This window comes from Pseudooceanicola spongiae (assembly GCF_014899185.1).
Lineage (GTDB): Bacteria > Pseudomonadota > Alphaproteobacteria > Rhodobacterales > Rhodobacteraceae > Pseudooceanicola > Pseudooceanicola spongiae.
In genome coordinates, this window is record NZ_CP045201.1 from 345459 (window position 1) to 401295 (window position 55837).

A 55837-nucleotide genomic window follows, 5' to 3' on the forward strand; every position below is an offset into this window, starting at 1 on the left:
ATGCACAAGATCAAGCAGAACATGGACAAGCAGCTGGAGGTCTGTGACGAGGCGCCGTTCTACACTCTCGGGCCGCTGACGACCGATATTGCGCCGGGGTATGATCATATCACCAGCGGGATCGGCGCGGCGATGATCGGCTGGTTCGGCTGCGCGATGCTCTGCTACGTGACGCCGAAGGAACATCTGGGCCTGCCGGACCGCGATGACGTGAAGGTCGGGGTGATCACCTACAAGATCGCGGCACACGCCGCCGATCTGGCCAAGGGGCACCCCGGTGCGCAGGTCCGCGACGATGCACTGAGCCGCGCGCGGTTCGAGTTCCGCTGGGAGGATCAGTTCAACCTGTCGCTCGACCCTGAAACCGCCCGCGCCCTGCATGACGAGACCCTGCCGAAGGAGGCGCACAAGGTGGCGCATTTCTGTTCGATGTGCGGGCCGAAGTTCTGCTCGATGAAGATCAGCCACGACATCCGCGCCGAGGCGCAGAAGGAGGGCATGGCGAAGATGGCCGAGAAATATCGTGAGGGTGGAAGCCTTTATATGCCGCTCGATACCGTGAAGGAGGACGTGTGATGCAGGTCGGACAAACTTTACAGGCGATGCGCAGGGCGACGCCGCTGGTGCAGTGCATCACCAACTACGTCGCGATGAACATCGCCGCCAATGTGCTGCTGGCCGCAGGGGCGAGTCCCGCGATGGTCAGCGACGCGGAGGAGGCGGGCGAGTTTGCGGGCTTTGCCGATGCGCTGACGGTGAATATCGGCACGCTGTCGCCGCCGTTCGTGGCGGGGATGCGCGCCGCGATTGCCGGGGCAGAGGGCGCGGGCACGCCGTGGGTGCTGGACCCGGTGGCCTGTCAGGCGACAGTGCTGCGCCGGCGCGTGGCGGCGGATCTGCTGGCGCTGAAACCGACGATCATCCGGGCCAATGCCTCCGAGATCCTGAGCCTCGCGGGCGAGGCCAGCCGGGGGCAGGGTGTGGATGGGCGCGACAGTACCGCCTCGGCCGAGGGTGCAGCGCGCAGGTTGGCGCAGCGCACGGGCGGCGTGGTGGCGATGACCGGCGCGGTTGATTTCGTCACCGATGGCGCGCGGGCGGTGCGGATCGCGGGCGGGTCGGTCTGGATGCCGCTGAACACCGCTCTGGGCTGTTCGCTGACAGGCCTGTGCGGGGCGTTTGCTGCCGTGGCAGCGCCGTTTGAGGCCTCGGTCGCCGCTTTGGCGCTGTTCGCGGTGGCGGGCAGCCGGGCGCATGGCGCGGCGGAGGGGCCGGGCAGTTTCGCGCCGCTGTTTCTGGATGCGCTGCACCATGTCCGTCCCGAGGATCTGGACCGCGAGGCGAGGATCGAGGGGCTGGAGGAGGTCCCGGCATGATGGGCTTTGATCTGAGCCTCTACCTGATCCTTGATCCCGGCTTGTGCCGGGATCGGGGCATGGTCGAGACGGCGCGGCTGGCGGTGGCGGGCGGCGCGACCATGGTGCAGCTGCGCGACAAGACCGGCGGCACGGCGCGGCTGGTCGAGACAGGGCGCGCGCTGAAGGCGGCGCTGGCGGGCACCGGGGCCGTGCTGATCATCAATGACGACGTGGAGGCGGCTCTGGCGATTGATGCCGACGGTGTGCATGTCGGGCAGGGCGATATGGACCCGGGCGCCGTGCGGCGGCGGATCGGGCCGCGCCGGGTGCTGGGGCTGTCGGTGGAGAGCGCCGACGCAGCGATGGCGGTCGATCCGGTGCAGGTGGATTATGCCGGGGCGGGACCGGTCTTTGCCACCGCGACCAAGCCCGACCACAAGCCGCCCGTCGGGTTTGTCGGGCTGGGCGAGATGGTGCGGGCCTGCCCGGTGCCGGTGGTGGCCATCGGTGGGCTGAACGCCGAACACGCCGCCCCGGTGCGCAAGAGCGGCGCGCACGGCATGGCGGTCGTGTCGGCCATATGCGGGCAGAGCGATCCGCGCGCGGCGGCGCGGCGGATTGTTCTGGCGTGGCAGGGGGCTTTGGTCGGCTAGGAGGCGGTGAGGCGGGCTTATTCGCCCGCCTTCTCCAGTGGTGCGGGCCAGAGCGCATGGAAATGGTGCACCGGCCCGCGCCCTTCGCCGACGCTGAGCTGATGCGAGGCGATCAGCGCGCCGTGCAGATAGGTCTTGGCGCGGGCGACGGCCTCGGGGACCGGAAAATAAGGCAGCAGCGCGGCAATCGCCGAGGACAGCGTGCAGCCGGTGCCGTGATCATTGGGCGTGTCGATCCGGGGCGCGGGATAGCGGCGCGGCTCGCCATCGGGACCGAGCAGCAGATCGGTGCTCTCGTCACTCTCAGACAGGTGACCGCCCTTGAGCAGCACCCATTTCGAGCCCATCAGCAGCAGCTCTTCCATGGCGGCATGCAGACGCTCCTGCGTCCAGGCGTTGGAGCATTTCAGCAGCGTTGCGGCTTCGGGCAGGTTGGGGGTGATGACGGTGGCGAGCGGGATCAGGTGATCGCGCAGCGCCCGCAACGCATCGCGGTCCACGAGAGAGTCGCCGCTGGAGGCGATCATCACCGGGTCGAAGACGATATTGCGCGCACCATGCAGCGTCAGCCGTTCCGCAATGACACGGGAGATTTCGCCATTGGCGACCATGCCGATCTTGACGGCGTCGACGCGGACATCCTCGAACACGGCATCGATCTGATCGGCGACGAGGCCCGCGTCCATCGCCGTGAAACAGCGCACGCCCTGCGTGTTCTGCGCCACAACGGCGGTGATCGCGCTCATCGCATAGGCACCAAGGGCCGATATGGCCTTGATGTCAGCCTGAATTCCCGCACCGCCCGTCGGGTCAGTGCCCGCGATGGTCAAGACATTGGCGATCATTCGGTCCGTCATCCTTTCAATACTGCAAGTGTGGCGAGGCGCAGAACGTCCTCGCTGAGGCTCAGATCATCAGAGCGCAGCTGGTCCAGCGTGAACCAGCCCGCGTCGAGCGCATCGTCGGCCGCCACCGGTTCGCCGGCCTGCCAGTGGCAGAGCGTGACGACGAGGACATAGTGTCGCACAAGGTGCTGACCAGTGGTGCCACGATCAAAAATATCGAGGACGTCGAGCAGGGGGCCGGGGGTGGCTGTGACGCCGGTTTCCTCGGCCAGTTCGCGCAGGGTGGCCTGCGCGATGGTCTCTCCCGCGTCGACCTTGCCGCCGGGAAAGCCCCAGAGGCCGGCATCGGGCGGATTGGCGCGGCGCACCAGCAGCACCTGATCGCCGCGCGGCACAACCGCGATCACGGCAGCAACGGGGCGCAGGCCGGGAGCAGGGCTGGTGGGTTTGGCGGGTCTGGGAGAGGTCTGCAGCATCGCGCCGCCGGAATGATCGCTCATCAGCGGAAACGCTTGCATATCAGGCAGCTGGCTTCAGTCATCTCTACCACTTCCTTCACCGGCATCACCCGTATCAGGTTCGAAGGGTTTCACGGCAGCAGGCGAGGGTCGCCCGGTCTCTGCACGCACTCTCAGCCCGACCGCCGGGCACCCCTAGGTTGAACCGAGCTTAGCATAAATCAAGCCTTGCGGAAGGGGGTGCCGGGGACCTGCCACCGCGAGCCGCGACAAATTTGCGCACTGTCCTGAGGGGGGGCGTGGTGCGCGGTGAATGTGATGTGGCATCAGCGGGTTGCGGGGTGTTTCTACAGCAGCGGGGTTTTGCCTGTCTGGCGCAGGACGGGGCGCGGTCTGCCCGGCAGATCGCACAGCTTTGTCGATCATACTTTGGTTCGCTGGGATCGCCCGCGCTTCGGTTCTAGGGTCAGGGCAAACGACCCGCATCGGAGAAGAGACATGCCCGAAGACTCAATTCCCGGCCTCCATCACGTCACCTCGATCTGTGGCGCGCCGCAGGCCAACCTCGATTTCTATGGCGGCTGTCTGGGGCAGAGGCTGGTGAAGAAGACGGTCAACTTTGACGCCCCCGACACCTATCATCTGTATTATGGCGATACCGGCGGCGCGCCCGGCTCGATCATGACCTTCTTTCCCTTCGTGAACGCAGGTCCGGGGCGCGCCGGGCCCGGTATGGCCAGCGCCGTGGCCTATGCCGTGCCGCCCGCCGCCTTTGACGGATGGATGGAAAAGCTGGCGCTGGAGGCTGTGGATTTCGCGGGTCCAGTTGAGCGGTTCGGCCAGCGGATGATCGTGCTGGCCGATCCCGACGGCGCCCCGGTCGAGCTGATCGAGCGCGAAGGTTCGCGCGGCGAGGCGCTGGATGGGTTTCATTCGGTGACGCTGTGGGAGAAGGCCCCGGAGGTGACGGCGCGGCTGCTGACGGATCATTTCGGCTACGCCGAGGTCGGCTCGGTGACCGAGGGCGGGATCGCGCGGCTGCGGCTGCAGGCGCAGGGCGGCGGGCGCGGCTCGATCCTCGATATCATCCGCTCGGACGCGCCGACGATTGCGCGCAGCGGCGCGGGGACGATCCATCACGTCGCCTTTCGCGCGGAAACTGACGAGGTGCAGCAGGTCTGGCATGACAGGCTGGCGACGGCGGGGTTCGATGTGACGCCGGTGATCGACCGGCAGTATTTCAATGCGATCTACTTTCACGAACCCGGCGGCGTGCTGTTCGAGATTGCAACTGATCCGCCCGGTTTCGCCAATGATGAGCCGGCCGAGACGATGGGGCAGGCGCTGATGCTGCCGCCGCAATATGAAATGATGCGGGCGCAGATCGAACGGGTGCTGCCTGAGCTGAAACTGAGGCCGGTTGCATGAGCCCGGCTCTGCGATGGGGCGGCGCGCCTGTGGCGCGGGCGCGCGCCGGGCTGGTGGTGCTGCACGGGCGGGGCGGGTCCGCGGGGGACATGCTGTCTCTGGCCGAGGGGCTGGGCCTGCCCGATGTCGCTGTCGCCGCGCCCGAGGCTGCGGGGCGGTCGTGGTGGCCGACCAGCTTTCTCGCCCCGATGAACGAGCTTGCCAGCTGGCTCGACGGGGCGCTGAGCGCGGTCGACGCGGCGATCGACAGCCTGCAGGCGGAGGGGCTGGCGCGCAGTGCGATCAGCCTGTGCGGGTTCAGTCAGGGGGCCTGTCTGGCGCTGGAATATGCCGCGCGCTCAGGTGCCGGGCTGTCGGCGGTCTTTGGCTTTTCCGGGGCGCTGGTCGGCACGGGCGACGCGCCCGGAGCGGCGCAGGAGGCGCTGTACGGACATAGCCCGAAGCGCTTTGACTATGCGCCGAGGATCGAGGAGCTGGTGATCGACATGAGCTGTCACGAGCGCGATCCGCATATCCCGCTGTCGCGGTTCGAGGAGAGCGCGGTGATCCTGCGCCGTCTTGGGGCCTGTGTGACGCGCCGGGTCTATCCCGGCGCGGGGCATGGCATTCTGGACGCCGATATCACTGCTTTGCGGGCACATCTGAACCAGCCCGCCTGAGGGTGTGAGCGGTGGCGAGGGGCTGGCTCAGCTCCTCGCGCCACGTTGCATCAGGATTGCGGCGGCCCCGAGGGCCATGCCGATGGCGCAGATCGCCCACCAGCCCGCGTGGCTCCAGGCGAGGGTTGCCAGTGCCGAACCGGCGGCGCCGCCAAAGAACATCGTGCCCATGAACAGCGTGTTGATGCGCGAGCGGGCCTCGGGGCGCAGCGCGAAGATGATGTGCTGGTTCGACACCAGCGCCGCCTGCATTGCCACGTCGAGCAGCACCGTACCGACCGCCAGACCGGCCAGCGTCGGCCAGCCCCAGAACACGGCGAAGGACACGACGCTGAGGCAGCAGCCAAGGAAGATCACGCCCTGCGGGCCGCGCGTGTCGGCCAGCTTGCCCGCGACGGGGGCGGCCAGAATGCCGGCGGCGCCGATGATGCCGAACAGACCGGCGGTGCCCGCGCCCAGGCCGAACTGGGCATTCAGCCGGAAGGCCAGGATCGTCCAGAAGGCGGTAAAGGCGGCAAACAGCAGCGATTGCGTATAGGCGGCGCGGCGCAGGGCAGGCAGGTCGCGCCAGAGCTGCGCGAGAGAGCCGAGCGCCGAGGCCCAGCTGAGATCGGTGTCGGGTTTATGGCGCGGCAGTCGCCAGGCCATGATGCCGCCTGCAGCCAGCGACAGCGGTGCGGCGAGCCAGAACATCTCGCGCCAGCCGCCATGGGTGGCGACGAAACCCGCCAGCGTCCGGCTGAGCAGGATGCCGCAGAGCAGGCCCGACATCACCATGCCGACAGCGGCACCGCGTCGCTCGGGCGCGGCGAGCTGCGCGGCGTAGGGCACGATCAGCTGCGCGGCCGTGGCGAACAACCCGATCAGCGCCGAGGCGAGCAGAAGGACGGCGGTGCCGGGGGCCGCAGCCGTCAGCGCCAGCGCGGCCGCGAGGGCGATGAACTGCGCCACGATCAGGGCGCGGCGTTCGACCAGATCGCCCAGCGGCACCAGCAGGAACAGGCCCGCCGCATAGCCAAGCTGGGTGAAGGTCGGCACCAGACCGGCGGCGCTGCCGCCAAGGTCGGCCTCCATCAGCGCCAGCATCGGCTGGTTGTAGTAGATATTGGCGACGGCGATCCCGGCGGCGGCGGCCATGGCAAAGGTCAGGGCGCGCGACAGGGTGGGTGCAGCGGCCGGTGTTGCTGTGCCGCTGGGGGGCGTGGTCTGGTGCATCAGGATCTCCGGAGCAGTCGTGCCGCGTGAACGGGCGGGGACGTGGGTGCCATACCGCCCGGCGCTTGCCTGTGTCGAGGGCGCATGGGCGCATAGCGGGTGTGAGGTCTGCTCAAAGCGCGCGGGAGCGCTGTGGCGCGGCCTCGGCTGCCGCAGAATGGCGCAGCGGCGACCAGTCTGGTGGGGCGGGAAGCGGCGGCGGGGCGAGGCCCGCAAAGGCGCCGCTGGCATGGACGGGGGTGCCGGAGAGCAGCGTCAGGACCGAGGTGATGCCGCTGATCTCGGCCTCGGGGACGCCGAAGTAGTCGGCGCTGAGCAGGGCGAGGTCGGCCAGCTGGCCCGCCTTGATCTGTCCCTTCCTGCCGGTCTCGCAGGAAAACCGGGCGCTGCCCTCGGTCCACAGGCGCAGCGCCTCGGTGCGGGTCAGCCGGTTGCGCGCGGGTGTCACGACGCTGCCGCCGACGGTGCGGCCGCTGACCAGCCAGGACAGCGCGGTCCAGGGGTTGCAGGAGGCCACGCGGCTGCCGTCACTGCCCGCGCCGACGGGCACGCCCGCGTCCAGCATCCGGCGGATCGGCGGTGTCGCCCCGGCGGCACGCGCGCCGTAGCGGTCGAGGAAATCCTCGCCCTGAAACGCCATACGGTGCTGTATGGTAATGCCCCCGCCGAGGGCCGCGACACGTTCGATGCTGCGCTGGCTGATGGTTTCGGTATGTGCGAGGCTCCAGTGCAAACCGTCGAGGGGGATCTCGCGTGCCACCGCTTCGATCACGTCGAGGATGCGGGTGATCGTTTCCTCGTAGGTCGCATGCAGGCGAAACGGCCAGCGGCGGGAGACGAGGGCGCGCAGGACCACCGCAAGCTCGGCCTCCATGGTATGGGGCAGCTCGGGGCGGGCGCAGGAGAAATCCTCGAAATCCAGCGCAGAGTGGACCAGAATGTCACCCGCGCCATTCAGCCGGAGAAGGTCGTCGCCCTGATCGGGGGCGTCGGTTGCGCTCCAGCGGATGAGCTCGGCAGCTTCGCCGCGTGGGGTCTGCGGCGAGAGGATGCAGGCGACGCGCAGGCTGAGCAGGCCTTGGGCGTGCAGATCGCGTATCACGTTGTAATCGCGCGGATAGCTTTGCCCGATGCCGCCGGCGTCGATCACGCTGGTGACGCCGAGGCGGTTGAGGTCACGCATGAAATGGCGGGTCGAGGTTTTCTGATCTTCGCCGCTTAGCTGCGGGCTGCGCGCCAGCGTGGCATCGAGGATCGCGGGGTTGGGCCGGGCGACCAGCAGGCCGGTGGGGGTTCCGTCCCGGTCGCGCTGGATCTCGCCGCCGGGCGGGTTCGGCGTGTCCTGATCATAGCCGACAGCGCGCAGGGCGGCGGCGTTCAGCAGGGCGCGGTCCTGCAGGTGCTGGATGTAGACCGGGGTCTCGGGGGCGGCGCAGTTGATTTCGTTGATCGTGGGAAGGCGCTTTTCGGCGAACTGGTGGCGGGTGAAACCGCCGGTGACGCGCACCCAGTGCGGCGCGGGCGTGCGCGCGGCCTGCGCCTTGAGGCGGCGCATCGCCTCGGAGAGGGTGGAGATGCCGTCCCAGCGCAGTTCCGTCGTGTAGCTGAGGCCGGTGCGGATGAAGTGGGTGTGGCTGTCGATCAGGCCGGGGATGGCGCGCCGCCCGCCGCAATCAATCACCTGAGCGTCGCGCGCGGCGGCGGCGCGCACATGGCTTTGGCTGCCCACGGCGAGAAAGCGCCCGTCACGGATGGCCAAAGCCTGTGCCAGAGGGGTCTGGCGGTCGAACGTGGTGATCCTTGCGTTGACGAGGAGGAGATCTGTCATGAGGGCTGCTCCGGGCGAGGGGGATCTGCTGGGGCGCACCCGTCGCGAGAGGCTGGGGTGGGCCGGACGACAGGCCAGGGAAGGCGTGTCGTCCGGCGGTTCTGGGGGGACGGGGTATGAGGTTACTCGGCCGCGTGGCCTTCGGAGGCGTTGAACATCTGGCGGGCGTAGGCGATGCCGAGGCCGTAGCCGCCTGCGAATTTCTGCGCGATGCCGGTGGTCATGGCGTAGGTGTCGCTGCGGGCCCAGTCGCGCTGCATTTCCAGCAGGTACTGCACCGAGGTCATCGGCCGCGCGCCGGCCTGGATCATCCGGGTCATCGCCCGCTCATGCGCTTCAGTCGAGACATCGCCGCAGGCATCCGAGATCACGTAGACTTCAAAGCCCTGCTCCAGCGCCGAGAGCGCCGGGCCGACGATGCAGACCGAGGTCCACAGACCCGCCAGAACCACGCGCGGTTTGCCGATGGTGTTGACGGCGTCGATGACGGCAGCGTCCTCCCAGCAGTTCATCGAGGTGCGGTCGAGCAGGGGCTGGCCTGGGAAAGGCTCGGTCACTTCGTCGAACATCGGGCCGGAAAAGCTGGCGGCGGCGACGGTGGTCAGGATGGTCGGGGCGCCAAAGCCTGCGGCCGCAGCCGAGATCAGCGCGGCATTGGTGCGCAGCGACACCGGGTCGATCGAATTGGTTGCGAAGGCCATCTGGGATTGGAAGTCGATCAGGATCAGCGTGTGATCGGTCGGCGTCAGCAGGGCTTTGGCGGGGGTGGGGGTGGCTTTCGTCATGATATGACCTTTGGTTTGGCGCATGTGGCCCCGGGGGGCCCATGCTGTGGGGAAAGAGGGGCCCCGCCCCGCGCGCAGTGGCGCACAGGGCGGGGCCGGGACCGCATGGCTGAGATCAGCTGCGCGCGAAGGCGAGGAGATCGGGGTTCAGCACATCGGGGTTGGTTTGGCACATGCCATGGGGCAGCCCGGGGTAGGTCTTGAGCGTGCCGTTGGGGACCAGTTTGATCGAAAGCTCGGCGGAATCCGCGATCGGCACGATCTGGTCAGCCTCGCCGTGCAGGATCAGCACGGGCAGGGTCATCGCCTTGAGATCCTCGGTAAAGTCGGTTTCGGAGAAGGCGGAGATGCCGTCATAGTGGGCCAGCGCGCTGCCCATCATGCCCTGACGCCACCAGTTGTTGATCAGCCCCTGCGAGACCTTGGCGTCCGGCTGGTTGAAGCCGTAGAACGGGCCGGTCGGCACATCGACATAAAGTTGCGCGCGGTTGGTCGCGACACCGGCGCGGAACCCGTCGAACACCTCCATCGGCAGGCCGCCGGGGTTGGCGGCGGTCTTGAGCATGATCGGCGGCACGGCCGAGATCATCACGGCCTTGGCGGCGCGCCCCTTGGCATACTGCGCGACGTAGCGGCAGACTTCGCCGCCTCCGGTAGAATGGCCGATGTGGATCACGTTGCTGAGGTCCAGCGCCGTGACCACGGCATACGGCATCGGCATCCTGACAGTAGGTGTCCATGTCGTTGCCGGTCGCCGTCTGGGACGAGCGGCCATGGCCGCGCCGGTCATGGGCGATGACGCGGTAGCCGTTCAGCAGAAAGAAGATCATCTGCGTGTCCCAGTCATCGGCACTGAGCGGCCAGCCGTGGTGGAACATGACGGGTTGCGCGTCGCGCGGGCCCCAGTCCTTGTAAAAAAGCTCGGTGCCGTCTTCGGTTGTAACGTAGCCCATGAACGCGTCTCCGGTTGGGGGTGTTTGGGCGGATGCGGCCGTGAGGCCGAAGGAGGGAAGGGTGGCAATGGCGCCGGCCATGACCGTGGCTGTGGCAACGAAGGTCCGGCGCGACATCTGCAGCTGAGGTGAGCGGGTGGGGTCCGAGGCGGGCGTTTGGGTCAAGGCGGCTCTCTCTCTTTTCAACGGTTTGAGGGGCAAATGCGGGCGCATCCGGGCGGCTGCGGCTGCGGGTCGGGTGGCAGGCTGGCCCGGATCAGCCGCAGGGGCCGGGCTGGGGCGCCGTCCTGTCCTGCGCATCGCATTGTGTGTGGGCCTTCGACCTCAGAGTGGCGGTTTTGCGCCGGATCCGGAACCGACCAACGGTTTAGAGATCACCGACCAAAGGATTGCGGGCTCATACCTTGGTATCGTCGAGCGGCAGATGCGGGTGCGGGCCGCGCGGCGGGCTGAAATGCTGCACTGTCGCGTCGGGTGGTCTGAGGGAGCGCGAAAAACGCCGATCACCGGAGGAAAAGAATAGATGCGGCATCGTGATCGTGCGATTGCAAAAAGACTGACGCGGCGCTGCGTCCTGTTGTGAGCACCGGAGTTTGGCGTGAAGCGAATGGCCCTCGCCCTGATGATCTGCAATCTGCTGTTCGCGGCGGCCGGTGCCGTGGCGCAGGTCGCGCCCGAGATTACGCAGGCGCAGGTCGCGCCGGAGGTCGCACAGGCGCAGGTCGCGCCAAAGGTCGCGCAGGCGCAGATTTCGCCGGAGCTGATCACTCTGCCGGTGGTCGACGGGCAGGGAATCCGGTTTTCCCGGCTGTCGACGTCGCAGGGTCTGTCGCAGACCCGCGTGGCGCAGATCGTTCAGGATGATCAGGGCTTCATCTGGCTTGGCACGCAACACGGTCTGAACCGCTTTGACGGCTATGAATTTCGCATGCTGGTCCATGACACGCGCCAGCCCGAGAGCATTGGCGCGGTGTTCGTCACGGCGCTGTTCAAGGATCGCGACAACAAGATCTGGGTGGGCGGGGCGCAGACGCTGGACTGGCTGGACCCGGTCACCGAGGCAGTGCGCCATGTCTCGCTGGTCGAGGGGATACCGGGGGCGGATATCCCCACGGTGGTGCATATCGCGCAGGACAGCAGCGGCGCGATGTGGTTTGCCACCGGATCGGGGCTGTTTCGCCGCGACCCGGTGAGCGAGGGCATCACCCGGTTTCAGCATGACCCGGCGGACCCCGGGAGCCTGCCGAGCAACGACGTGCGCTTCAGCGGGCAGGACAGTCGCGGTGATTTCTGGGTGGGCACGACCAGGGGGCTGGACCGCTTTGATCCGCTCAGCGGGCGGGTGACGCTGCACGTGCCGATTGCCGATCCGGTGCAGATCACCTTTTTCGAGGACAGTCGGGGGCGGTTCTGGGTGCTGGGGGCCGCGGGCACCGGGCTGTCGCTGCTGGACCGCGACACTGGCACGCTGACCCGCTACAGTTTTTATGAGGAGGCGCCGGATCCGAACAGCCTGACCGGCGTCATGGGCATGGTCGAGGACGACGCAGGCGCGCTCTGGATCGGGTCGCCCGGCCTCGGGCTGATGCGGATGGAGATGGCGGGGGGCGTGCCTCAGCTGGTGCATTATGCCAATTCGGCCTCGGATCCGGGCAGCATCGCCGAGGACAAGGTGATCACCCTGTTCAAGGACCGAGAGGGCAATATCTGGAGCGGGCATCATTCCGCCCCGCCCAGCCACTTCAACCCCAGGCGGCCCCTGTTCGAGACGTTTCGTCATGACGGCGGCAATCCCAACAGCCTCGTGACCGATTTCGTCAATGACATCTTCGAGGACAGCCGGGGCTATCTCTGGGTCGGGAACGACCTCGGCGCGAGCCGGATTGACCGGGCCAGCGGAGAGTACACGCGGTTCCGCGACGGGCTGAGCGGCAAGCCGATGGTGATCACCATCGCCGAGGACCGCAACGGTGCGATCTGGGTGGGCAGCTATGGCAATGGCATCGCGCGGCTGGACCAGAACAGCGGGCAGTTCACAACCTACACCCACGATCCCGCAGACCCTGCGAGCCTTGCCAACAATCAGGTACATCGCCTGCTGGTGAGCCGCGATGGCACGCTCTGGGCCGGCACCGAAGACGGGCTGAGCCGCTTTGACGCCGCCACCGGCACCTTCACCACGTTCAAGGTGGACCCGCGCGATGCCCGCGCGCAGACCTATGTCTCGATGTCCGAGGCGGCGGATGGCACGCTGTGGCTGGGCACGCATTATTCCGGGCTGCACCACTTTGACCCCGCCACCGGCCAGATCGAGGTGTTTTCCGCCGATCCTTCGACGCCGGGGCGGCTGCGCGACAATACGGTGCCAACGGTGCTGATCGGGCGCGACGGCATCGTCTGGGCGGGCACGCAGAGCGGTCTGGACCGCTTCGATCCGGCAACAGGGCAGTTCAGCGCCATACACGACAGTGCAGACGCGCCGGACCGCGCCATCGCCAAGATCCTTGAGGATCAGGACGGCACGCTCTGGGTCAGTACCAACAAGGGATTGCTCCACTACGATCCGAGCGCCGGGACGGTGACCGAGTACCTCACCATCGTCGGGCTGAGCGGCAATGACTTTACCGGCTGGGGCAGCGGCTTTGCCAGCCCAAGCGGCGAGATGTTCTTTGGCGGCTATTCGGGCGGGGTTGCGTTTTTTCCGCAGCTTCTGGCCGACATGCAGCCAGCGATGCCGATCCAGCTGACCGAGGCCGACTTTCCCTTTCTGTCGGCGGGGGAGGTGGCCGCGCAGACGCAGGGCGTGCCGATCCGTGTCGCCAAAGCGCTGTCGCTGGATTACCGGGCCAACAGTCTGATCCTGAAGTTCGCCGCGCCCAGTTTCGTCAACCCAAGCTCCAGCCGCTATCGCTACAAGCTGGAGGGGCTGGAGGACAGCTGGCGCGAGGTCGACAGTTCGCAGCGTCTGGCCAGCTATACGACCCTGCCGGCGGGTGAGTATGTGTTTCGCGCCCAGGCGGCCTCGGCCCGGGTGGGCTGGAGCACGCCGGGCATCGTGCTGCCGATCGAGATCCGCGCGCCCTGGTGGGCGACGATCTGGTTCCGCGCAGCCTGTCTGGTGGTCTTCCTGATCAGCATTCTGGCCACGCTGAAACTGCGCACCATTCAGGTCGAGCAGCGCGAGCGCGAGTTTCGCAAGCTGGCGGAAAATGCCCCCGATATGGTGATGCGCTTTGACGGCGATATGCGGCTGTTCTACGCCAACAGCCTGGCGCGGCGCTTTGTCGGCGCGGATGCGGTGCGGGTGCTGAGCAGCCCCAACGCGGATCTCGACGGGGTGGAGGCGCGCCTGCCGGTGCAGCTGTCGGCGATGCGTCTGGTGCGTGACAGCCGGGTCGCGCAAACCACCGAGCTGCAGCTTCGGATGGGCACGCGGCTGCTGGATCTGGAAACGCGCATCGTGCCGGAAAGGAACGATGCCCAGTCGTCGGGGACGCTGCTGGTGATCGCGCGCGACATCACGCAGCGCAAGGCGACAGAGGCGGCGCTGCGCCGGGCAGAGGGCGATCTGGCGCATGCGATGCGGGTCGCCACGGTGGGCGAGCTGACGGCCTCGATCGCGCATGAGGTCAACCAGCCGCTGACCGGCATCGTCACCAATGGCGAGGCGGCGCGGCGCTGGCTGTCGGCGTCGCCGCCCAATCTGGACGAGGTGTCGCGCAGCCTGGAGCGGATCATCTTCGATGGCCGCCGCGCGGCCGATATCATCGCGCGTGTCGCGGCGCTCGTGCGCAAGACCGAGCCGGTGATGTCGCTGGTCGATGTCAATGCGGTGATCGGCGAGGCCTTGGCGCTGGCCGATCCGGAAGTGCGCCGCTGGGAGGTTGATGCGCGCCTTGATCTGGCGCGCGACGCCCCGACCATTCGCGGCGATCGCGTGCAGATACAGCAGGTGATCCTGAACCTTGTCAGCAATGCACTGGAGGCGATGTCGGCGGTGCCTTCGGGCAATCGGGTTCTGAGTGTGGTGACCCGCAGGCAGAACGGCCTTGTCGTCATCACGGTGTCAGATACCGGGCGGGGCCTGTCACGCGACCAGGAAGCGCGGGTGTTCGAGGCCTTTTATTCCACCCGCCCCAGCGGCATGGGCATGGGCCTGTCGATCACCCGCTCGATCATCCGCGCCCACAACGGCCAGATCCAGGTGCAGCGCAACACGCCGCGCGGCTGTCACTTCCGCATCGAAATCCCGGTGTCGCAGAAGCAGGGCTGACGGCGCTCGGGTTTCTGTGCTTGGGGTTTAGGTGCGCACCCTGAGAGCAGCCCTAGTGCTTGGTCTTGACCTGCTCAAGAACCGCCGCGACGAGGCTGCCTCCGTCGAAGGGTTTGCGAAAGAACCGCACCCCGTCTGGCAGGGGGCGTGCGGTGAGGGGGTGCGCGAAGGCGCTGATCAGGATGGTCGGCATGGCGCGCCCGCTCTGCTGCAGGGTATCCAAGAGATCCCAGCCGCTCATCCCCGGCATGTCGATATCGCAGATCAGGCCATCAGGTGGGGCGGTTCCGGTGGCGAGCACGGTGGCCAGAAAATCCTCAGCCGATGCGAAGAGGCTGACGCCGACCCCCATGGAGCGCAGCAGGCTGTCCAGTGCGGTGCGCACCGAGGGGTCATCGTCAACGACCGCGATCAGCAAAGGTGCAGCCGGGCTGCGCCGCAGTCTGCTCGAAAGTCGTGCCCGGCGGGGCTGGGTGGCGGAGGGGGCAGGGCGGTCAATCCTGTGCTGGGGGCCTGTCGAGGCCGAGTTCCCCGGCAAGGCGCACCAGATCCGCAAAGGTGCGCGCGTCCATCTTGCGCATGACCTTGCCACGGTGGATCTTGATGGTGATCTCGCTGAGGCCGAGTTCATAGGCAATCTGCTTGTTCATCATCCCTGCGGTGGCCAGCGCCATCACTTCGCGTTCGCGCGCGGTCAGCTGGGCATAGCGCCGCGCGGTTTCGGCGACGGCCGCACCGGAGTCGCGCCGCTGCAGATCCGATTTCACGGCTGCGGCAACCGCGTCCAGCATGTCCTGATCGCGGAACGGCTTGGGCAGGAAGTCGACCGCCCCGGCCTTCATCGCGCGCACGCTCATCGGGACATCACCATAACCGGTCATGAAGACGATCGGGATCTCGATATTGGCCTTGGCCAGCTCGGCCTGCAGATCGAAGCCGCTGAGTTCGGGCATCCGCACATCCAGAATGAGACAATTGGCCGTCTGCGCATCGTCACTGTCGAGAAAGGCCCGGGGCGAGGCATAGACCTGCACGAGATACCCGATCGAGCGCAGCAGGTTGTCCAGAGAAAAGCGCACGGAGTCGTCATCGTCAACGACGGCAACCGTTGTCTTGCGTGTCGGGTTGTCATCTGCAGGACAAGGCGACATCAGTCGTGTCCTGAGACAGGCCGGAAGCGGATGCGCATCTGTGGGGTCCGCCTTCCTTCGTGCAAATCAGACATGCTTAAATACTCCCTGAGGGCAGTGTTGAGCATACCCTGTTTGCGGGCGTCTCCGAAACCGAAATGACTGTTTAAAATGGCACCGCGTTAATCAATACACAGACAATTGCCTTGGGGGAGACGTTACGGCAGGCGCCCCGTGGAAATGCTACTGAAGTCTGAGGGCATCCTGCCATTATATTAAGGTTTATCGGCTCCTTTGCAGGTGTCGGCGCCAAATACGCTCTGGTCCCGTGGGTCGAGGGGCAGGGCAGGGCAGGCGTGGCCGCCGGGCGCTTGATTGCGGGCGTTATCGGCGGGGGCGGTAGGCTACAGTGTGGGCTCGGGCTGCGCTGCGCTTTGCGCCAGATCCGAATAGACGCAGACCCGGTTGCGGCCCTGCCGTTTGGCCTCGTAAAGCGCGGCATCGGACGCGGAGAGCAGCGTTTCGCGCGTGAGCATCGGGCCGCCAAGCGATGTGACCAGACCGATGCTGATGGTCTGGCTGCTCGGTGAGCCGGCCATGGCGCTGAGGGCCGACAGCTCGACCGCCGCACGCGCGCGCTCGGCGATGAGCAGGCTCGCCTCCGGGTCATAGCCCGGGAGCAGAACCACAAACTCCTCGCCACCATAGCGCGCCAGCAGGCAGTCCTTGTCAGGAATGGCAGCGCTGATCGCCTTGGAGAGCACCTTCAGACAATGGTCCCCGGCCTGATGGCCATAGGTGTCGTTGAAGGACTTGAAGTTGTCGACATCGATCATCAGGACCGAAATGAACGACTGCTCCTGCTGGGACATGGCCAGAGCCTCAGTGAGGGTGCGATCGAATTTGCGCCGGTTTGCCAGCCCGGTCAGGGGATCTTCGAAGGCGGTTGCCGCCAGCTTTTCGTTGGCAAAGCGCAGGAGTTCGTTCTTTTCGGTGATTTCCTGAATGAGCTGTTCGGTCCGGTGTTCTGCTTGCAACTGCGCCAGCCTGTTGCGCACCATTTGCAAAATGAAGGACACCAGAAACGCGAAATACAAGGCAGCGCCAAGCGCGAACAGATAGCTGCCATTGGCAATGCCGGCGATGCTGATGGAGCCGAGGACGCAGCCAATGTTGATGAAGGCTGTGCCGGCCATCATGTAGGCGCGCCCTGCCGCCCCCTGAACAATCGCGCAGGCCACTGCAAAGGCGATGATCTGTGTCGAGGCGCTTTGGTCATAGATCAGCAAGGAGAGCGCCAGGCCCCAGCTGATCCCTGATATCGTGGCACCTGACACGAAAAGGTGGACCCATTTCGTCTCGATTGGCCCCGCAGGCCGGGACAGGAAGCGCTGCTCAATTATCACGCGGTAGATCAGGCAAAGCACGGAGATCAGCAAAGCTACTGCACTGCTCCAGATGCTGCCGTTCCAGAGTGCGTCCAGTGCGACCAGCGCAATGCCGAGCGCCGCCACAATATGGGGCCGCTTGCTGAACAGCTCGCGAAGGGTTTCCTCTGCCTGGGTTTCCGAGGTGATGTCGGAGCCAACAAGTTCGGAAAACTTCAACATCGCAGCAACACGCATGGCAATTTCCTGTTTGGCGAGGCGTCTCTTTTGCTCGCTCTTTCGTCGATCTGGATACTCGAAATGAAATCCCGCCCTGTGCATGCGGGTGTGTAGCGTGAAATTTTATAGCCACCAAGCGGTCAGACTGCACCGGAAATCCGGCGAAGTTCCGCGCTTCAATGAGTGGAAAGGTAAGGCCGGGTTGAAAATGATCAAATTAAATCTATCGCAATGTGTCGTGCCATTGATGACGGAGGGGCTGCAGGTGGACTTAGGCCTCTGAAGTCACGTCATGAAACGCACGTATCAGAAAGGGGATGTCAGCGGCCGAGAGACGGGCAACATTGACGCGCCCGCCTTTTGCGACATGGATGCCGTGGCTCTGCGTCAGGGCGGTTTCTTGCGCTGCTGTGAGCGGCAAAAGCGAGAACATCCCCGATTGATCGGCAAGATAGCCGAGGGCGCTGCGCCCAAAGGCCTGCCGTTCCGTTTCGGCGATGGATCTGCGCACCTGCATGACACGCTGGCGCATCTGTTCCAGCTCCTCCAGCCAGAGGGATTTGAGGGAGGCATCCTCAAGGATCGTGCGCACCACGGATGGGCCATGGTCGGGCGCATGAGAGGGGCCGGAGCGCACGATGGCAGAGACGGCGCGCTGGATCCTTGGCTGATCGGCGGGCTTGGTCTTGATGTAGAGCGCGCCTGCGCGGTCACGGTAGATCCCGAAAGACTTCGACAGGGTGATGCAGATGACGCATTCGGGAAAGCGGGCGGCAATCTTGCGCGCCGTGTCGCAATCGGCGGTAAAACCCTGTGCAAATCCGAGATAGGCCAGATCGATCCAGGGGACGATCCCGCGCGACTCCAACAGGTCGAGCAGAGCACCGACCTGTTCGGGTGTCATGTCGGCGCCGGTCGGGTTGTGACAGATGCCCTGCATCAGGAAAACATCGCCACTGCGGGCGTCTTTCAATCCCTCCAGCATTTGATCAAACAGGATCGTGCAGGCAAGCGGGTCGTAGTAGGGCACCGTCCGGAAGGGGGCAGCGGCGGCTGTCAGGATCGGGACATAGTTGCCGTAGGTCGGGGCTTGCAGCCAGACGGTCGGGCGGTTCGGCATCTGCGACAGAAGGTCTGCCATGACACGCAACGCCACAGCACCCCCGGAGGTCTGCGCCGCCACGAAGTCGTCGTACAGCGGCGCGCCCAGAATGGCTTCGCCCAAGGCGCGGCAATACTCCGCATCCCCGGTCAGGGCGAGGTAGGATTTGCTGGTCTGGCTGTCGATCAGGCGCTGTTCGGCCAGTTTGACTGCGTTCAGGACGGGCGTTTTGCCGTCGCCGTCCTGATAGATCCCGACCGTCAGGTTCAGCTTGTCGACACGCGGATCCTGCGCAAAATACTCGGCTCCGATCATGATCGGGTCAACGGGATAGTCCTGCACTTTTTCAAACATGGCAGTTCCTTTTTGCGCGCCCGGAGCGGGGCGCTGCGTCAGAAGCTGGTGATGACTGTGGCCCCGACCGATTGGAAATTGTTCATGTTCATCAGGGCTTCGGGGGCGTCAGCGAGGGAAATCCGGGCACCGACGAGGCGGGCCGGATCAAGCTTGCCAGAGCTGATCATGTCCAGCATCGCGCCATAGCGATGCGCCTGCATGCCATGAGAGCCGAGGATTTCCAGCTCCTTGCCGATCACTCTGGCCATGGGGATCTGCGGCGTGGACTGGTCTCCCAGCATCAGGCCGACCTGGATATGTTTGCCGCGTGCGCGCAGGTTCTGGATCGAGTTGAAGCAGGTCGCAGGGTGGCCAAGCGCGTCGAGCGAGACATGCGCGCCGCCCCGTGTCAGCTCGATCACCGCGTCGGGCACATCGGCGATCGTGGTGCTGTTGAGCGTGGCGACAGCGCCCAGCTCTCTGGCCAGCGCCAGCTTGGCGTCGTCGATGTCGATGGCAATGACATTGGCGCCGACGGCCGTCGCGATCATCACGGCCGACAGCCCGACACCGCCACAGCCATGCACCGCGACCCATTGCCCGGCCGAGACCTTGCCCTGATCGACCACCGCGCGGAACGACGTTGCAAATCGGCAGCCAAGGCTGGCGGCGGTTGCATACTCCATCGTCTCGGGCAGGGCGACGAGGTTCAGGTCGGCCTTATGGATCGCGACATATTGCGCGAAGGAGCCCCAGTGCGTGAAGCCCGGCTGCTGCTGATTGTGGCAAACCTGCTGGTGCCCTGCATGGCATTCCGAACAGGCGCCACAGCCGGAAATGAACGGCACCGTCACCCGGTCGCCGATTTTCCAGTTGGCGACAGAGGCGCCGACGGCCTCGATCACCCCGGCGAGTTCGTGTCCGGGCACATGCGGCAGGTCGATGTCGCTGTCATGGCCCATCCAGCCGTGCCAGTCGCTGCGGCAGACGCCCGTCGCCTCGACCCGGATGACGACGCCATGGGGCTCGGGGGTGGGGTCCGGCACTGAGACGAGTTTGGGGGCCTGCTGGAATTTCTCGAACAAGACGGCTTTCATGGCAGCGCTTCCCTTTTTTACTCGTCTGGTTTTCACCACTTTGCGTGGAGACACACAAACAGCTTCGGGGTACGTGTCGCAATGGGGAAGTGTTGGCCAGGAACGATGCCTCTGCGATGTCATCAGCTGTGCGTCCGGGCCGCGTGGTGACGGCATCTGCCAGCGCATGAAGGGCCTGACGCCAATCTGGCCCGATCATACAGGTGCCGGGCCGATTGTGCCTCTGTCGATCAGGGGCGTGGGGATCAGGAGGCGTTGCGGCTCTGTCGTGTCGCCTTTCAGCCGACGGATCAGACGCTCAGCTGCGCGTTGGCCAAAGAGATATGTGGGCTGGTCCACCACGGAAATTTGCGGAGAGGTCACGCGCGTCCAGTCGGCATCGAACCAGGACACGAGTGACATGTCGCGCGGCAGAGTCACGCCGCGATTGGTCAGGGCGCGGAACAGGCGCGCACCGACCAGACTGTCGGAGGCCAAAAGGGCCGTGATGCGCGGGCTTTCCGCCAGAACCTTGTCAACGATCCTGGCCGTTGCGGCGTCGTCGGTCGCATTGGTGAAGACCATCTGCCGGGGGGTGGGGACCCCGGCCTGGTCAGACGCGGCCAGAAAAACCCTCGATCCGTTCCCGCACCGCGGAAATTCCGACGTCTTCGGGGGCAGCAAGACGGCCCGAGCGAGAGGTCATCGCTGTGACATAGGCAACATGGCGATGTCCGGCCCCTTGCAGGTGCTGGAGCACCGAAATGGCACTGGCACGGTCGTCACCACAGACTGCATCGGCGGGCAGATCGGGGGACCAGCGGTCCAGCGTGACAACCGGCACCCCGGAGGTGATCGCGCTTTTCAGGTGATCAAGCTGGCGTGCATCGGTCGGAGCCACGATCAGCCCCGCCACGCGCTGGCGCAGCAGAACCGAGACCATCTCGCGTTCCTCCGTGATTTGCACGAAGCAGTTAGCGCTGCGCGGCACCTACTGACCAACAGCGGAGAACGACCCATGTCCCAGACCATTCGAAAGCAGACTTTCCTGTCCCGCCTCGCCACACCCCTTGCGGCGGTGGTGATGGCCATGACCCTGACCAGCCCGGCGCAAGCAGGGGACAACCCCTACAACCTGATTGATCCTGCGAGCGTCAGCGTCGGATCGCTGGGTGACGCAAAGCCCTATGCCCTCACCACAGCCGCCGGCGAATTAACCGGGTTCGATCCTGAGCAGATCCTGTTCACCGGTCAGGAATTCGCGGCCCTGCTGCCCTCGGTCGCCAATGGCCGTTTCGACATCGCCGCCGCGGCCATCGGCATCACCGAAAAGCGCGAGGAAGTCGTGGATTTCAGCGATGGTTATCTGGCAGGCTATCTGTCGGTGCTGTCAGGCGAGGATGCCGTGACGGACGATCCGGCAAGCCTGGCGGGCAAACGGCTTGGCGTGGTGCAGGGCACCTTGCAGGAAATGTACGCCCGCAAGACCTTCACCGATACGGATATCGTGCAGTTCCCTGACAACAACACCGGCGTTGCGGCGCTGAACAACGGTACGATCGACGCGCATTTCCTGGATTACGAAGCGGCCAAGACCTATGGCGAGCGCTACGATCTTGCCATCAGGGTCAACATTCCCTCCTTCGATGCGCCTGCAGGTTTTGCGGTCAAGCCGGGCAACGATGCCCTGCGCGAGGCGCTGAATACGGCGATGCATGAGGCGCTGGAGGATGGCACCTGGCGCGACCTTTATCAGAAATGGTTCCCCGGTTCGCCCATGCCGAAGGAGTACCTGCCGACAACCAACTGATCCCGTCGCCAGATGTCGGCTGCCGGGCTCTGCGCCCGGCAGCCGCTCTGACCAGTTCAAACTCCGCAGTGCCCCTGAGGGACCGCAACGGGAGATCCCCTTATGTGGTTGGAAAACCTGCAACGGACGTTCCTTGAATGGGACGCCATGACTGGGGCGCCATGGCCGAAATTCTGCCGATCATGATCGCGACCGGCCTCAAGAACACGCTGATCCTCGCCTTCGCCTCGACCGTCCTCGGCATCTTCCTTGGGCTTGTCCTGGCGGTGATGGGCATTTCGCGCACCCTCTGGCTGCGTCTGCCTGCGCGCCTCTATACCGACATCTTTCGCGGCCTGCCGGGCTGCTTCGTGGCCTTTTCCCATAGCGGCGCCGCGCTTGGTCTGATCGCAGGTGAACTTCTGGCTGAGGAAATGGCGCTCGGGGTGCGCCACCCGTTGTTCGAGGACTTCCGCCCGGAGCGTTTCGCCCTCCCCGCATAAGTCAGAACAGGCTGCAGTGCGCGCCGTTGCAGCCTGCCGGTTTTTGGCGAAGGACCAACCATCTTCCATTTGCAGGCGCATCGCCGCAGGTGCCAGACCCGTCCTGAGGGCGGCAGGATGGGCTGGAATACTCCGTCCCATCCTCTGAAACGATTTCAAATTGTCGAAAGATGTGCCTGGTAAAGCCTGCTGGATGCAACGCTTGGAAACAGTGGATGCGCTCAGACCTCGTACAACTCCAGAGGCAAGCCATCCGGGTCGGGGAAAAATGTAAACCGACATCCTGTAAACGGGTCGGTACGTATCTGTTCGACCAAAATCCCTTCTGCCATCAGATGCTCTTTGGCAGCGTCGATATCATCAACTTCAAAAGCGACATGTCGGAGGCCGGTTGCTTCTGGAAAACTGGCGCGAGCAGGGGACGCGGGGAAGGAAAACAATTCAATCTGTCCCCCCCCGGGCAGAGCAAGGTCCAGTTTGTAGGACGCACGATCCGCCCGGTAATTCTCGGCGACGATCTCAAGGCCCAGCACTTCGGTATAAAAGCGACGCGAGATGGCGTAATCGCTACAGATGATAGCCACGTGGTGCATTTTCTTGAGAAGCGGCAAAGGTCATTTCCTTGTGGTCGGATGTTACTATGTGTCTATCGCTCTGACAGGTCGAATTGGAGGTCAACGAACGTAGAGTAGCTTAGGGTCGGGTTCGAGACCAGAACATGACCACTGCGGTGAGGGTTTCTGCTGAGTGGAAGGCTTTAGGATATCTGTCGTCGTGCCTTGCGACCTCGCGCCGGTTTTCATGTGCCCGAATGTGATCTCGATCCTTTCGGCCTGCGTCAGATCTGACGGGTTTGGCACGCGAGGTGCGGCATGGGGTGCAGCCTTCGGGACGGGCCAAGACCGCGAACGGCGTGGGCCGCGGGTATGGCACCTCAGTTGGTTGCGTCCTGTCCACAGCACGTCCGTCGCGGCGTGAGACAGGTTCGCGCCATTCTCGGTGTTCGAAAGGTGATCTGACAGAACTTGCTCGGACAGGAGATGTCACTGCGCCCGGACGTGTCGAGACTCGAAAAACGGGTTCGGCAGATGGCCAGAACGAGCCGGTCTGCATGCGCCTGTGGCGATGCCCGGGGGGCGCAGTTGTCGCTATGACTTATCGATCTGCCGCGGCCAACCCTGCGCGCTTCAGCTCATGGAAGAACGTTGGCCCCCGCAATCGAGCGTGAGCCCAGCGATGATGGCATTCATTGTGCGGCGAACCAAAGGCGCTCAGATCGACTGTCAGACGGTCCATCTGAGCGCGGTTCATCTTCTTTTAGGTCCTGAGAGAATTGATAGCTTTGTGCGCCATTTGAGTGCCGAACTGGAAGATGCGCGGGCCATTTCCGAGGCAGCCATTTCGCTGGAGGAGAGGGGCCGCAGATGAACCAAAACCACCAGGCGGATAAGGTGCAGCGCGCAGGTTGCGGCAGCCGAGAGATGCAGAGCCTGTCGCTCTGCCCGCGCAGGTTCGTTCAGACGATAAGTGCTGCGCGAGATCTCGTCTCCGAACCTTTGCCCCGCCAAAGCCTTATCCGGCGGAGGGGCTGAAGAAGAATCGGATCATCTCGGCGCTCGCATCGGGACCTTGCGGATCGGTGTAGCTGCCTGCGGGCTGACCGCCGGACCATGCGTGCCCCATACCTTCCACGATCCAGTGTTCGACCGTTTCCGTACCATCGGCGTCGTAGGTCGTGCAGTGCCTGTAGGACCGCCCGTTCACCGTGCGCGCAGTCTCGGTTTGAACGTTCTGCCCCGTGTCGCCCTCAAGGGCTTGCCGGACGATCCGCGCGCCGTTCGACGGGTGAACCGTGGCATCCGCATCGCCGTGGAAAACGATGCTGCGCGTGACCGCCGTGCGTGGCGTGCTCGCGGCCTCGCGTCCGGCCATGGCCGCGAAGGCGGAGGGGATGTCCTTCGCCGCACCTGCGGGCAGACCTGAATGGGCACCCACAGCCTTGAAGACATCTGGATAGGCGCCGCCGAGGATGACGGCCATTGCCGCCCCGGCCGAGAGGCCCGCGACAAAGACACTGTCCTGGGGAATGGCATGGCGGGCGATGATTTCGCGCGTCAGGCCCGCAAGGATGGCAGGCTCGCCACGGTCCCGCGTCTGGTCACCACGACTGAACCAGTTCCAGCAGGACTGTGCGTTGTCGCCCCGCGATTGGTGCGGATAGACCACGATGAAGCCATGTTGCTCAGCCAGGGCGTTCATGCCCGTTCCGGCGGCAAAGTCCTCCGGCGTCTGGGTGCAGCCGTGGAGCATCACCACAAGGCCGGTCGCCCCTTCCTGCGCCGAGGCTGGCACATAGGTGCGATAGCGGCGCGTCCCCGCGGCGCAGGTGAAGCTGCCCTCGGCAAAGCTTGCGCCATTCGGCAGGTCCGAGGGTTGAGCTGCCGGTTGGCCGGAAGGTTGGAGGCGGGCCATGAGGCCGGAAAGCGCGGTCGTCAGTCTGTCGCTCCCGCCAGCGGCGGGGACACCGGCCATGGGCCCGGCGGTCAGACCGTGCTGGGCAAGGGTCCGGGTCACGAGGTCGTTGGCGGAGGCAAGCTGCGCGGCGCGCGTTTGCCCGGTCGCCGGGCGCAGGACGCCGGCGTTGAAGGTGATCATCTGTTTCGTCCTTGTGAGGGTCGCCGCTACAGGATGCGGTCGGCCAGTGCCTTCTTGATGTCCGCGGAGGCCTGAAGGCTGCCGAGAACGGTGATCGAGCCAATGGTGGCCCGGGCAAGTTCGGGCGTGACGTCTGAGCCGATGCGGGCCAGTCCCACCACCTTGATATGCAGGACTTCGCCAGCCGCGCGACACTGCTCGAGCTCCGCCCGGCCGAAGTCGCGCAGACCGAGCTCCATGGTATGGCGCTCAATGGAGCGCTCGACCGCCTCGCCATGCGCGTCGAGGTGCTTGCGGATCGCGGTGCGGATGAAGTCGCTGCGGTTGGAGTAGAACCCCTCCTGCACCAGCAGGTCGATGCGGCCAAGATCGACGAAGCCGAGATTGATGGTGATCTTCTCGTTGTCGGGCTGCTTGTCCCGGATCTGTCTTATGTCGGCCATTGTCGATTCTCCATCTGTATGGATGGTATATGGATGTCTATTGGATGTGCGCAAGGGCGGCTCGCCGATCTTTTCCAGCTGAGTGGCAAAGGAATGCCAATTCCAAACGAGCCGTTACGCTGGGCAAGTCCCGGCGCACACCTACCTGTCTCTTCGCCTTGAACGGGAGAAAGCAACGAATGAGCTCCAACCGCGACCACCAGACCCTCCGCGATGCCGTCCTGACCCATGGGGTCGTCAGTGCCCGCCCCGAAGTTCTGCTGACGGGCTCAGGCTGGCGTGTGGCCGTGGCCGTCGCCCAGGAAGCGGTCCTGCGGCTCTGGAACGACGATGCTTTCGGTCTTGCCGGCAACGTGGCCTTCCGGATGTTGATGGCGATCTTTCCGTTTCTGATCTTCACGAGTTCGCTGACCGCCTTCATCGGCGACCGCTCCATGGCCGACGACCTGACCGCGTTCCTGATCGAGATCGTGCCGCCGGTCATCGCCGATCCGATTGTCTCGGAGGTGGAGAAGGTCATGACCGCGCAGCGCGGCGGCGTGCTCAGCATCGGTATCCTGCTGACCGTCTGGTTTGCTGTGGGCGGGGTCGACGGCGTGCGTGTCGGTCTGAACCGCGCCTATGGCATCCGGGAAACCCGGTCGGGCATAATGATCTACGCGATCCAGGCGGGCGTGGTTCTCATGTCCGGTTTTGCCCTTGTGATGGTTGGCTACCTGCTGGTGCTGGCGCCGAGAGCCGGGTCCTGGCTGCATCAGTTCCTGCCCGGGTTCGATCCGGCCTCTGTCACGGTGAGCCTTATCCGCTACCCGGCGGCGGGAATCATCCTCCTTTCCTTGCTGTTTGCGGCGCATGTCATTCTGCCCGCGCGCCGCACCAGGTTCTCCAGCCTTTGGCCGGGCGTGCTCTTTACCGTCTGCGCGTGGATCGTCCTGACCGCGGCCTTTTCGGTCTATCTGTCCAGGTTCGCGAGTTATGCGAGCTATTACGCGGGCCTCGCAGGGATCATCGCAGCCCTTTACTTCATGTATCTCGCGGCCCTGATCCTGATTTTCGGGGGTGAGCTCAACCGGGCCATCAGAATCCGGCGACTGGCGCAGTCCCTGCGACCCAAAAAGAGCACATGAACGGGAGGTCTGAGCCCGTGTTCTGCTGTCTTTTCCGGACTCGCGCTGACGGGGGGAAGAGAGCCACCGTGGTCACTTTCTCAATTCCGGGTTTGCATATCAGAAGGAGTGAGCGCTCCTCGGGCTGTTCGCTCAGCGATACTTCTTCGCGGTCGATGTCCGCCTTTCATGCCCGACGCACCGGTCTGGGGTCCACCAGGCACGACCGTCGCATTTGGGCAGCTGCCTTGGGCTCCAGACATCGCTGAGGCCACAAAGGGGAAAGTAACGATGAACATGACGATGGACGCAAACACCAAACATTGGCTTGTGTGGCGGAAGATTGCTCCTGTGGTCGAAATCACTCAAGGCAAGACAACTTCGGCGGAGGCGAGCTGGTCCTCAGATCTGACAGGCTCCGAAATCGAGGGCTGGGTCGAGGATTCCAAATGGGGCTTTGAGACTGTACCGCGTGCCAATCTGATCGACATCCATCCCAATACGACAAGCAGTTGAAGGATCTGCAGGAGGCCTGCCGCGAGGAGTTGCTTGAGTTGTGTGCCTGAAAAAGGCGGCAGGCTAGGGGCGTCTCGGTGTCGATCGGCAAGCTTTGCACCTTGTTTGGCGTGCTGCGACTGAAGGTCTCGTACAAGCCGACCGAGGCGATGGTCGAGGAAAAACCATCCTTTGTCTATCGGACAGTGCCCTGGCTTCCGGGCTTCCGTGCGACAACAGCGATGACACGAACGCCATCGGTACGAATGGTCCAGCCGAATGATCGTACAACTATGCGGCCGCTCTTTCAGCTCAAGGACTGGTCGTGAGCAAGCAGGTTATGGGCATGTGGCCCCGGATCCCGCTCATTCCTTGCGTCGCCACAGCACCGAACGAACGCTTTCTGTCGGCAGATGTGCGCCTCAAATCGCTGGCCTGGAAACGGGTGCCCCACATTGGCCAAGGTCTTGAGCGGCAAAAGATCGCTGGACATCGCTGGCGCTGGTGATCGATTGCGAAATCATTGAGCGTCTAGGCTCTGACCTGTCGCGCACCGCCAAGGCAATCACCGGCATCATTTCGATAGCTTCTAAAACAACCATGCCGTCTTCGGGCACATGCCATGCGCATGCCTGCCGAGGCACTGAGGTGAGCGGCTCAATCAGAGTTGATTTAGCTGGATCACTGGACCTATTCCAAGGCTGTTGTCAGCATAGCTGCTGTTTGTCTCTCTCAAGCAAAACAGTAGATTGCTCACGGCATCGAACACAGGCGAGCCTATGCCGCCCATCAGCCCAGGCTGCCTGCAAATCGCTCTGCCAGACGGCCCTGTTTAAACGCGTCGGCGATAAAGTCGACGAACGCGCGGGTTTTGCCGGGCAATAGTGTCCGAGAGGCGAAATAAATTGAGATCGGTCCCGCATCGGCATACCATTTCGGCACCAGTCGGATGAGCGCGCCGCTTTCCAGATCTTCGATGACATCGGCCACCACCAGCATCGCGACGCCCAGTCCCAGCAAAGCGGATCGTCGCATCGCCGCGGGATCATTGAAGACAAAGGCCTCCTTGAGCGGCGCTGGCGTTTGCGCACCGGCGGCGTCGCGCATGGTCCAGTGCCGGATCCGCCCGGACTGCAGCGAGCGCATGACAATGCCGTCCAACTTTGCCAGATCAGCCGGACTGGCGGGAAGCCTGCGGTCTGCCATATAGGCGGGTGAAGCCACCGCAATAATGTGGGCCGGGGCCAGATTGCGAGCGACAACGCCAGGCGACAAGTCGAACCCGCCGCCAATCGCCGCATCATAGCCTTCGGCGATGATATCGACCTGCCTGTTCTCGAAATGCCACTCGGGACGCACACCGGGATAGCGGGTGATGAAGTCGGGCAGAAGCGGCAGAATGTGCATCGCGCCAAACGTCGGCGCCATACTCACCCTGAGCACGCCCGACGGCGCGCCGCCCGCTGTCGCCACGCCTGCAATCGCCGCCTGTATGTCGCTCAGGTTCCCCGAGATCGCCTGGTGAAACGCCTCGCCCGCTTCCGTCAGGGTCAGCTTGCGGGTTGAGCGGTGGAACAGGCGGACGCCCAGATTGCGCTCCAGCATGGCGACATTGCGGCTGACGGCCGCCGGAGTGAGCGCGAGACGGCGGGCCGCTTCGGAAAAGCTGCCATGGTCGGCACTGCGCACGAAGGATTCCAGATTGGCGAGCGTTTCCATAGGCGCATCTTCAATCAATCATTGAAGATAATGCAAGCCATATACGGCTAATCCTTGATGATCAGTTCCGTCATGTTCGCTTCAGGAACACAGATGGAGCGAAGACGATGACAAGCAATTCCCAACCCCTCCTCGGCAAGGTCGCCTTGGTCACTGGCGGCACCCGTGGCATTGGCGCAGCCATTGTACGCCGCCTTGCAAGCGATGGGGCAGACGTGGTTTTCAGCTATGCCGCCTCTATGGATCAGGCATCCGCCATCGCGCAGGAGGTCGAGGCGATGGGGCGTCGGGCTCTGGCTATCCGCGCGGATCAGGCGGACGCGGTCGAGGTCACAGCCCTCGTGCGGGAGGCCCATGCCGCATTCGGTCGGCTCGACATTCTTATCAATTCAGCCGGGGTTTTCGTGACCGGAAGCGTTGACGACGCTGACGCGGATCTCGCGGCGTTCGATCATCAGATCGCGGTCAATGTGAAGGGTGTTGCGACGGCGGTCCGGGCGGCGGTGCCACTGCTCAGCGACGGCGGACGCATTGTCTCCATCGGGACGACCGGGGCGGTCCACGTGCCTTTCGCCGGCGCCGCGGACTATATCGCCAGCAAGGCAGCGGTCGCGGCCTATAGCCGTGGCTGGGCGCGCGATCTTGGGCCCCGTGGCATCACCGTCAACGTGGTGCAGCCCGGCGCGATCAATACCGACATGAACCCGGAAACCGGCGACTTTGCGGCGATGCTGAGCGGCCTTGCCGCACTGGGCCGCTATGGCCAGCCGCAGGATATCGCCAACGCCGTCGCCTTTTTGGCCGGACCGGACGCCAGCTATATCACCGGCGCCACGCTTAACGTCGATGGCGGCCAGCTCGCCTGATCGCGCGCTCCCCCATCCATTTTCGCACATCGAAGGAATGAAACCATGACAACCATCGGAATTATCGGCGCAGGGCAGATCGGCAGCGCCATTGCCCGGGCCCTCGCCAACAAGGGCATTGCAGCAACCCTCGCCAATAGCCGGGGGCCGGAAAGCCTGCGCGACCTGCTGTCTGAGGTCGGTCCGGCCATCACGGGAGGCACCGTCGCAGAGGCCGCCGCGAAGGATATCGTCTTTGTTGCGGTCAACTGGTCGCGGCTGGCGGGTCTGTTGTCCACCTTGCCCGATTTTGGCGGGCGGATCGTGGTGGATGCGAACAATCCCATCGAGGCGCCGCTGTTCAAGCCGGTCGATCTTGGTCGGGTCGCTTCATCGGAAGTTGTTGCCGGGATGGCGCGCGGGGCCAAGCTGGTAAAGGGCTTCAACCACCTCCGGCCGCAGCTTCTGTCGGGCGATCCGCAAAGCGAAGGCGGCAAGCGCGTCCTGTTCTATTCTGGCGACGACGCAGCCGCCAAGGGAGAGGTCTGCGCGCTCATCGACCGGCTTGGCTTTGCAGGAATTGATCTCGGCTCGCTCGCTGACGGCGCGCGCCTCGTGCAATTTCCGGGCGGTCCGTTGCCTGCCCTGAACCTCGTTAAGTTTGACTGATCTGCCCTCCATACCGAAAGGAATTTACCATGACCGACACCACAATTCCCACCCCCGCCGCAGAGCCGGACTATGACGCTCTGCTGCACGCCAACCTACAGCGCGTTTTCAACCAGCGTGACGCTGTCCTGCGCGACGCGGCCATCGCGGATCTTTATGTGGCCGATCCCATCATGTACGAGCCGGACGCCATCGTGAACGGGCGTCAGGCCATCTCGGATATCGCAGGAAAGCTGCTTGAGAACTTTGGCCCCGACTTCACCTTTGTGCCCGACGGCAAGGGCCTCGGCCATCACGGCATGGGCACGCTGCGCTGGCACGCTGGAACCCCCGACAATCCCACAATGGTCTTGGGCGCTGATACAGCAGAGATCATTGGGGGTCGCATTGCCCGGCTCTGGGTCCTGCTGGATTTGGAACCGAACAGTTGAAACACGCTCTCATGAGGACGTTCTCCATGACCGACCTCTTCTCTTCCCACCGCTTGGGCCAGTTTGAGCTTTCCAATCGCTTCGTCATGGCCCGCAGGCGGACGGCACCCCCGGCGCAAGCGCGGCGCTTTACTATGGCCAGCGCGGCAGCATCGGCCTGATCATCAGCGAGGGCACGCAGCCCTCCGACGATGGTGAGGGGTGCCGTAATACTTGGCGAAGAAGGTCGCGACGGGCGTTTGCTGGCTTCCGCTGCCGGTGATCGTGGAGATTGGCTCTTTCAGGTCACGGCCTGTGCTCGCGCCAATGCGCGGCCCTCCATTCTGCTGGGCAAGGAACGCAGCAGCGACGGCGTGCTTGATGCCTCCGGCGACAACGGTGCCAAGCGGCTTTGTGATGTCGAGAGATCGTGTTGCCTGTCCCGGCCTTTCTCCGTATCCGGTCTGAATGAGCGTCGGCATGATGACAGCGTTCTGATCCTTACGGCTGGCGCAGATTGTTGAGTGGGGCAGCGTTGCCGGGCGGCAGTTTCCACCCTGCTGGGTGTAGGTCAGCACCGGCGCGATCAGCGCGCTGTGCCCGCCGCCGGCCAGCACGGTTGGATGCGGCGACGTGACCGCGCTGTCGCGGCGGGCTGTGCCTTTGAGCGACATGAGGCACGGTGCCAGCAGCCCCAGCGGGGCTGCGCCGCCGGGGCGCTTGATCCAGCTGTTGGCGGTGATCGTCGGCACGGGCGCGCGCAGGTCCGATCCGGTGGCACCGCCGTTGAACCGCGTCAGGCTCGGGGCGGCGAGATCTTCAACCCGACCGCCGTGGGTGAGGTTGACCAGGAAGGGGCGGTCGGCGTCCAGCACATAGCGTTTCATCCCGCGCGCGATGCGGGCGAGTGTATTTGCGGCCAGAGGGCGCTTGGCGCGCAGGCCGTGCTTCGCCATGATCTCGGCGGAGGTCTCGAAGATCGAGGGGCAGGGCAGCGACCAGTCGATGCACTCCGCCGCTGCGCGCCATGGCTGCAGCTGACCGGACATCACGTCGGCGCTGTCTAGGGCGCCGTGGGTTGGCGCGGGCCAGACGATGGGCTTGCCGTCAAAGCGGATGATGACGAAGCGACGCTTGCGGATGGTCGGGGCACCATAGTCGCAGCCGCGCAACTCGCGGGTCTGCATCTTGCCGCCGAGACGACGGATCTGCTTTTGCCAAACCCGGAAGGTCTCGCCGCGCCGGTCCGGGCAGGGCATGAGGCCGCGCGCTGTCTGCACCAGCGGGCCCCAGTCCTTCCACTCATCGACGTTCTCCATGATGACCACGTCAACCCGGCCACCCTTTCGCTGCAGGCGGTCGATCCAGCCCGGAATGATCCAGGCAAGATCGCGGATATTGCGCTCGACCGGCTTGCCGCCTTTGGCCTTGGAAAAGTGCTTACAGTCTGGGCTGAACCACATCAGGCCGATGTGGCGGCCCTGCAGGTGGTCGAGCGGATCGACCCGGAACACGTTCTCGGAGAGATGCAGTGTGTCCGGGTGGTTCGCGGCATGCAGCGCCAGCGCGGCGGCGTTGTGGTTGATGGCGATATCCGGACTGCGTCCGAGGGCGAGATCGATCCCGGTGCTGGCCCCGCCGCCGCCCGCGAAGCTGTCGACGATCAGCGGGCGGGCGTCGGGGTGCCGCACCGAAACAGGCGAGGGGTCCGCCAGAATGCCGAAGAGATCAGAGCCATCCACCAGGCCATCCCAAAGGCTTCTTTGTACATCTCCAGCACGGCTTGCGAATCTTGAGGCGGCGCGGTGGATCGTGCGAGCCGTCGGGCGCAGTCAGGGTCGGCAAAGCCGGTTCGGATTCCTGACGCGCGCCAAAATCGTCCAGCTGAAAGGGTTCAGATCCGCTCGGTTAAGGGGGGGCAGATCTGCACCACCCCTATAATAAGGATAAACCATATAAGAACCATAGGGGGCGCGAGGGTGCGCGCGAGCGCTCTCAGAACCCGATGGTTTGCAAGCGTGCCGAGGACGCTGTGCGCAGCTTTCGCGGCGGTCGGTCGGACGCCTTCGGGGAGCTGCCCGACTTCGTGAAAAATCACATCATCGCCGCAGACTTGCTGACGCCGGATGAGCGTCAGACGTCGGGTATTTTCTGAGAATGGAGGCGCTGGCCATGACCGAGGATCTCAAGACCGAAACCAAGCGCGACCGGGTGCGTCGCCTGCTGCTGACACCGATGGCCGAGCTGGGCTTCCGCTTTCCCAAGGCGGTCAGCGCCGAAGACGGCCAGCGCAAGCTGGACCGCATCGGCGAGCTTGCAAGAGCAGGGCAGGCGCCGAGCTGGCACCTCCCCGAGAAGACCCGCGTCGTGTCTTGTGAGTGGCGCACCACCAAGCACGGCACCTTTGCACAGACCGAGAGCGCCGGGATGCTCAGCTACGTGAGCCTGGGCAAACTCCGCGAGGTCGAGGTAAAATACTGCCCGATCACCAACCAGAACCGTCCCGGGGATGCTGCGGCTCTGAGGCGGGAAGATCTCGCCTGGTGGGGCGCACTGCTGGAGCTGCGCGATAGCTTTCGGATCTACGGCGGGCTGACCTCCTACGTCGTGACTTAGGCGATGCCGCCCCGCACGCCATGGAAGGACGCGGTGCGCTGATCGCGGGCGGGTGGCAACCAGCGTTTGGGGTTGCCAGTCCAGAGGGGGAGGCTAACCGAAAATCTGGGCGCAAGCACGTTGACCGGTTATATCACAGTTGTTTTCGTACAGTCGGAATTGGAGAAAAAAGCCCAAATGGAAAAGGTTAGAGCCTAGGGTCAGGATGCATTGATTTTAGCCTAGCGGTCTGTTTTATGGAGCCCCAAACGGAGGGGTCACATGAGCGATCTATACTGGCTGAACGACGAACAGATGGCCAAGCTGGAGCCCTTCTTCCCGAAGTCCCACGGCAAACCGCGTGTTGACGACAGGCGTGTTCTGAGCGGTATAATATTCATAAATCGCAATGGATTACGGTGGCGGGATGCCCCTGAGGCCTACGGCCCTCACAAGACCCTCTACAGTCGATGGAAGCGGTGGAGCGAGAAGGGCATCTTCGCTCAGATGCTGCTGGAACTGGCCGATCGGGGCGGTACGACCGATACGCTGATGATCGATGCAACCCATCTCAAGACGCACCGGACGGCCTCCAGTCTGGGGCTGAAAAAGGGGGGCGCGGCCGCCTGATTGGCCGCACCAAGGGTGGAATGAATTCCAAGCTGCACACCGTCACGGATGCCCAGGGTCGTCCCCTGCGGATGTTCCTGACGGCGGGCCAGCGTAGTGATTACATCGGCGCACGGGCGCTTCTGGACGGTCTGCCGCCTGCCAGACACATGCTGGCGGACCGGGGCTATGATGCAGACTGGTATCGCGAAGCGCTTGAAAACATGGGTATCACGCCATGCATACCGGCAAGGAAGGGCCGCAAGGTTCAGATCCGACACGACGAAGTTCGCTATCGCAAACGCCACAAGATCGAGAACAGTTTTGCCAGGCTCAAGGACTGGCGCCGTGTTGCGACCCGCTACGACAGATGCCCGAAGGTCTTCCTCTCCGCATGCGCATTGCCCGCCGTCGTTATGTTCTGGTTATGAATCCTGACCCTAGGCTTCAGACCCATTAATCGGCTTGAGGCTGTCAGGTCTGCGTGTTTCAAGTTCCTCCGAACTGAGGCGGATTTATGAGCAATCTTTACAGGCTGAGCGAAGAGCAAATGGTACGGCTTCGTCCTTATTTTCCGAAGAGCCATGGCGTGCGACGCGTGGATGACAGACGTGTGCTCAGTGGGATTATATTCACTAATCGCAATGGGGGGCGGTGGTGCGATGCGCCCAAGGAATACGGGCGTCGATGCTGGACTGCGTCAAGTGGCCTTTCGGTGTGCCAGCAGGTTTGGAGATTGAGGTCGCTCTGAAGGACAATGAGCACTACTGCGTCGTCTGGCAGATCCTGAACGCTCTTAACGCCCACCCGCCGGAACGAAAACGGTGCAGGTCCAGTATCTATTCAGAAGCCTCTAGAGAAATTGCCATATCAGCCTCATTAATTTCGTCGAAGAATTTCATGACAATTCTGTCCAGATGCGTTTCAGGGTAGGCGAAAGGTTCGGAGTAAGCGTGAGAAACCGCACTTATTGGGTCGCGGCCAATATCCAGTCCCCAGAAAGAAAGGTGGTTAGAGGTTATAGGGATTGCAGCTTCAGCGATCTGGCTGCCACCGCAAAACAGCCGGGCAGTCGCTGATCTGTCGCTCAAGACATGAAGAGCCAGGTCGCATTTGTCGCTGCCGTGGGTCATTGGACCGGTCAAGGTAATGGAATGCCCCCACTGAAGTGGTCCACCTTTTGGGATAGAGTTATCCCGTTTTCAGGAGGACGACGAGATGGCTGGCAAGCGAGAGAAGCCCGAGGATATCGTGCTGAAGCTGCGACAAGTTGAAGTGCTGCAAGGGCAAGGCAAATCAGTTCAGGAGGCCGTGCGGCAAATCGGTGTCACGGTTCAGACCTACTATCGGTGGCGCAAGGAGTATGGCGGCATGAGCCGGGATCAGCTCAAGCGGCTGAAAGAGCTGGAGGCTGAGAATACCCGGCTCAGACGTGCCGTGTCGGATCTGACGTTGGACAAGATGATCCTGGCCGAAGCTGCACGGGGAAACTACTGAGCCCTTCCCGCCGTAGGCGGTGCATCGACCATGTGCGGCAAACCCTCAGCGTATCGGAGCGCCGGGTTTGCCGCACATTGGGTCAGCATCGCTCTACGCAGCGCAAAGTGCCCTGCGGTCTGCCGGACGAAGCCCGGCTAACCGAGGACATCACCGCGCTGGCCGAAGAGTTCGGGCGCTATGGCTATCGCATGATCACCGGCATGCTGAACAACAGCGGCTGGCATGTAAACCACAAGCGCGTCGAGCGGATCTGGCGCCGGGAAGGGCTCAAAGTCCCGCAAAAACAGCCGAAGAAGGGCCGACTCTGGCTCAATGACGGGTCATGCGTGAGGCTGCGGCCGGAGCGCCCGAACCATGTCTGGTCCTATGACTTTGTTCAGGACCGGACCCACGACGGGCGGATCTTCCGCACGCTGAATATCATTGATGAGTTCACGAGGGAGGCGCTGGTGATCCGGGTCAAACGCAGGCTCAATTCAACGGATGTGGTCGATGCTTTGACGGATCTGTTCATCCTACGCGGCCCGCCGGAATACATAAGGTCGGACAATGGCGCAGAATTTATCGCCAAGAAGGTGCGTGCCTGGATCGGTGCCGTGGGCGCAAAAACCGCATTCATCACCCCAGGCTCACCGTGGGAGAACGGCTACTGCGAGAGCTTTAACGCCCGTTTCCGGGATGAGCTGCTCAACGGTGAAGTCTTCACCACGTTACGCGAGGCCCAGATCCTTATCGAACGCTGGCGGCGTCACTACAATACGGTCAGGCCTCACAGTGCTTTGGGATACCGGCCGCCAGCGCCCAAAAGCATCGTCCCGATAGACCAACGACCGACCATGCACTAACATTCAAACTGGACCACTCGATGGGGGCACTCCAGTCTCCGGCCAGCATCACGCGACGGGGTTCCGCATTCCGAGTTCCTGAAAGAACCGCAACAGATAGCCATCCGGGTCGGCGACGACGAATTGCCTGTTTCCGCCCTGGCAATCGCCTATGCGATACCACTTTTCCTCCACAGGAAGGAAAAGTGGGTGCTTGATGTTGGCAAGAGCTTCAACAAGCGGGTCTACAGAGGGCACACGGATTTGAACATTCAGCCCCATACCAAAGGGATAGCCGGCAGGAAGAAACCCATCATCGAAGGTGCGGCCTTGTCCTATCTGATCAATCATCAGCTCCGCGTCGCCAAGTTGGAGATAGCAGAAGCCTTCTTCGGGACGCTCATAGGCGCACTCGAAACCAAGCACATCGCAATAGAACGCCTTTGAAAGTCGCCAATCAGAGACTGAAAACTCCGGAACTAGTGCGTTACCCAAATCATGCCCTCCAAAAGTATTGGTGCAGCTTTAGCTCGAGGTGGCCTATCCGGAAAGGGCTCCTTCCGGACCCTTGCTGCGCGTGAGGGTCAACCGCCTGGTCGCCCCACACGCGGCGTCGCTCGCGGGGCCCAGACCGGACATTGGCCCTGCGTGTCGGCGCCGCATTGCAGCTTCACCAGACCAGTCATTCGTGCATGGCGCAGCATTTTGTTGGCTCAATCGTCGGTCAGCGGACTTAGCAGACCTTCCATGTACACATGCAAAGACCCGCATTCAGTCGTGGTGAAATGATGGGACACTTGCATGCTCAGGCGCTTCGCCGCCTTCTGGACTTGAGGTAATCGACCAGCGCCGCGAGCGCAGCCGACTTCTGGTGCCTGCCGGGATAGTAGAGATGATACCCCGACCAGAGTGGACAAAACTCTTCAAGGCAAGTCTGAAGCCGACCCGCTGCCAGATGCTCCGAGACGAACGGCTCGAACAGGTAGCTCAGCCCCTGACCTGCCAACGCGGCCTCTATCAGCGTATGGGCATCGTCGGTGATAAGCGGGCCGTTTACCGCCATCTCGACCCGGCGTTCGCCCTCCCTGAACGACCATCGGAACAGGTCGCCGTGGCTCGCTTGTCGATAGTTTAAGCAGGCTTGGTCGGCCAGATCATCCAGCCGCCTCGGCACGCCGCGTCGGGCGAAATAGTCCGGCGAACCGAAGACCACCGCGCGCAAATCGGGACCGAGGGGGACGGCCGACATGTCCTGCTCCAGGTGCGCGCCCATCCGGATGCCGGCGTCAAACCCGGATTCGACGATGTCGGTCAGCTTGTCACTGATGCGCAGATCCACGGTCACATTAGGGTATTGCTCCATGAAACCTGTCAGAGCAGGGATGATGATTGCCCTTGCCGGGTATTCAATGGACGTCAGCCGCAGAGTGCCGACGACGCCGCTGCGCGCCTCCTTGAGCTCGGTCAGCCCCTCCTCGATCAGTCGCAGGGCCGGGCTCAACGACTTCAAAAGGCGCTGCCCGGCCTCCGTAGGGCGAACATTGCGCGTCGTCCGCGCGAGCAACGGCACCCCGATGCGCTGCTCCAGTGCGGCGATCGCCTGGCTGATCCCCGACTGCGCCCGTCCCAGCCGCAGAGCCGCCCGGGTAAAGCTACCCTCCTCGGCCACGACCTGAAACAGCTGCAAGTCGGGGAGATCGCGACGATCCATTCATGGGCCTCACTGATAAGGGCTATCACTCGATCCAATATAGTGATCAATCACAGCCATAGCTACCTTGCCTCTAACACCGATTTCAACAATCTATAGAGGTACTGACAATGACAAACCTTCGCACTCTGTTCCTGTCCGGAAGCGTGGTGCTCGGCACCATGATGGCGCTGCCAGGCATGGCTGCCGCTGACGTTCACAACATCGTTCTGGTTCATGGGGCCAACGTCGATGGCACCACCTGGCGAGCGGTCTACGACCGCCTGACCGCCCGGGATTTTCACGTCACGATCGCTCAATTGCCGATGACATCCGTCGAAGATGACGTGGTGGCGGTCCAGCGCAACCTAGACACGCAGGATGGTCCGGTGCTACTCGTCGGCAATTCATATGGCGGCGTGGTCATCACGGAAGCCGGCAACGACCCGAACGTCAAAGGCCTTGTGTACGTCGCCGCGTTTCAGCCCGACACTGGGGAAAGCGCAAGCGACCTGCTGGCCTCGGTGTCCAGCGCGTTCAGCCCGGACAAGCTCACGATCTTTGATGATGGCTCTTACCTGATCAATGAGGACGCATTCGTTTCTCTGGTCGGCAACGGTCTTTTCGCCGAAGACGCCCTCTTTGCGGCAAGGGCTCAGGCAGGGGCCAACACGGCGAACATGGCGCACAAGATAGATGCGGCAGCCTGGAGGGCGAAACCGAGTTGGGCAGCCATTGCGACCGAGGACCACGTCATCGCGCCCGAGCTGCAGCGCCGTATGGCAAAGCGCGCCCGTGCGACGGTCGTCGAGATCGAGGGCGGCCACCTGCTGCCGATGGCGAACCCCGATGAGGTGGCGGAATTGATCGCGCAAGCCGCCGAGGAGATGAACTAACTCCGCACTCCCATGCGGACCGCAATAGCGGTCCGCATGTTATCCCCTTCACACAAGATCATTGCTTTCACGATCTGCTCGGTCGGGCAGACCATCGTATCAGACTATCCACCGCAATCTCGTCTGCCAGCCCGCCCCGGTCCGGAAAGTCGACAATCTGGGCTCGTGCCGGACCTTCGCTGCGCGGCAGGGCCAGGCGCCTGGTCACCCCTCGCGCGGCGTCGCTCCCGGCCCAATGCGGACATTCGAGAGGTTTGGCCTCGCTGCGGCGCAGCTTCCCCGAACCCGCCCTTCATGACATCATGCAGCGAAATCGGATGGTCGGAGGTCTGCTGAGCGGGACAAACCGAACCTTCGTTTGTCGTCTGTTCAATGCTGGGAATCTGCGGCAAGTTGAAAACATGCTTAGGGTTCTATTTCACGTCTTCATCTTCGTTTCACTGACCATCATTTCGCAAGTTGGCGGGCTGGCTTGGTTGATGGCCCTGTGTTCCAAGCAGAGAACCGTTGTTTTCGCGGCCACCTACTTCACACTATCACTGACGGCCCTTTGGGTTGCGCCGATGATGGGACGTGAACCAATCCCCTGCACCTCGGGAGAGGTGATTCAGATGCAGTCCAAGCTGTATTGTGCTCTGAACAGGCAATACGTTACTCCAGAGCTTCATGAAGTTTTGATCGACTTTGCCTCCCGAATGGAGCGCCAATACCCAGGAACAGAGACGCGTGTCTTGGATGCCAACTTTCCATATTTTTCTGGCTTTCCTTTGCTTCCACATCTTTCACATGATGATGGGAGAAAAGCCGATCTTGCTTTTTACTATGAGAGCGACGAGGGCTATTTGCCCGGTGTATCTAAAACGCCTGTTGGCTATTTCGCGTTCGAGGACGGGCCAACCGATTGTCCCGATAATACGATCACGTTGCGGTGGAATTTGACCTGGCTACAAGGCCTTTGGCCTGACTACAGACTTGACCCCCTAAGGATGAGAGAGGCCCTGCAGTTGCTTGGCGCAGACGATCGCGTGGGAAAAATCTTTATCGAACCGCATCTGAGAGAAAGGTTCGGCGCTAAAAACCCAAAGGTCAGATTTCAGGGGTGTCGCGCAGCACGCCACGATGATCATATACACGTCCAATTGTAGCATCGCTTACAAGTAACTCTGGGCTCACTGCCGACCTTCGCTGCACTTGCAAACGAAATCAGCGTCAAACCCGAGGGCGAGCGGCGGCACTGCGGGACGAACCGGACCATCGAGACGAATTACATGAGGTTCGCGACTTTGGCGGGATCGATCAAAGCCGTGAAGCACTGCAAACTGATACTTCGCGTGCTCATTGTCGACGCGCCATGTAGTACAAGTTCCAAAGCAGATACGGAGTAGATCAATGAATGACACCAAAACCCTGCGGCTGATGTTTCCGCAATGGCAAGGCGGCGGAAACCCGGACTACGTTCTCGGGGCGAGGCTTCTGGCCTGGCTCGCTCCACCGGCGGCCCATCATCTGGAAGTCGAGGTTCCTGTCAGTTTGCCGAATATGGAAGAGCTTGAGATCGAAAATGGCATTCTGGCCCGTGCGGCCCTTTTGCGCCAACTCGATGCAGCAAGGGACATCATCGACCAGCACCGCCCAGACAAGATGATCGTGTTCGGCGGGGACTGCCTTATGGATCAAGCCCCCTTTTCCTATCTAAGTGAACTCTATGGTGACCAACTTGGCGTTCTGTGGATTGATGCCCATCCGGACGTCGCAACGCCCGATGATCGCGATCGCGGACACACGATGGTGCTGGGAAACCTCCTCGGCTACGGCGACGCCGAATTTGCGGCCCGAGTACCATCTCCCTTGGCACCCGAGCGCGTCATGTTTGTAGGGTTGGGTCGGCTTTCGCCGCAGGAGGCTGCGTTCATCGCTCGGCACGGTATAAGGACGGCAGCGCCTGACGTGCTTCGCGCCGGTGCCGAGCCTGTAACTGAATGGATTCAGGAGACAGGCATTCGCCACCTTGCCATTCATCTCGATCTCGATGTTTTTGATCCAGAGCTGTTCGGTGGCGTGAGCTTTGCAAAGCCGGGACTGGATGGCGACACCCGCGCCTCAATGCGATCTGGATCAATGAGCTTCGAGCAGATTGCGAATATTCTCTCGGACGTGTCGAAGGAAACCGATGTCGTTGGGCTTGGCTTCGCAGAACATATCCCATGGGATGCGATCAACCTGCAGAACCTGATGGCAGGCATCCCAATATTTCGGGCATAAAATCGGTGTGTCACAAAGCCTCCGTGTCTGAAGTTAAAGGCTGAATTTTCCGATAAAGCCAAATGCTGAAGGATGGCTTTTGCTTAAGAGGGCTCACTGCCGACCTTCGCTGCACTTGCAAACGAAATCAGCGTCAAACCGGAGGGCTAGCGGCGGCACTGCGGACGAACCGGTCATTGGCTTCAATGGATTTTTGGACCGCTGATCTTGTGCTCAAGCTAAAATTCGGCGAAGTTTTTTGGCAACTCGTTTGCCGGGCAATACCAGAAAAAATACGGATCACCCATTGATTTCAAACATCCTGACTTTTGCCGTCATTTCCTTGACAATTTATTTTCTGATTGCATTTGGGATGATCATTTCTCAGCGTCCAAAACCACTGGAGGCCTGCGAAGGGCTGGATTTCAAAAAGTTATTGGCGTCCGGCACCATCAACCCGCCGGAGACGCCTGCTTTCTCACGCGAGAGTTTCACTGCGCGCGATGGTGCGGAAATCATGTACACCCATGTGAAATCCGACGGGCCTGAGGCTATGCCACTCGTGATCATGGTTCACGGATCAGGATGGTATGGTGGTCAGTTTGACCGCCTCGCCTGGGCGCTCAAGGATGTAGCTGAGGTCAAGGCGATCACACTGAGAGGCCATAGGGACAGGCCAGCCCGGCGCGGCGATGTAGATTACACAGGCCAGTTCGAAGACGACATCGCTGACCTCATCGCAGCGGACCCGCGAAGGCCAATTCTGTTGGGCCATTCCTCCGGCGGCGGTCTTGCGGTGCGCTTTGCAGGTGGCCCGCATGGAGACAAAATCGCCGGTGCAATCCTTCTTGCGCCCTTTCTGCAGTACAATGCCCCGACGACAAGACCCAATTCAGGTGGCTGGGCGCATGTTTTGATACGACGCATTATCGGGCTGGCGATGCTCAATAACCTTGGGATTCACTGGCTCGATCATCTGACCACAATTCAGTTCAATATGCCTAGCGCTGTTCTTGATGGTCCCCTTGGTGATTTTGCGACCACCTCGTATAGCTGGCGTCTTAACACGTCCTTCGCTCCACGCAGAGCCTATCACGATGATATTGCGAAACTGCCGCGATTTCTCTTGGTGGCGGGAGCTCAGGACGAAGCAATGGCAGCAGATCAATATGCGCCACTCATGGAGAATATTACAGATAAGGGGCGTTATGAGATTGTCGACGGCGCCGCGCATCTTGACATAGTGGACGCCCCTGAAACCGAAGCGCTGATACGAGATTATCTGGGCCGTATCGATAACTGAGAGCTTTTACCGAGTGGCGCTTCTGGTGTGATGCGACATCTGAGGGTTTGGGCTCGAAGCGGATCTGCGGCGGCGCAGCAGGAGGCACACGCGTGGTTGCCCCGGGTGCGCCGCAGCTCTCGGCCCGAAGCTGACCTTGACTGGGTCCGGTTACGCCGCGACGCAGCTTCACCGAACCTGCCATTCGTCTATCACGCAGCACTTGAAATGCTTGGATTACCGCCGTGTGGGATGATGCCGACGCTGCTGCGGCTCGCCATTATCATTAATCGCCCATCAGGAATGTCGGTTGACCCACTCGTCAGCCACATGACCCATAGTCTTGGGATTGCCGTCCTTGATCCAGAGCATGAAAGGTCGGTCAAACTTGAAATGCTCACCGCATTGGGACTTCATAAAACGCCGAACATTCTGCGTTGACATATAATTTTCAGTGACCGGTGTTTCGCGGTCGATATCGTCAGAATGCCAGTCAAACTTGGCCATCATCGATCTCCGCACAGATATTAATGTTAGCATACCAACCAAAGAAATTCTGGCAATCTTACCGAAGGCTGCGCGCCGGAAAATGCCAAGTGGGTAGAGCGGAAAGTGTCGGTTTGGGCTCACAGCCGACTTGCGGCGGCACGGCGGCGTTTCGCACGAATGGCAGAACTGATCGACGTGGACGGCCCAATGCGGACATTCGAGAGGTTTGGCCTCGCTGCGGCGCAGCTTCCCCGAACCCGCCCTTCATGACATCGTGCAGCGAAATCGGATGGTCGGAGGTCTGCTGAGCGGGACCTTGCTGCCGTTCGCTGCGCCTGCCTATGCTGCGGATTGGCACTCAACGGCTGAGAATTCCAATCGTTATCCACGTGGCCTGCCAAAGCCGTTCATTTCCTTGGCCCACTGGTAGCCGACGATCATCCCTTTCATCCTGGGCAGCATCAGAAGCGAGAGCGCTGTCGCGACTGTGCAGAGCAAAAGCGCAAGAATCAGGGGGTCCTCTCGCAGATATCCGAACGTCGCGTGCAGCATGAGGCCCATGATGTGCCCTACGATCAGGATCGTGAGGTAGGCAGGTCCATCATCCGCGCGGTGGTGGTATAGTTGAACCGCATTCAGGGCACCGATCGTTCACCTTGAGGTATCTTGAGAAGAGCTTTCCCTCTCCGCAGTTCGGGCACCGCTCCTTCAGCCCCTTCAGGACAGCGGGCTTCACGTCGCGCTCAGGTTCAGCTTGGGTGGTCGTCGTCATCGTGGACACTCCGCCAGAAAGGTCTTGGGGGTTCATATCGGGAAGTCTCATGGAGAGCGGTGCCGCCGCGCCCGCGCCGGCACCAGCCAATCGGGTCAGTAGCCGACTGTGAACCGCGCTCGGCTGTGCTTGGGCTCCTCCAGCTCGTCCACCATGGCGACTACGAAATCCTCGTAGGAGATTCGGCTGCCCTCAGGCCCGGCGATCAGCTGGTCCGTGCCCAGTCGGAAGGTGCCGGTGCGCTCGCCTGCCTCGAAGACGGCGGAGGGCGAAAGGAAGGTCCAGTCGAGCCCGTCGGTCCGCTTCAGCCGGTCGAGATAGGCACCTCCGGCTTCGGCTTCGGCGCGGTAGGCGTCGGGGAAATCGGGGGAGTCGATCAGCTTGACCCCGGGTGCCACCTCGAGGCTGCCGGCCCCGCCCACGACCAGATAGCGCGGCACGTCGGACGACTGGACCGCATGCAGCAGCTTCTCGGGATCGAAGGCGACGAACATGACCGAGCTGATGACGGCGTCGTGGCCTGAAAGGATCTCGGCCAGCGCCTCGGGTGCATCGATGTCGCCAGCCATGGCCCGGGTCCGGTCGAGCGGCTGCACCTTTTCCTGATTGCGCGCGATGGCGGTCACGGCGTGGTTACGCGAGACGAGTTCGGCGTGAAGGCGTTGCCCGGCATTGCCAGACGCGCCGATAAGAGCGACTTTCATGGTATTTCTCCGTTCTTTCATGGATCAGGCGGGTTCGCCGATTGCTGCAAGGACGGCGTCGCCGCCTGCGTAAAGGATCTGGCTGTCGAGAACGCGCGCGCCGCGCTCATCGGTCACGATCAGCTGCGGGATGCCTTGGACGCCGTGCCTCGACATCGTTGCGCGGCCCTCGGCAATGCGGCGGTCGGTTTCGACCTCGCGCGCCGGGTCGTCGGCGACCTTGGCCCGAAACGCGAAGGGATCGATCTCGACGCCCGCATCGCCCGCCACCCGCACGGCGATGTCTGCGACGACCGCCGCGCGGGACGTATCCTGCCCATCGACATAGCGGGCCGTCTGGGCAGCGTGCAGGAAGCGCGGTTCGAGCGCCGGGTCGATCTGTCCGAGCGCCACGAGCGCCCTGGTCAGCGCTTGCGAGCTGAAGACACCGCCGGGCGCGCGCATCACCCCCTGGTGATAGGCCTCGGTGAAACGCTGGCCGGTCAGCTCCTGGATGCGTCCGTCGTTCCTGCGGGCATGGTCCGCGATCGCGGCAACGGGGCGGGGTTCGACAAAAAGACCGGTGGGCATCATCCGCAGGTGGTCTGCGTGGGTCTCCGCGACCCGTTTCAGCGCCGGAGCAGATGCATAGCACCAGCCGCAGAGCGGGTCGAAGAGGTAGGTGAACTGAAGGGGCTGGGTCATGATGTATCCTTTCCGTGTCACCCCCATTTGGTGTTTCCTGTTTCGAAGAAAAACACTAAAGCATGCATGTCTGTGTTGCATGAAACGAGCGAATAATGTTGGACAGGATCACCGCCGCGCGGGTCTTCATCGAGACGGTCGAACGCGGCAGCGCCACGGCCGCCGCAGAGGCGCTCGGCATGTCGCGAGCAATGGCATCGCGCTATCTCACCGCCATGGAGGACTGGGTGGGCGCGCGGCTTTTGCATCGCTCGACCCGCCACATGTCGCTGTCGCCCGCGGGCGAGGGGGCGCTGGCATGCAGTCGGGAATTGGTCGAGATCGCCGAGGGCATCTCGGGCCGAAATGCTGATACCGCCATGCCGCAGGGCGAGATCCGCGTCGCCATGCCGGGGGTTCTGGCTGATGCGGTGGTTCTGCCGATGCTCGCCGATTTTGCGGCGCGCTACCCCAAGGTGTCGATCGACCTTCAGGTTACCGACCGCCTCGTGGACCTCGTCCAGGACCGGGTCGACGTTTCCTTGCGCATCACCGGATCGCTCGACCGCGCCGTTATTGCCCGACGCCTCGGCGGCGTCGGGTCGGTTCTCTGCGCCGCGCCCGCGCTCCTGTCTCGGATCGGCACTCCGGAGACCCCGGACGCGCTCGCAGACCGGCCCTGTATTACCTACGCACAGTTCGGCGCGCGGACCTGGACACTCATTGCGCATGACCGGACCGAAAAGATCCATGTCACCGGACCGCTTCAGACGAATGAAGCCTATCTGCTACTGCGCGCCGCCCTCGAGGGAATAGGGATTGCCATGCTGCCGACCTTCGCCGCCGCCCCGCATCTTGCCAGGGGGCAACTTGTGCAGGTCCTGCCGGGCTGGACACCGGCGGAGCTTTCCCTTTATGCCCTCTATGCGTCGCGCCGGAACCTGCCAGCCGCCACCCGATCCTTCATCGATTTCTCCGTGGAAAAAATTGGAGGAAACCCGGTGTTCCGATGAGGGGGAACTGCTGTTTCTCGAGAGGCATGCCGACGTTCGCACGACCCACTCTGCGACGAGACTGACCTTCTCGACCCCTGCCAGAAAGGGCCTTGGGCCGTTCAGAACAGAGCGCGTGTGGCTGCACGTGCAAAAAGCGAGCCGACGCGCAAGGTCAGTTAGGGCTCACAACCGACTTTCGCTGCAGCTGCAAACGAAATCAACGTAAAATCCAAGGGTGAGCGGCGGCAATGCGGACAGAGCGGACCTCTGGTCCTGCCGGCTTGCAAATGTAAAACGTTCGTTTTACATTTGTGTCCAAGGACGCCAAAGGAGGTTCCCATGGATATGACCCGCAAACTCACCGCAGCCGCCGAGCGGCTCTTCGACCGTCACGGCTACATGGCCACCGGCATGGACCGGCTGACGGATGCTGCAGGGATGTCGAGCCGCACGCTCTACAAGCACGCCGGCAGCAAGGCCGCGCTCATGGCGCGCGTCCTGACCGAGAGGGACCGGCGCTTCATGGCCCGGCTTGAGGTGCGGACCGTCGACGCCTTGTTTGCTGCACTTGAGGACTGGGTGCGGGTCGAGGGGTGTCGGGGCTGCCTGTTCCTTCGCTCTCGCGCGGAAACGGGTGGCGACACGCCGGGGATCGCCGAAGCCGTCGCGGCGCACAAGGAGGCTTTCCATCGGCGGGTCGGCGAGGTCGTCGCAACGGATCTGGGACGCGAGGACCCGGCGCTCGCAGAGCAGGTGCTGGTCCTCTTCGAGGGCGCGACCCACGCGGCTGTCTATCGTGGAGCACAAACCGTCTCCGCAGCAAAGGCGGCGGCGGCCATCTTGCTGGAGAGGGCGCGCTCATGAGCCCGGCCCTTCGCATCGGCGCGACAGGCTTCGCCCTCATCGCGGTCTGCTACGGTTTTGCCCGCTTCGCCTTCGGCCTGTTCCTGCCGCAGATTGACAACGAACTGGGCATTGGCACGTCCCTCAGTGGGGTGATCTCGGGTGGATCTTTCGCCGGCTACTGCATCGCTATTGTCGCCTCGGCCATCCTGACCGAACGGCTCGGCGCGCGCGCCGTCGCGGTCGGGGCGGCCCTCGTTGCGGCAATCGGCATGGCGGGCATCGCGCTCGCGCCGTCGCCCCTGATCCTGGCCATTGCCGTGGTGGTCGCCGGATCGAGCACGGGCCTTGCCTCGCCGCCTATGGCCGCCGCGGTTGCAGCGGCGGTCAGTAAAGGCCACCAGGACCTGACGAACACGGTGATCAATGCCGGCGTGAGCGCGGGCGTTGCGCTGTCGGGGCCAATCGCGCTTGGCCGCGCGGGACAATGGAGATTGGCCTTCGGAGCTTTCGCGGCCGTCGCACTGGTGTTGGCCATCACGGCCGCGACCTCGCTTCCTGCCGTCTCGGACAGCGGTCGCGCAGCTGGCCTTCCCACGATGACGGGGCCGGTCCTGCGGCTGATTTCGGCATCCTTCCTGATGGGAGCCGCGAGCACCGCGCTCTGGTCCTTCGGCGGCCAGATCGTTTCGAACCAGATGGGCTGGGGGCCGGGCGGAACCGGCCTTCTCTGGACCTGCATCGGCACCGGGGGGCTGGCTGGAGCCTTGGCCGGAACGCTCGTCTGCCGGTTCGGTCTCGACCGCGTTCACGGGGCCTTTCTCGGCCTGTTGGGGGCCAGCATCCTTTTGGTCGGGCTCGGCCTTGGTCCCGTCCCCACGCTGGTCGGAGGGGCCATCTTCGGCGCGGCCTATGTGATGCTCACGGGGGTCTACCTCATCTGGGGCACTCACGCCTTTCCGGACCGGCCTGCAACCGGGCTCATGGTCGGCTTCCTGACCATCGCCGTGGGCCAGACTGTCGGTGCCCCTCTCTTCGGATTTCTCTTGGCGGGGCCGGGCGTCGCGTCTGCCGTCATATGTTTCGCCGCCGTCGCGCTGATCGCCGGGACCTTCCGCTCAAGGTCCGCGGTGGATGGCGCAATTGAGTAGCCTGGACGCTAGCGGAACTTCCGCGGAGCGCCTTGGCAGGGCTCGAAGCAGACCTGCGGCAGCGTGGCGTGCTAGACACGCAGGTGAGTGGTCTGCCCGGCAGAGACGGCCCAGACCTGTCGTTGGCCAGATGTCCGAGCGCTGCGTTGCAGCTTCCCCGAAGCAGACGTTCGACAGATCGTGTAGCATTTTTTCGCCAAAGGTCTGCTGAGCGGACAATCCTGCCGTTGTTTGAAAGCGCTCCACACCAAATTGTTCTTTATTAGTTCGCCGCCGAACCCTAGGGTTACCATTAAAGGCAAAAAGGACAGATAAATGAAAATTAGGGTTAGTCAGTTCATCGACTTTGCGTACGGCGACAAGCGCCAAGACAAGGCCAAAGTAAAAAGCATAATTAGCGACCTCGATTTGCCGTATGATCCTATTAAGGATCGTTACAAGCAGTTCCGAGAAGCACTTATTTCTTTTGAAAATAAAAAAATTTCAACTGAGAAATTTCGCTCGCTGCATTCTAGCGTTTCCGCAAACAAGTCCACTGGATACCAAGTTCTGTGTCAAAACTATCTGGACTTGAAAGAGGATCATGCACTCATTTGGCAGGGGCATAGTCCGGTTGAAGCTGATATTTCTGGCTTAAGCATAACAACAGCTTGGTACTTGCGCACAGAGGCAAACAACCAGAGGAGGATTATTTTCCTACATTTCGGAAAAGAACAACTACCTCGGAAGAAGGAGCGAGGCCTGTTAACTATTCTTCGCTTGGCTCGACCAGAGTCGGCGGGAGTTGGCATTCTCAATATTCAGCCAGGAACACTAATAACTGCGACGCGAATGGATCAACGCGAGGCCGAATACCTACAGGGACGCGCTAAAAAATTTCTAGCTTGCGCTAAAAGTCTCCAGGCCGACGTTTAAAGGCTTTGAGCGCTACTAATTGGCTTCAACACAGAGGGCTTAAACCGGACTTGCGACGATGCGGCGCGCAAATCTTGACCCTTCAGGCTTCGGCGTGACCAACCGGATGACCGATCCCGGCTCGAAGCGAAAACAGAAAAATAAAAATTAAAAAAGAGTTTGCTCTCCAAATGCTTGAAAGTTCCGTCATAGCGCAACTTATGCCATTTTTAAAAAAGACAATATCCCCAAGCGATTTTAAAATTTTATATTAAATTCACATCCAAAACACATAATCTTGAACATGATACTCAGCCATATGCGCAAGCCGTTTATCTTCTACATCAATTGCTCTCAGTCCCGTCTTGATACTTTCTGGGACCTCCCTACCGTTTGGATTTTGAATGAAGACGTTAGGCAGAGCAGTAGCGGATCCAAAATCAAAAAGTCCATGTCTGTCAATCAAATCATCTTCTGCCAGGGCCCTTTGAAAGTATGTCATATGCCTTATCAATATAATTCCATCTATACTGGGATATGTGACCGGATCACCTGAAGAATCGATGTTCCACGTGTCTAAAGTCAACAACCCTCCTCTAATTCCAAGTAAAGACCCAATGGGCTCGTAGATGTAGTCATCCCAAACTATCACAGATATATTTGCTCCTGGGACTGTAGGGAAACCCGAGAATTTCTTTTCGCAACTAACCAAAAAATCTTTGACTGGGGTGTCCCGTGGGAGAGTGACGCTTTGATCCGAAACTAGCTCATCGATTTGCTCTAGTGGAACCAAACCTCTATGAGGCAATTGAATTCCATTGCTCGCCCTTTTCGCTTGATGATCAAGCAATGATGGGGATTTTACTTCAAATAGAAACTGGTGATCTGGTGTGCTGACCATTAATTCAGGTCGCTTCCCCGTGCGGCCAGCCGGCTCAAGAAAAAACGAAGTATTTTCTGGCCAAGACAACCCAAGAACCCTCTCAATAACAAGGATCTCAGCAAGTACTTGCAAAATCTGCTGGTAGTGCATCCGATCACTTTGGCGATTTGAGAGAGAGGCAATTCGAGAAACAAATGACACCCCCTCATTAGGCATCTTCGCCTCAATCTTGGCGCATCTACTAGCCAGCGCCAAGCCAACAGAATGTGGTCGGTATTGAGAAAAATGATACTTCAGCCAGTGCCAATCATTGGCAGTAATTAAATCAACAGCAAATAAATACATACAACAAATGTCCCTGCGAACACGTTGCCCCATGACGGAAACAACAAATTTCCGACGGGGGTCCGAAGCATAATCCTTTAAGTCCATTTTACTATCAAATTTTGTGCTTTCTGAGTTTTCTCCGGCCGATATTTATATTATCCCGGATTGAGCCTTCAACATGTCCAAATTTGTACTTTGTTTGCCAAGCGTTGCAAAGCCTGCTCTTGCGCACGGCCGACCTTGGTGCGCAGCGCAGCATCGGGGCTTCGGTCTGCTACGGTTTGAATGGCCACTTTTGCAATTCTGACACAGAACCTTCACGTTTGCAGCGAAGGTCCGGAATCCGCCCTTCATGTCAGATGCTGCACCTGCGAAACCGAAGCGCGCGACCGGCAAGTTTGGGCCGTCTCCGGCCCTCCGCTGCGCTTGGCACGAAGGTCGGCTCTTGGCCGCCCTTGCTTATAGGTGGCCCCGAAAGTTTGGCCTCCGCCTTTTCCTATTCCTCGTAATAGAACTTCAAATCGCGCCGCCCTCTCAGTTGCGCAGGCCGGTAGGGTTTGACCTCGCCGCACTGGGCAACGGCTTTCGCTCGCACGCGCTCTTGGACCGAAGGGTGGAGAGGAAAGTCGTCGCCAACTTCTCGGATACCTTTCTTCCAGCCTATGCGATACGGACCAAACGCAACCATCGCGTCTTCGCGGTGCTGCAGGCCGAATGGGTCAGGTGCACGATTGAGGAAATTCTCATTGATAAGGATCGACGGAACACATTCCTTTAGCTCGTCCACCATCCAGTCAAGGGCAATGTCGCTGAGGCGGGATTCGGCCTCGGGATAGCTTCCGCCGATGTCGCTGTGGCAGCCCGGAAACCAGACTTGCTTGAGCCACTTCGGCTCGCGGTCTTTGGTCTCAATCGCCGCCGCCTTGGATGCCCATCCAACTCTAGGAAAGTCGGCACGGTCTTCGTCGATTGCCATGGCGTGGCGCGCGTATTTGACGTCTGGATCAAGCCACTTGTCGTAGTTGCGCTTGTTCCAGGCGGCAAAATGCCCGGTCTTGATGATTTGAGCCCAATCGCTTGGCCGCCAGAGCCTGAGACTGCGATCGGGATCATCCGAGAAGTACTTGAAATTATCAAGCAACAGTTCACTGAGCTGCCAGATCAGAGCGATGAGGAGTACTCCAAGTGGGATGATCAAGAGCCATGACCATGCGAGCATCAAGCTGGCGGCAAAGGCAGCGCCGACAGCGAAGGTGCCCCCCCAGACCAGCGTGCGCACGATGGCGGTCCGCAATGAAGCCACCGTGTCAAAAACCCCGATAAAAGTTGGCTGGACGTTGCCTTGATTGTCTACACCTTCCAGAGGAAAGCTAGAATACTTCTTGCGAAACCGACGGCCAAGCTCTTCGCGGTTCACAAAATACGGGTTCTCTGTCCGCGGTTTTCCCGCACCGTGGTTGTAGACAAACTTCACCGCGTCTGTAGCTATCTTGCGCAAACCGGGCCCATAACGCGGAACCGCCGAACTATCAGGCATCTGTGTTGGGATGCCGCAGAGGTTCATGACATTGGCAAGCGCTCTGACTGTATAGGCACCTCGCGAGAACCCGAACAGCAGCACACGGTCCCCTGGCTCATAATGCGCGATGATCTGTTCATAGCAATCGATGATGTTGTGATCGATGCCTGTGCCGACTGCGCTTTCCAGAATTGGCTTGATACGACCGAAGAGTCCGCCGCTTTCGCCGGTTCCCAGACCTGGGTCGTAGAATGCTACTTGGTCCTTTGGGGGAATCCGGCCCAGGCCGCATCGCCCGATACATCTTGTAGACGTTCGAAAGCCGCTGGTCAGGCCTGGCGCCGCCCATCTGGCCGGTTCCATCCGAGAAGATGCAGATATTCTTGACCATTTGTCACCCTATCGGTGAATACCAAGGATCGGCTGCAATCCTTAAAGTTCGGCGATCGCCTCTGATGGAGTGGAGTGGGTTGCAGTGAGTGTAGTTCGCCCGATTCGTGACAAATTAGAACATAGCAGAAATGCATGAGTCCACCTGATATTGTAGTTGATAGACAGAGTGTGCTCGATATCTTCCATACAACACATTAAATGTAATTCTTTCCGACGACGGTTGATCTCAACCGGATCGATCTGTCTGACCTTCAGACCAATCTTGAAAAGAGTTGCCGATGGCCGCTGAAGCAGAGGTCCGTTTGTCCCGCAATGTGGTCGCCCATTACCCGGAAATGCTACGCATTGGAGCGAATGGCAGCGTCGCAGATTGGACGCTGGTGGCGAGTGACCGGTAAGGGCAGGTAGCAAAAGGCAAGATTTTCTGCTCCTGCGATATGATGCAGCGTAGCATTTGGTAAAGAGGGCTTGGACCGGACGTGTGGCTGCGCAGCGTGAACACAGCGGGCCCAAACCGCCTCGGCGATCATAGCAACGGTTCGCAGCCAGGCCAAAATGGACTCATATCTTGTTATCCGCCCGCCGAGGAAGCAAGCGCAGGCCGGCGGTCTTCGGTCAAGTTAACCGCGTGACAAGGGCAATGGATGTGGAGCATCTTTCAAGACGCTTTCTTAGTAAGTGCGATCAGGTCGCTGGGTCGTTTGCCGCCTTTGACTTTTGAGGGGGGGGGGTATTGCCAGCTGGCCATTTCATCGCAGAATTCGCCCGGCCCTAAGTTACGGGCTGCGCGGTATTATCGGCGCCACGTCCCGAGACGTGCCGCCGAAGTTGTTCTCTCGAAATCTCGAATCCAAGCGGTTACAATTCGGCAAAGACTGCGAACGGGCGGGATGCCGTCGGCAATCTCGTGCCAGAAAGCAGAGCGCCAAGACGTTCACCTATCACCACACAGGGGGCCATGGTGTTACCTGTAGTGACCCTGGGCATTATGGACGCGTCAGCGATCCGCAAGTTAGCGATACCGTAGACACGCAGCTCGGAATCAACCACGGACATCTCGTCTGTGCCCATCTTGGCGGTCCCGGACTGATGCCAGACGGTTGACGCCGTAAGTCGCACAAAGGCGCGCAGTGCCTCACCGCTCAGATTTCCCGGCATGACCTCGCGTTTGGCAAACGGCATCAATGCCGCGCTGTTGCCAATATCACGGCATAGCTCGACACTGCGGGCGAGGGCGGTCAGATCGTCGGGATGCGAAAGGACATTTGCATCGATGGCCACTGGGTCATTCGGATTGGGACCTGTCAAGTGTACGACACCCCTACTTTTGGGGCGAACCAAGCCAGGGAGCAAGGACCACGACGCGGCAGGCGGCGGTCCGTAATTGCCAATCGCTTCCTGTGTAGCGATCGGAACTTCGATCAGGAAGGCCTGGATGTCCGGAGTTTCAAGCGCCTCGTTGCTTTTCCAGAAAAAGGTGGCCTCACCGAGATTGTTGCGCGGCTCGATCACCTCGGGACTTTCCCAGACACAACCCGCGACCATGACATGATCCTGAAAGTTGCGCCCGACCCCTGGCAGATGCGCGACGGGTTTTATGCTGTGGCGGGACAGCATCTCGCTATCCCCGATACCGGACTGCATAAGCAGCTTCGGCGTCCCGATCGCCCCGAGCGACAGGACGGTTTCGCGGCCTGCCCGGATGGCGATCTGCCGACCCTCATGCGTGATCTGCACACCCACGGCCTTACCATTCTCGATGGTGATCCGGTTGACTGTGGTATGGGTCAGGATCGTGAGGTTGGATTGCGCCATCAGAGGTCGGATGTAGCGTTGGAACACGGATGAACGCGCGCCGTCGCGGATCGCCACGTTGCAGAGCGCCGCGCCGCCTGCTCCTTCCATCATCGCACCGTTGTGATCTGCGAAGGTCGGCAGTCCTGACGCCGCAGCGCCCCGAAGCATAGCATCCGCAATCGGATGAGGGTTCTGCGCCGGCTCGACGGGCAGAATGCCGCCATGTCCACGGCGGAGCGGATCGGGGGCGCCGCTCCAGTCCTCTATCGCCCGATAGATCTTGAGAATTGCCTCATAGTTCCATGCGGGGTCCTGGGTCTCAGCCGCAAAGAAGTCCCAGTCACTGGCATGGCCCCGGGCCCAGACCATGGCATTGACCGATGACCCGCCGCCTAAACCTTTGCCCATGGATAGCGGCATCGCTCGACCATCCAAATATGGGCTGGGCTCGGCAACAAATCCCCAGTCGCGCTCAGAGCCGAGATTGGTAGGCCAGAGGGAAGGATCTGAGACGCTGAGTGCCTCGTCGTCACCGCCTGCCTCAATCAGCAGGACAGTAACATCGCGGTTTTCGGCAAGCCTTCGCGCCACAACAGAGCCGGACGACCCTGCTCCGCACACGATAAAATCGTACAGAGGCCTCAGATTGGCGCGAAGCTCTGCCTGATTGGCGATGGCGCTTTTTTGCAGTGCAGCCCTATCGCCCGCTAATTTGTTGCCTGCCCCGGGGTTTTGCGGCGTTTCATTGGTCATGACAGATCCTTCATTGTGCTGTTCCCGTCAGACATGACCGCAGGAGTGCTTTCCTTGAGGCCTCTGGCGAGGCTCATAAGGGGGGCGCAAACGCAATCAGTTTATAAGCTATGCGGGACGATGCGGGTTGAAAGGCGTTCGAAGGGTCGGCACGGCGATCCGATACGGGTATCGCTTTGCGTCGCACTCCTGAGCCTAGCGTCAACAACTGATGGCAGATCCGCATCATGAATGAAAACGATGGATATGCAGTGTGAAGATGCACGGCGTTCATTATGGGGTGATGGACGTGAACCTCTCCCCAGGACATTCACAAAAACCTGGCGACCTGGCTCTGGCATCAACTAGGAACGCCTTTTGGCATCAGTTCCACAGCACGCTGCACGATTTTACGAAACCATAGATGTGCCGGATCATGATCGTTGCGGTTGTGCCAAATTCCGCGGAAGGTTGAGTGGCTGACCGGATAGGGTGGCAAAACCATCAGTAAATCGTCGGTTGCGACAAACAGGCGTGCCAATGAACAGGGCAGAATACTGAGCATCTCCGTCCTTTCCATCACTGAAGCGATAACCATCGAATGGGCGATCGTGATGCGGTATCGTGGAACTGCGCCGATCGTCGCCAGTGCCTCCTGCAATGCATTCCGGTCGAACATCTCGGATTGACGCGCAAGCCCTCGTTCGAGAATGAAACCGTCCACCGCGCCCTCCTCCTTTCCGCCGACTGAGATCGTCAGCAGAGGATAGGTGACCATGTCCTGTAGGGTCAGTTTGGGTCCCGCGGCTGGGTGCGAAGAGTGCATGATGACCAGATCGCCCTCAGTCATGAGAGCAAATGATCTGAAATGCTCAGGGATTTTCTGGAATACACCCATGGCAAGGTCGATGCGACCGACATCGATCTGCTCTGCCAAGTTGAGGCGCTTTCCCGCACGCAGCAGGTTCCTGTCCTCATAGACGGCATTGAAGATCTTGATCAGGTTCAGATCGATAGGGCCAAGAGCCGGTGCAGCCATTAGTTGAATTTCGTGCAGTTTCAACATGAAGAGCCATCGTTTCCGCTGCAGCAGGTAGTGTGACAGGTTTTGGATCACGGACCTAAGCCCCATCCGCGCGATCATCCGATCACCGAAAGAGCGCCAATCCTAACGCCACGCAATATGCGGGCTGCGGGTGCAATCCCCACGGCACTTCACCCGGCGGAGCGCGCGGGCACAATCAACCTCCAATGGAGACTGCTATGAAATCCCTGAACAACATCAAAAAAACTTTCCTTGCCTTCACCGCAGGCGCGTCGATGCTCTTGCAGCCAGTCATCGTGCCATCCGCCGCATATGCCCAAGAAGCGACCTCGACATTGCACCTTGACGGTCTGTCAAGAACGCCGACGGAGGCCGCAAAGAACGCGCTGTTTGATCCAAACGATGCGGTTTTGCTTTTGCTCGACCACCAGACAGGCCTGTTCCAGAGCGTGAACGACATCAGTATCGAAGAACTGCGCCGAAACACAGTTGCGCTTGCCAAGATCGCAGAGCAGGCGAACATCCCGATCTTCTACACCGCATCCGAGCCTGATGGTTCCAACGGTCCGATCATGGATGAGCTACCCGAAGCGATGCCAAACGCACAATATGTTGCGCGCAAGGGTGAAATCAGCGCATGGGATAACGCTGAC

At 61.8% G+C, this 55837-nt stretch carries 56 protein-coding genes, 2 pseudogenes and 1 riboswitch (2 of these 59 only partly in view); of the genes and pseudogenes, 28 read left to right on the plus strand and 30 right to left on the minus strand.

What is annotated here, in order from left to right; all coding sequences use genetic code 11:
- The 3 genes in view from thiC to thiE are tightly spaced (each overlapping or abutting the next) and all read left to right on the plus strand, a layout consistent with a single transcriptional unit that may run on beyond the window.
- Positions 1–576, plus strand: partial view of a phosphomethylpyrimidine synthase ThiC gene (thiC, locus tag F3W81_RS01615; RefSeq protein WP_193081922.1) — the end only. The gene continues 1245 nt to the left of window position 1, outside the view; the window shows 576 of its 1821 coding nt (coding positions 1246–1821); its start codon lies beyond the left edge, outside the window; the stop codon is at positions 574–576.
- Positions 576–1376 (plus strand): hydroxyethylthiazole kinase, encoded by an 801-nt coding sequence (gene thiM, locus F3W81_RS01620; protein WP_193081924.1) that lies wholly within the window; start codon positions 576–578, stop codon positions 1374–1376. Before thiC ends, thiM begins: the two co-directional genes overlap by 1 nt.
- On the plus strand, positions 1373–2011 hold the full coding sequence (gene thiE / locus F3W81_RS01625; RefSeq protein ID WP_193081925.1) for a thiamine phosphate synthase: 639 nt from the start codon (positions 1373–1375) through the stop codon (positions 2009–2011). The genes thiM and thiE overlap by 4 nt, the downstream gene beginning before the upstream one ends.
- 17 nt (positions 2012–2028) lie before the next feature.
- Here thiE and thiD read toward each other — a convergent pair whose 3' ends face one another.
- Positions 2029–2856 carry a bifunctional hydroxymethylpyrimidine kinase/phosphomethylpyrimidine kinase gene (gene thiD, locus F3W81_RS01630; RefSeq protein ID WP_193081926.1) on the minus strand — a complete coding sequence of 276 codons (828 nt, stop codon included), beginning with the start codon at positions 2854–2856 and terminating at the stop codon, positions 2029–2031.
- An 8-nt stretch (positions 2857–2864) separates the two neighbouring features.
- Positions 2865–3356, minus strand: a complete 492-nt coding sequence (locus tag F3W81_RS01635) for an NUDIX hydrolase (protein WP_226941799.1) — start codon at positions 3354–3356, stop codon at positions 2865–2867.
- Between the two features lie 32 nt (positions 3357–3388).
- Positions 3389–3521: riboswitch (TPP riboswitch) on the minus strand.
- Between the two features lie 291 nt (positions 3522–3812).
- Here F3W81_RS01635 and F3W81_RS01640 point away from each other — a divergent pair.
- Both F3W81_RS01640 and F3W81_RS01645 read left to right on the plus strand, forming a co-directional pair.
- A complete protein-coding gene (locus F3W81_RS01640) occupies positions 3813–4742 on the plus strand; it encodes a ring-cleaving dioxygenase (protein WP_193081927.1) in 930 nt (309 codons plus the stop codon).
- Positions 4739–5401: an alpha/beta hydrolase gene (locus tag F3W81_RS01645; protein ID WP_193081928.1), complete on the plus strand. Its 663-nt coding sequence runs from the start codon at positions 4739–4741 to the stop codon at positions 5399–5401. The genes F3W81_RS01640 and F3W81_RS01645 overlap by 4 nt, the downstream gene beginning before the upstream one ends.
- Before the next feature lie 27 nt (positions 5402–5428).
- Here the strand turns inward: F3W81_RS01645 and F3W81_RS01650 are convergent, their stop codons facing one another.
- From F3W81_RS01650 to F3W81_RS21225, 5 genes and pseudogenes are all read right to left on the minus strand, one after another.
- Positions 5429–6616, minus strand: coding sequence for an MFS transporter (locus tag F3W81_RS01650; protein ID WP_226941800.1), 1188 nt, complete (start codon positions 6614–6616; stop codon positions 5429–5431).
- Between the two features lie 112 nt (positions 6617–6728).
- Positions 6729–8444, minus strand: coding sequence for an amidohydrolase (locus tag F3W81_RS01655; protein WP_193081929.1), 1716 nt, complete (start codon positions 8442–8444; stop codon positions 6729–6731).
- Positions 8445–8566: 122 nt separating this feature from the next.
- Positions 8567–9229, minus strand: coding sequence for a hydrolase (locus F3W81_RS01660; RefSeq protein WP_193081930.1), 663 nt, complete (start codon positions 9227–9229; stop codon positions 8567–8569).
- A 115-nt stretch (positions 9230–9344) separates the two neighbouring features.
- Complete coding sequence (locus tag F3W81_RS01665) at positions 9345–9944, minus strand: alpha/beta fold hydrolase (protein WP_264298880.1); 600 nt, start codon at positions 9942–9944, stop codon at positions 9345–9347.
- Positions 9945–9978: 34 nt separating this feature from the next.
- Positions 9979–10482: pseudogene (locus tag F3W81_RS21225) on the minus strand (alpha/beta fold hydrolase); the annotation flags it as partial.
- 307 nt (positions 10483–10789) lie between these two features.
- Here F3W81_RS21225 and F3W81_RS01670 point away from each other — a divergent pair.
- Positions 10790–14455 (plus strand): sensor histidine kinase, encoded by a 3666-nt coding sequence (locus tag F3W81_RS01670; protein ID WP_226941947.1) that lies wholly within the window; start codon positions 10790–10792, stop codon positions 14453–14455.
- Positions 14456–14507: 52 nt separating this feature from the next.
- Here the strand turns inward: F3W81_RS01670 and F3W81_RS01675 are convergent, their stop codons facing one another.
- From F3W81_RS01675 to F3W81_RS20980, 7 genes are all read right to left on the minus strand, one after another.
- Positions 14508–14873 (minus strand): response regulator transcription factor, encoded by a 366-nt coding sequence (locus tag F3W81_RS01675; protein WP_193081933.1) that lies wholly within the window; start codon positions 14871–14873, stop codon positions 14508–14510.
- 76 nt (positions 14874–14949) lie between these two features.
- Complete coding sequence (locus F3W81_RS01680; protein ID WP_193081934.1) at positions 14950–15606, minus strand: response regulator transcription factor; 657 nt, start codon at positions 15604–15606, stop codon at positions 14950–14952.
- Positions 15607–15989: 383 nt separating this feature from the next.
- Positions 15990–17210 carry a GGDEF domain-containing protein gene (locus F3W81_RS01685; protein ID WP_193081936.1) on the minus strand — a complete coding sequence of 407 codons (1221 nt, stop codon included), beginning with the start codon at positions 17208–17210 and terminating at the stop codon, positions 15990–15992.
- Positions 17211–17463: 253 nt separating this feature from the next.
- On the minus strand, positions 17464–18648 hold the full coding sequence (locus tag F3W81_RS01690) for an aromatic amino acid transaminase (protein WP_193081937.1): 1185 nt from the start codon (positions 18646–18648) through the stop codon (positions 17464–17466).
- A gap of 38 nt (positions 18649–18686) precedes the next feature.
- Positions 18687–19727: a zinc-dependent alcohol dehydrogenase family protein gene (locus tag F3W81_RS01695; RefSeq protein ID WP_193081938.1), complete on the minus strand. Its 1041-nt coding sequence runs from the start codon at positions 19725–19727 to the stop codon at positions 18687–18689.
- A gap of 195 nt (positions 19728–19922) precedes the next feature.
- A complete protein-coding gene (locus tag F3W81_RS20975; protein ID WP_264298881.1) occupies positions 19923–20291 on the minus strand; it encodes a substrate-binding domain-containing protein in 369 nt (122 codons plus the stop codon).
- Between the two features lie 28 nt (positions 20292–20319).
- Positions 20320–20649, minus strand: coding sequence for a type 1 periplasmic-binding domain-containing protein (locus tag F3W81_RS20980; RefSeq protein ID WP_193081940.1), 330 nt, complete (start codon positions 20647–20649; stop codon positions 20320–20322).
- 75 nt (positions 20650–20724) lie between these two features.
- On the opposite strand from F3W81_RS20980, the gene F3W81_RS01710 reads away from it, so the two are divergent.
- Together F3W81_RS01710 and F3W81_RS20675 are read left to right on the plus strand one after the other, a co-directional pair.
- A complete protein-coding gene (locus tag F3W81_RS01710) occupies positions 20725–21516 on the plus strand; it encodes an ABC transporter substrate-binding protein (RefSeq protein WP_193081941.1) in 792 nt (263 codons plus the stop codon).
- 137 nt (positions 21517–21653) lie between these two features.
- Positions 21654–21998: an ABC transporter permease gene (locus tag F3W81_RS20675; RefSeq protein ID WP_226941801.1), complete on the plus strand. Its 345-nt coding sequence runs from the start codon at positions 21654–21656 to the stop codon at positions 21996–21998.
- A gap of 221 nt (positions 21999–22219) precedes the next feature.
- On the opposite strand, the gene gloA2 is transcribed toward F3W81_RS20675, so the two are convergent.
- From gloA2 to F3W81_RS01730, 3 genes are all read right to left on the minus strand, one after another.
- The gene (gloA2, locus tag F3W81_RS01720; protein ID WP_226941802.1) at positions 22220–22609 is read right to left on the minus strand and encodes an SMU1112c/YaeR family gloxylase I-like metalloprotein; all 390 of its coding nucleotides are present in this window, start codon (positions 22607–22609) and stop codon (positions 22220–22222) included.
- A 961-nt stretch (positions 22610–23570) separates the two neighbouring features.
- Positions 23571–24653, minus strand: a complete 1083-nt coding sequence (locus tag F3W81_RS01725; protein ID WP_193081942.1) for an extracellular catalytic domain type 1 short-chain-length polyhydroxyalkanoate depolymerase — start codon at positions 24651–24653, stop codon at positions 23571–23573.
- 26 nt (positions 24654–24679) lie between these two features.
- Positions 24680–25096 carry a CopG family transcriptional regulator gene (locus F3W81_RS01730; RefSeq protein WP_193081943.1) on the minus strand — a complete coding sequence of 139 codons (417 nt, stop codon included), beginning with the start codon at positions 25094–25096 and terminating at the stop codon, positions 24680–24682.
- Positions 25097–25275: 179 nt separating this feature from the next.
- On the opposite strand from F3W81_RS01730, the gene F3W81_RS01735 reads away from it, so the two are divergent.
- From F3W81_RS01735 to F3W81_RS01745, 3 genes are all read left to right on the plus strand, one after another.
- Positions 25276–26223, plus strand: a complete 948-nt coding sequence (locus F3W81_RS01735) for a YihY/virulence factor BrkB family protein (RefSeq protein WP_193081944.1) — start codon at positions 25276–25278, stop codon at positions 26221–26223.
- Between the two features lie 330 nt (positions 26224–26553).
- Positions 26554–26718: a hypothetical protein gene (locus F3W81_RS20680; protein ID WP_226941803.1), complete on the plus strand. Its 165-nt coding sequence runs from the start codon at positions 26554–26556 to the stop codon at positions 26716–26718.
- A gap of 77 nt (positions 26719–26795) precedes the next feature.
- Positions 26796–27026 carry a hypothetical protein gene (locus F3W81_RS01745; protein WP_193081945.1) on the plus strand — a complete coding sequence of 77 codons (231 nt, stop codon included), beginning with the start codon at positions 26796–26798 and terminating at the stop codon, positions 27024–27026.
- Positions 27027–27486: 460 nt separating this feature from the next.
- Here F3W81_RS01745 and F3W81_RS01755 read toward each other — a convergent pair whose 3' ends face one another.
- The gene (locus F3W81_RS01755; protein WP_193081948.1) at positions 27487–28416 is read right to left on the minus strand and encodes a LysR family transcriptional regulator; all 930 of its coding nucleotides are present in this window, start codon (positions 28414–28416) and stop codon (positions 27487–27489) included.
- A gap of 107 nt (positions 28417–28523) precedes the next feature.
- Between F3W81_RS01755 and F3W81_RS01760 the strand changes: the two genes are divergently transcribed.
- From F3W81_RS01760 to F3W81_RS01770, 3 genes are read left to right on the plus strand one after another with little or no spacing between them, the layout of a single operon-like run.
- Positions 28524–29282 (plus strand): SDR family oxidoreductase, encoded by a 759-nt coding sequence (locus F3W81_RS01760; protein WP_193081949.1) that lies wholly within the window; start codon positions 28524–28526, stop codon positions 29280–29282.
- A 45-nt stretch (positions 29283–29327) separates the two neighbouring features.
- The gene (locus F3W81_RS01765) at positions 29328–29930 is read left to right on the plus strand and encodes an NADPH-dependent F420 reductase (protein WP_193081951.1); all 603 of its coding nucleotides are present in this window, start codon (positions 29328–29330) and stop codon (positions 29928–29930) included.
- 29 nt (positions 29931–29959) lie between these two features.
- Positions 29960–30361, plus strand: coding sequence for a nuclear transport factor 2 family protein (locus F3W81_RS01770; RefSeq protein ID WP_193081952.1), 402 nt, complete (start codon positions 29960–29962; stop codon positions 30359–30361).
- Between the two features lie 164 nt (positions 30362–30525).
- On the opposite strand, the gene F3W81_RS01775 is transcribed toward F3W81_RS01770, so the two are convergent.
- Positions 30526–32082, minus strand: coding sequence for a DNA cytosine methyltransferase (locus F3W81_RS01775; protein WP_226941804.1), 1557 nt, complete (start codon positions 32080–32082; stop codon positions 30526–30528).
- Positions 32083–32345: 263 nt separating this feature from the next.
- On the opposite strand from F3W81_RS01775, the gene F3W81_RS01780 reads away from it, so the two are divergent.
- The 4 genes and pseudogenes from F3W81_RS01780 to F3W81_RS01795 form a co-directional block, all read left to right on the plus strand.
- Positions 32346–32495: a hypothetical protein gene (locus F3W81_RS01780; RefSeq protein ID WP_193081954.1), complete on the plus strand. Its 150-nt coding sequence runs from the start codon at positions 32346–32348 to the stop codon at positions 32493–32495.
- A gap of 17 nt (positions 32496–32512) precedes the next feature.
- Positions 32513–32956: a hypothetical protein gene (locus F3W81_RS01785; RefSeq protein ID WP_193081955.1), complete on the plus strand. Its 444-nt coding sequence runs from the start codon at positions 32513–32515 to the stop codon at positions 32954–32956.
- A gap of 261 nt (positions 32957–33217) precedes the next feature.
- Positions 33218–33975 (plus strand): IS5 family transposase gene (locus F3W81_RS01790; protein WP_193081957.1). Its coding sequence is split into 2 segments (ribosomal slippage): positions 33218–33536 and positions 33536–33975, totalling 759 coding nucleotides; the frame shifts between segments, so codons are not numbered across the junction.
- Positions 33976–34061: 86 nt separating this feature from the next.
- Positions 34062–34226: pseudogene (locus F3W81_RS01795) on the plus strand (transposase); the annotation flags it as partial.
- 157 nt (positions 34227–34383) lie between these two features.
- Here the strand turns inward: F3W81_RS01795 and F3W81_RS01800 are convergent.
- On the minus strand, positions 34384–34677 hold the full coding sequence (locus F3W81_RS01800) for a hypothetical protein (protein ID WP_193081958.1): 294 nt from the start codon (positions 34675–34677) through the stop codon (positions 34384–34386).
- Between the two features lie 85 nt (positions 34678–34762).
- Between F3W81_RS01800 and F3W81_RS01805 the strand changes: the two genes are divergently transcribed.
- Positions 34763–35889 (plus strand): IS3 family transposase gene (locus tag F3W81_RS01805; RefSeq protein WP_193081960.1). Its coding sequence is split into 2 segments (ribosomal slippage): positions 34763–35027 and positions 35027–35889, totalling 1128 coding nucleotides; the frame shifts between segments, so codons are not numbered across the junction.
- Positions 35890–35937: 48 nt separating this feature from the next.
- Here F3W81_RS01805 and F3W81_RS01810 read toward each other — a convergent pair.
- A complete protein-coding gene (locus tag F3W81_RS01810; RefSeq protein ID WP_193081962.1) occupies positions 35938–36363 on the minus strand; it encodes a bleomycin resistance protein in 426 nt (141 codons plus the stop codon).
- A 310-nt stretch (positions 36364–36673) separates the two neighbouring features.
- The gene (locus F3W81_RS01815) at positions 36674–37579 is read right to left on the minus strand and encodes a LysR family transcriptional regulator (RefSeq protein ID WP_193081964.1); all 906 of its coding nucleotides are present in this window, start codon (positions 37577–37579) and stop codon (positions 36674–36676) included.
- Between the two features lie 110 nt (positions 37580–37689).
- Between F3W81_RS01815 and F3W81_RS01820 the strand changes: the two genes are divergently transcribed.
- The 4 genes from F3W81_RS01820 to F3W81_RS01835 all read left to right on the plus strand — a co-directional run bounded on the left by F3W81_RS01820 (position 37690) and on the right by F3W81_RS01835 (position 41998).
- Complete coding sequence (locus tag F3W81_RS01820; protein ID WP_226941805.1) at positions 37690–38454, plus strand: alpha/beta hydrolase; 765 nt, start codon at positions 37690–37692, stop codon at positions 38452–38454.
- 254 nt (positions 38455–38708) lie between these two features.
- Positions 38709–39599: a hypothetical protein gene (locus F3W81_RS01825; RefSeq protein WP_226941806.1), complete on the plus strand. Its 891-nt coding sequence runs from the start codon at positions 38709–38711 to the stop codon at positions 39597–39599.
- Positions 39600–39843: 244 nt separating this feature from the next.
- On the plus strand, positions 39844–40716 hold the full coding sequence (locus F3W81_RS01830; protein ID WP_193081966.1) for an arginase family protein: 873 nt from the start codon (positions 39844–39846) through the stop codon (positions 40714–40716).
- A gap of 238 nt (positions 40717–40954) precedes the next feature.
- On the plus strand, positions 40955–41998 hold the full coding sequence (locus F3W81_RS01835; RefSeq protein ID WP_226941807.1) for an alpha/beta hydrolase: 1044 nt from the start codon (positions 40955–40957) through the stop codon (positions 41996–41998).
- Between the two features lie 276 nt (positions 41999–42274).
- On the opposite strand, the gene F3W81_RS01840 is transcribed toward F3W81_RS01835, so the two are convergent.
- The 4 genes from F3W81_RS01840 to F3W81_RS01855 all read right to left on the minus strand — a co-directional run bounded on the left by F3W81_RS01840 (position 42275) and on the right by F3W81_RS01855 (position 44626).
- The gene (locus tag F3W81_RS01840; protein WP_193081968.1) at positions 42275–42484 is read right to left on the minus strand and encodes a DUF6434 domain-containing protein; all 210 of its coding nucleotides are present in this window, start codon (positions 42482–42484) and stop codon (positions 42275–42277) included.
- A 363-nt stretch (positions 42485–42847) separates the two neighbouring features.
- Entirely contained in the window at positions 42848–43114 is a 267-nt protein-coding gene (locus F3W81_RS01845) for a DUF983 domain-containing protein (protein WP_319022315.1), read from the minus strand.
- Positions 43115–43333: 219 nt separating this feature from the next.
- Positions 43334–43942: an NAD(P)-dependent oxidoreductase gene (locus tag F3W81_RS01850; RefSeq protein ID WP_193081970.1), complete on the minus strand. Its 609-nt coding sequence runs from the start codon at positions 43940–43942 to the stop codon at positions 43334–43336.
- 24 nt (positions 43943–43966) lie between these two features.
- Entirely contained in the window at positions 43967–44626 is a 660-nt protein-coding gene (locus F3W81_RS01855) for a DsbA family protein (RefSeq protein ID WP_193081972.1), read from the minus strand.
- A gap of 95 nt (positions 44627–44721) precedes the next feature.
- Between F3W81_RS01855 and F3W81_RS01860 the strand changes: the two genes are divergently transcribed.
- The 4 genes from F3W81_RS01860 (at position 44722) to F3W81_RS01875 (ending at position 48509) form a co-directional block, all read left to right on the plus strand.
- Positions 44722–45618, plus strand: coding sequence for a LysR family transcriptional regulator (locus tag F3W81_RS01860; RefSeq protein ID WP_226941808.1), 897 nt, complete (start codon positions 44722–44724; stop codon positions 45616–45618).
- Between the two features lie 321 nt (positions 45619–45939).
- Entirely contained in the window at positions 45940–46464 is a 525-nt protein-coding gene (locus F3W81_RS01865) for a TetR/AcrR family transcriptional regulator (protein WP_193081974.1), read from the plus strand.
- Entirely contained in the window at positions 46461–47594 is a 1134-nt protein-coding gene (locus F3W81_RS01870; protein WP_193081976.1) for an MFS transporter, read from the plus strand. The genes F3W81_RS01865 and F3W81_RS01870 overlap by 4 nt, the downstream gene beginning before the upstream one ends.
- A gap of 315 nt (positions 47595–47909) precedes the next feature.
- Positions 47910–48509 carry a hypothetical protein gene (locus F3W81_RS01875; protein ID WP_193081977.1) on the plus strand — a complete coding sequence of 200 codons (600 nt, stop codon included), beginning with the start codon at positions 47910–47912 and terminating at the stop codon, positions 48507–48509.
- A 256-nt stretch (positions 48510–48765) separates the two neighbouring features.
- Here the strand turns inward: F3W81_RS01875 and F3W81_RS01880 are convergent, their stop codons facing one another.
- The 4 genes from F3W81_RS01880 to F3W81_RS01895 all read right to left on the minus strand — a co-directional run bounded on the left by F3W81_RS01880 (position 48766) and on the right by F3W81_RS01895 (position 55256).
- Positions 48766–49803 (minus strand): hypothetical protein, encoded by a 1038-nt coding sequence (locus F3W81_RS01880; RefSeq protein ID WP_226941809.1) that lies wholly within the window; start codon positions 49801–49803, stop codon positions 48766–48768.
- 391 nt (positions 49804–50194) lie between these two features.
- The gene (locus F3W81_RS01885; RefSeq protein ID WP_264298882.1) at positions 50195–51580 is read right to left on the minus strand and encodes a phospholipase effector Tle1 domain-containing protein; all 1386 of its coding nucleotides are present in this window, start codon (positions 51578–51580) and stop codon (positions 50195–50197) included.
- Between the two features lie 888 nt (positions 51581–52468).
- Positions 52469–54160, minus strand: coding sequence for a GMC family oxidoreductase (locus F3W81_RS01890; protein ID WP_193081979.1), 1692 nt, complete (start codon positions 54158–54160; stop codon positions 52469–52471).
- A 340-nt stretch (positions 54161–54500) separates the two neighbouring features.
- Positions 54501–55256: a LysR substrate-binding domain-containing protein gene (locus tag F3W81_RS01895; protein WP_193081980.1), complete on the minus strand. Its 756-nt coding sequence runs from the start codon at positions 55254–55256 to the stop codon at positions 54501–54503.
- A 146-nt stretch (positions 55257–55402) separates the two neighbouring features.
- Here F3W81_RS01895 and F3W81_RS01900 point away from each other — a divergent pair, with 146 nt between their 5' ends.
- Positions 55403–55837 carry the 5' portion of an isochorismatase family protein gene (locus F3W81_RS01900; protein WP_226941810.1) on the plus strand. The gene runs 357 nt beyond the window's last position, so 435 of the gene's 792 nt are visible here — the first part of the coding sequence; it begins with the start codon at positions 55403–55405; the stop codon falls past the right edge of the window.

Coding starts and splice junctions, on each gene's coding strand:
- F3W81_RS01840 (WP_193081968.1), bottom strand. CDS start 42,484: ATGGCCAAGTTTGACTGGCATTCTGACGATATCGACCGCGAAACACCG.
- F3W81_RS01830 (WP_193081966.1), top strand. CDS start 39,844: ATGAATGACACCAAAACCCTGCGGCTGATGTTTCCGCAATGGCAAGGC.
- F3W81_RS01820 (WP_226941805.1), top strand. CDS start 37,690: ATGACAAACCTTCGCACTCTGTTCCTGTCCGGAAGCGTGGTGCTCGGC.
- F3W81_RS01645 (WP_193081928.1), top strand. CDS start 4,739: ATGAGCCCGGCTCTGCGATGGGGCGGCGCGCCTGTGGCGCGGGCGCGC.
- F3W81_RS01680 (WP_193081934.1), bottom strand. CDS start 15,606: ATGTCGCCTTGTCCTGCAGATGACAACCCGACACGCAAGACAACGGTT.
- F3W81_RS01655 (WP_193081929.1), bottom strand. CDS start 8,444: ATGACAGATCTCCTCCTCGTCAACGCAAGGATCACCACGTTCGACCGC.
- F3W81_RS01760 (WP_193081949.1), top strand. CDS start 28,524: ATGACAAGCAATTCCCAACCCCTCCTCGGCAAGGTCGCCTTGGTCACT.
- F3W81_RS01670 (WP_226941947.1), top strand. CDS start 10,790: ATGGCCCTCGCCCTGATGATCTGCAATCTGCTGTTCGCGGCGGCCGGT.
- F3W81_RS01735 (WP_193081944.1), top strand. CDS start 25,276: ATGAGCTCCAACCGCGACCACCAGACCCTCCGCGATGCCGTCCTGACC.
- F3W81_RS01855 (WP_193081972.1), bottom strand. CDS start 44,626: ATGACCCAGCCCCTTCAGTTCACCTACCTCTTCGACCCGCTCTGCGGC.
- F3W81_RS20975 (WP_264298881.1), bottom strand. CDS start 20,291: ATGGTCTTCACCAATGCGACCGACGACGCCGCAACGGCCAGGATCGTT.
- F3W81_RS01785 (WP_193081955.1), top strand. CDS start 32,513: ATGACCGAGGATCTCAAGACCGAAACCAAGCGCGACCGGGTGCGTCGC.
- F3W81_RS01685 (WP_193081936.1), bottom strand. CDS start 17,210: ATGCGTGTTGCTGCGATGTTGAAGTTTTCCGAACTTGTTGGCTCCGAC.
- F3W81_RS01800 (WP_193081958.1), bottom strand. CDS start 34,677: ATGACCCACGGCAGCGACAAATGCGACCTGGCTCTTCATGTCTTGAGC.
- F3W81_RS01880 (WP_226941809.1), bottom strand. CDS start 49,803: ATGGACTTAAAGGATTATGCTTCGGACCCCCGTCGGAAATTTGTTGTT.
- F3W81_RS01730 (WP_193081943.1), bottom strand. CDS start 25,096: ATGGCCGACATAAGACAGATCCGGGACAAGCAGCCCGACAACGAGAAG.
- F3W81_RS01695 (WP_193081938.1), bottom strand. CDS start 19,727: ATGAAAGCCGTCTTGTTCGAGAAATTCCAGCAGGCCCCCAAACTCGTC.
- thiD (WP_193081926.1), bottom strand. CDS start 2,856: ATGATCGCCAATGTCTTGACCATCGCGGGCACTGACCCGACGGGCGGT.
- F3W81_RS01780 (WP_193081954.1), top strand. CDS start 32,346: ATGGTTTGCAAGCGTGCCGAGGACGCTGTGCGCAGCTTTCGCGGCGGT.
- F3W81_RS01635 (WP_226941799.1), bottom strand. CDS start 3,356: ATGAGCGATCATTCCGGCGGCGCGATGCTGCAGACCTCTCCCAGACCC.
- thiE (WP_193081925.1), top strand. CDS start 1,373: ATGATGGGCTTTGATCTGAGCCTCTACCTGATCCTTGATCCCGGCTTG.
- F3W81_RS01875 (WP_193081977.1), top strand. CDS start 47,910: ATGAAAATTAGGGTTAGTCAGTTCATCGACTTTGCGTACGGCGACAAG.
- F3W81_RS20980 (WP_193081940.1), bottom strand. CDS start 20,649: ATGGTCTCGGTTCTGCTGCGCCAGCGCGTGGCGGGGCTGATCGTGGCT.
- F3W81_RS01755 (WP_193081948.1), bottom strand. CDS start 28,416: ATGGAAACGCTCGCCAATCTGGAATCCTTCGTGCGCAGTGCCGACCAT.
- F3W81_RS01665 (WP_264298880.1), bottom strand. CDS start 9,944: ATGCCGTATGCCGTGGTCACGGCGCTGGACCTCAGCAACGTGATCCAC.
- F3W81_RS01660 (WP_193081930.1), bottom strand. CDS start 9,229: ATGACGAAAGCCACCCCCACCCCCGCCAAAGCCCTGCTGACGCCGACC.
- F3W81_RS20675 (WP_226941801.1), top strand. CDS start 21,654: ATGGGACGCCATGACTGGGGCGCCATGGCCGAAATTCTGCCGATCATG.
- F3W81_RS01870 (WP_193081976.1), top strand. CDS start 46,461: ATGAGCCCGGCCCTTCGCATCGGCGCGACAGGCTTCGCCCTCATCGCG.
- F3W81_RS01815 (WP_193081964.1), bottom strand. CDS start 37,579: ATGGATCGTCGCGATCTCCCCGACTTGCAGCTGTTTCAGGTCGTGGCC.
- F3W81_RS01640 (WP_193081927.1), top strand. CDS start 3,813: ATGCCCGAAGACTCAATTCCCGGCCTCCATCACGTCACCTCGATCTGT.
- F3W81_RS01890 (WP_193081979.1), bottom strand. CDS start 54,160: ATGACCAATGAAACGCCGCAAAACCCCGGGGCAGGCAACAAATTAGCG.
- F3W81_RS01725 (WP_193081942.1), bottom strand. CDS start 24,653: ATGATCACCTTCAACGCCGGCGTCCTGCGCCCGGCGACCGGGCAAACG.
- F3W81_RS01860 (WP_226941808.1), top strand. CDS start 44,722: ATGTTGGACAGGATCACCGCCGCGCGGGTCTTCATCGAGACGGTCGAA.
- F3W81_RS01850 (WP_193081970.1), bottom strand. CDS start 43,942: ATGAAAGTCGCTCTTATCGGCGCGTCTGGCAATGCCGGGCAACGCCTT.
- F3W81_RS01885 (WP_264298882.1), bottom strand. CDS start 51,580: ATGGAACCGGCCAGATGGGCGGCGCCAGGCCTGACCAGCGGCTTTCGA.
- F3W81_RS01650 (WP_226941800.1), bottom strand. CDS start 6,616: ATGCACCAGACCACGCCCCCCAGCGGCACAGCAACACCGGCCGCTGCA.
- F3W81_RS01765 (WP_193081951.1), top strand. CDS start 29,328: ATGACAACCATCGGAATTATCGGCGCAGGGCAGATCGGCAGCGCCATT.
- F3W81_RS01770 (WP_193081952.1), top strand. CDS start 29,960: ATGACCGACACCACAATTCCCACCCCCGCCGCAGAGCCGGACTATGAC.
- thiM (WP_193081924.1), top strand. CDS start 576: ATGCAGGTCGGACAAACTTTACAGGCGATGCGCAGGGCGACGCCGCTG.
- F3W81_RS01690 (WP_193081937.1), bottom strand. CDS start 18,648: ATGTTTGAAAAAGTGCAGGACTATCCCGTTGACCCGATCATGATCGGA.
- F3W81_RS01865 (WP_193081974.1), top strand. CDS start 45,940: ATGGATATGACCCGCAAACTCACCGCAGCCGCCGAGCGGCTCTTCGAC.
- F3W81_RS01710 (WP_193081941.1), top strand. CDS start 20,725: ATGTCCCAGACCATTCGAAAGCAGACTTTCCTGTCCCGCCTCGCCACA.